At 62.0% G+C, this 51,739-nt stretch carries 72 protein-coding genes (2 of these 72 cut by a window edge); 32 read left to right on the top strand and 40 right to left on the bottom strand.

Annotated features, from left to right (window positions below):
- The 3 genes from ACR0K1_RS19180 to ACR0K1_RS19170 form a co-directional block, all read left to right on the top strand.
- Positions 1-197: the final stretch of an acyl-CoA dehydrogenase family protein gene (locus ACR0K1_RS19180; RefSeq protein ID WP_480612356.1), read on the top strand. The gene continues 1,495 nt to the left of window position 1, outside the view; 197 of the gene's 1,692 nt are visible here — the last part of the coding sequence; the start codon falls outside the window, past its left edge; its stop codon occupies positions 195-197.
- 174 nt (positions 198-371) lie between these two features.
- Positions 372-926, top strand: a complete 555-nt coding sequence (locus ACR0K1_RS19175; RefSeq protein WP_480612354.1) for a hypothetical protein — start codon at positions 372-374, stop codon at positions 924-926.
- Between the two features lie 12 nt (positions 927-938).
- Positions 939-1,331, top strand: coding sequence for an META domain-containing protein (locus ACR0K1_RS19170; protein WP_480851513.1), 393 nt, complete (start codon positions 939-941; stop codon positions 1,329-1,331).
- Here the strand turns inward: ACR0K1_RS19170 and recO are convergent.
- The gene (gene recO / locus ACR0K1_RS19165) at positions 1,315-2,040 is read right to left on the bottom strand and encodes a DNA repair protein RecO (protein ID WP_480612351.1); all 726 of its coding nucleotides are present in this window, start codon (positions 2,038-2,040) and stop codon (positions 1,315-1,317) included. The genes ACR0K1_RS19170 and recO overlap by 17 nt on opposite strands.
- A 179-nt stretch (positions 2,041-2,219) precedes the next feature.
- On the opposite strand from recO, the gene ACR0K1_RS19160 reads away from it, so the two are divergent.
- Together ACR0K1_RS19160 and ACR0K1_RS19155 are read left to right on the top strand one after the other, a co-directional pair.
- Complete coding sequence (locus ACR0K1_RS19160; RefSeq protein WP_480612349.1) at positions 2,220-2,462, top strand: hypothetical protein; 243 nt, start codon at positions 2,220-2,222, stop codon at positions 2,460-2,462.
- Between the two features lie 88 nt (positions 2,463-2,550).
- Positions 2,551-2,856: a putative quinol monooxygenase gene (locus ACR0K1_RS19155; RefSeq protein ID WP_480612348.1), complete on the top strand. Its 306-nt coding sequence runs from the start codon at positions 2,551-2,553 to the stop codon at positions 2,854-2,856.
- A 15-nt stretch (positions 2,857-2,871) separates the two neighbouring features.
- On the opposite strand, the gene ACR0K1_RS19150 is transcribed toward ACR0K1_RS19155, so the two are convergent.
- From ACR0K1_RS19150 to era, 3 genes are all read right to left on the bottom strand, one after another.
- The gene (locus ACR0K1_RS19150; protein ID WP_480612347.1) at positions 2,872-3,195 is read right to left on the bottom strand and encodes a SemiSWEET transporter; all 324 of its coding nucleotides are present in this window, start codon (positions 3,193-3,195) and stop codon (positions 2,872-2,874) included.
- Positions 3,196-3,311: 116 nt separating this feature from the next.
- Positions 3,312-3,641 (bottom strand): DUF1491 family protein, encoded by a 330-nt coding sequence (locus tag ACR0K1_RS19145; protein ID WP_480612345.1) that lies wholly within the window; start codon positions 3,639-3,641, stop codon positions 3,312-3,314.
- Entirely contained in the window at positions 3,638-4,546 is a 909-nt protein-coding gene (gene era / locus ACR0K1_RS19140) for a GTPase Era (protein ID WP_480612344.1), read from the bottom strand. The genes ACR0K1_RS19145 and era overlap by 4 nt, the downstream gene beginning before the upstream one ends.
- Before the next feature lie 157 nt (positions 4,547-4,703).
- On the opposite strand from era, the gene ACR0K1_RS19135 reads away from it, so the two are divergent.
- A complete protein-coding gene (locus ACR0K1_RS19135; RefSeq protein ID WP_480612342.1) occupies positions 4,704-6,080 on the top strand; it encodes a multicopper oxidase family protein in 1,377 nt (458 codons plus the stop codon).
- A gap of 3 nt (positions 6,081-6,083) precedes the next feature.
- On the opposite strand, the gene ACR0K1_RS19130 is transcribed toward ACR0K1_RS19135, so the two are convergent.
- The 12 genes from ACR0K1_RS19130 to folK form a co-directional block, all read right to left on the bottom strand.
- Complete coding sequence (locus ACR0K1_RS19130) at positions 6,084-6,602, bottom strand: N-acetyltransferase family protein (protein ID WP_480612340.1); 519 nt, start codon at positions 6,600-6,602, stop codon at positions 6,084-6,086.
- Positions 6,603-6,624: 22 nt separating this feature from the next.
- Positions 6,625-7,302, bottom strand: a complete 678-nt coding sequence (gene rnc / locus ACR0K1_RS19125) for a ribonuclease III (protein ID WP_480851512.1) — start codon at positions 7,300-7,302, stop codon at positions 6,625-6,627.
- Positions 7,299-8,138: a signal peptidase I gene (gene lepB / locus ACR0K1_RS19120; protein WP_480851511.1), complete on the bottom strand. Its 840-nt coding sequence runs from the start codon at positions 8,136-8,138 to the stop codon at positions 7,299-7,301. Before lepB ends, rnc begins: the two co-directional genes overlap by 4 nt.
- A 57-nt stretch (positions 8,139-8,195) precedes the next feature.
- On the bottom strand, positions 8,196-8,615 hold the full coding sequence (acpS, locus tag ACR0K1_RS19115) for a holo-ACP synthase (RefSeq protein WP_480612335.1): 420 nt from the start codon (positions 8,613-8,615) through the stop codon (positions 8,196-8,198).
- Between the two features lie 5 nt (positions 8,616-8,620).
- Positions 8,621-9,091 (bottom strand): hypothetical protein, encoded by a 471-nt coding sequence (locus ACR0K1_RS19110; RefSeq protein WP_480851510.1) that lies wholly within the window; start codon positions 9,089-9,091, stop codon positions 8,621-8,623.
- Positions 9,091-9,714 (bottom strand): LysE family translocator, encoded by a 624-nt coding sequence (locus ACR0K1_RS19105; RefSeq protein WP_480612331.1) that lies wholly within the window; start codon positions 9,712-9,714, stop codon positions 9,091-9,093. Before ACR0K1_RS19105 ends, ACR0K1_RS19110 begins: the two co-directional genes overlap by 1 nt.
- Complete coding sequence (locus ACR0K1_RS19100; RefSeq protein WP_480612329.1) at positions 9,711-10,331, bottom strand: LysE family translocator; 621 nt, start codon at positions 10,329-10,331, stop codon at positions 9,711-9,713. The genes ACR0K1_RS19105 and ACR0K1_RS19100 overlap by 4 nt, the downstream gene beginning before the upstream one ends.
- Entirely contained in the window at positions 10,328-11,074 is a 747-nt protein-coding gene (locus tag ACR0K1_RS19095; RefSeq protein ID WP_480612328.1) for a pyridoxine 5'-phosphate synthase, read from the bottom strand. The genes ACR0K1_RS19100 and ACR0K1_RS19095 overlap by 4 nt, the downstream gene beginning before the upstream one ends.
- Positions 11,067-11,765, bottom strand: a complete 699-nt coding sequence (locus tag ACR0K1_RS19090) for a DUF2062 domain-containing protein (RefSeq protein ID WP_480612326.1) — start codon at positions 11,763-11,765, stop codon at positions 11,067-11,069. Before ACR0K1_RS19090 ends, ACR0K1_RS19095 begins: the two co-directional genes overlap by 8 nt.
- A 16-nt stretch (positions 11,766-11,781) precedes the next feature.
- Positions 11,782-13,914, bottom strand: a complete 2,133-nt coding sequence (locus ACR0K1_RS19085; RefSeq protein ID WP_480851509.1) for a RelA/SpoT family protein — start codon at positions 13,912-13,914, stop codon at positions 11,782-11,784.
- A gap of 26 nt (positions 13,915-13,940) precedes the next feature.
- The gene (gene rpoZ, locus ACR0K1_RS19080) at positions 13,941-14,294 is read right to left on the bottom strand and encodes a DNA-directed RNA polymerase subunit omega (protein ID WP_010437681.1); all 354 of its coding nucleotides are present in this window, start codon (positions 14,292-14,294) and stop codon (positions 13,941-13,943) included.
- A gap of 94 nt (positions 14,295-14,388) precedes the next feature.
- Positions 14,389-14,958, bottom strand: a complete 570-nt coding sequence (gene folK, locus ACR0K1_RS19075) for a 2-amino-4-hydroxy-6-hydroxymethyldihydropteridine diphosphokinase (protein WP_480612323.1) — start codon at positions 14,956-14,958, stop codon at positions 14,389-14,391.
- Positions 14,959-15,095: 137 nt separating this feature from the next.
- Between folK and ACR0K1_RS19070 the strand changes: the two genes are divergently transcribed.
- The 7 genes from ACR0K1_RS19070 to ACR0K1_RS19040 all read left to right on the top strand — a co-directional run bounded on the left by ACR0K1_RS19070 (position 15,096) and on the right by ACR0K1_RS19040 (position 19,545).
- Positions 15,096-15,671 (top strand): LabA-like NYN domain-containing protein, encoded by a 576-nt coding sequence (locus ACR0K1_RS19070; protein ID WP_170686665.1) that lies wholly within the window; start codon positions 15,096-15,098, stop codon positions 15,669-15,671.
- A gap of 189 nt (positions 15,672-15,860) precedes the next feature.
- On the top strand, positions 15,861-16,811 hold the full coding sequence (ispH, locus tag ACR0K1_RS19065; RefSeq protein ID WP_480612321.1) for a 4-hydroxy-3-methylbut-2-enyl diphosphate reductase: 951 nt from the start codon (positions 15,861-15,863) through the stop codon (positions 16,809-16,811).
- A complete protein-coding gene (locus tag ACR0K1_RS19060) occupies positions 16,808-17,260 on the top strand; it encodes a DUF3429 domain-containing protein (RefSeq protein ID WP_480612319.1) in 453 nt (150 codons plus the stop codon). The genes ispH and ACR0K1_RS19060 overlap by 4 nt, the downstream gene beginning before the upstream one ends.
- Positions 17,257-17,844, top strand: a complete 588-nt coding sequence (locus ACR0K1_RS19055) for a class I SAM-dependent methyltransferase (RefSeq protein WP_480612317.1) — start codon at positions 17,257-17,259, stop codon at positions 17,842-17,844. Before ACR0K1_RS19060 ends, ACR0K1_RS19055 begins: the two co-directional genes overlap by 4 nt.
- Positions 17,837-18,304: a ribonuclease HI gene (gene rnhA / locus ACR0K1_RS19050; protein ID WP_480851508.1), complete on the top strand. Its 468-nt coding sequence runs from the start codon at positions 17,837-17,839 to the stop codon at positions 18,302-18,304. Before ACR0K1_RS19055 ends, rnhA begins: the two co-directional genes overlap by 8 nt.
- Entirely contained in the window at positions 18,301-18,924 is a 624-nt protein-coding gene (locus ACR0K1_RS19045) for a trimeric intracellular cation channel family protein (RefSeq protein ID WP_480612314.1), read from the top strand. The genes rnhA and ACR0K1_RS19045 overlap by 4 nt, the downstream gene beginning before the upstream one ends.
- 15 nt (positions 18,925-18,939) lie before the next feature.
- Positions 18,940-19,545: a COG3904 family protein gene (locus tag ACR0K1_RS19040; RefSeq protein ID WP_480612312.1), complete on the top strand. Its 606-nt coding sequence runs from the start codon at positions 18,940-18,942 to the stop codon at positions 19,543-19,545.
- On the opposite strand, the gene ACR0K1_RS19035 is transcribed toward ACR0K1_RS19040, so the two are convergent.
- Genes ACR0K1_RS19035 through def (ACR0K1_RS19015) form a run of 5 tightly spaced genes read right to left on the bottom strand, consistent with a single transcriptional unit; the run spans position 19,542 to position 21,944 of the window.
- Positions 19,542-19,775: a GlsB/YeaQ/YmgE family stress response membrane protein gene (locus tag ACR0K1_RS19035; protein ID WP_480851507.1), complete on the bottom strand. Its 234-nt coding sequence runs from the start codon at positions 19,773-19,775 to the stop codon at positions 19,542-19,544. The genes ACR0K1_RS19040 and ACR0K1_RS19035 overlap by 4 nt on opposite strands.
- A gap of 1 nt (position 19,776) precedes the next feature.
- A complete protein-coding gene (locus ACR0K1_RS19030; RefSeq protein WP_480612308.1) occupies positions 19,777-20,013 on the bottom strand; it encodes a hypothetical protein in 237 nt (78 codons plus the stop codon).
- Between the two features lie 4 nt (positions 20,014-20,017).
- Positions 20,018-20,932: a methionyl-tRNA formyltransferase gene (fmt, locus tag ACR0K1_RS19025; RefSeq protein ID WP_480612306.1), complete on the bottom strand. Its 915-nt coding sequence runs from the start codon at positions 20,930-20,932 to the stop codon at positions 20,018-20,020.
- Between the two features lie 2 nt (positions 20,933-20,934).
- On the bottom strand, positions 20,935-21,429 hold the full coding sequence (gene def / locus ACR0K1_RS19020) for a peptide deformylase (protein WP_480612304.1): 495 nt from the start codon (positions 21,427-21,429) through the stop codon (positions 20,935-20,937).
- Complete coding sequence (def, locus tag ACR0K1_RS19015; protein WP_480612302.1) at positions 21,426-21,944, bottom strand: peptide deformylase; 519 nt, start codon at positions 21,942-21,944, stop codon at positions 21,426-21,428. Before def (ACR0K1_RS19015) ends, def (ACR0K1_RS19020) begins: the two co-directional genes overlap by 4 nt.
- Positions 21,945-22,038: 94 nt before the next feature.
- Between def (ACR0K1_RS19015) and ACR0K1_RS19010 the strand changes: the two genes are divergently transcribed.
- Positions 22,039-23,211 carry a MalY/PatB family protein gene (locus ACR0K1_RS19010; protein ID WP_480851506.1) on the top strand — a complete coding sequence of 391 codons (1,173 nt, stop codon included), beginning with the start codon at positions 22,039-22,041 and terminating at the stop codon, positions 23,209-23,211.
- Positions 23,212-23,244: 33 nt separating this feature from the next.
- On the opposite strand, the gene ACR0K1_RS19005 is transcribed toward ACR0K1_RS19010, so the two are convergent.
- Positions 23,245-23,598 (bottom strand): hypothetical protein, encoded by a 354-nt coding sequence (locus ACR0K1_RS19005; RefSeq protein ID WP_480612298.1) that lies wholly within the window; start codon positions 23,596-23,598, stop codon positions 23,245-23,247.
- A gap of 214 nt (positions 23,599-23,812) precedes the next feature.
- Here ACR0K1_RS19005 and ACR0K1_RS19000 point away from each other — a divergent pair, with 214 nt between their 5' ends.
- The gene (locus ACR0K1_RS19000) at positions 23,813-24,802 is read left to right on the top strand and encodes a glutathione S-transferase family protein (RefSeq protein ID WP_480612297.1); all 990 of its coding nucleotides are present in this window, start codon (positions 23,813-23,815) and stop codon (positions 24,800-24,802) included.
- Here the strand turns inward: ACR0K1_RS19000 and ACR0K1_RS18995 are convergent.
- Positions 24,784-25,146, bottom strand: a complete 363-nt coding sequence (locus ACR0K1_RS18995) for a response regulator transcription factor (RefSeq protein ID WP_480612296.1) — start codon at positions 25,144-25,146, stop codon at positions 24,784-24,786. The two genes, ACR0K1_RS19000 and ACR0K1_RS18995, sit on opposite strands and share 19 nt — an antisense overlap.
- 179 nt (positions 25,147-25,325) lie before the next feature.
- Between ACR0K1_RS18995 and cobD the strand changes: the two genes are divergently transcribed.
- From cobD to ACR0K1_RS18980, 3 genes are read left to right on the top strand one after another with little or no spacing between them, the layout of a single operon-like run.
- Entirely contained in the window at positions 25,326-26,291 is a 966-nt protein-coding gene (gene cobD, locus ACR0K1_RS18990) for a threonine-phosphate decarboxylase CobD (protein ID WP_480612416.1), read from the top strand.
- Complete coding sequence (cbiB, locus tag ACR0K1_RS18985; protein WP_480612294.1) at positions 26,288-27,208, top strand: adenosylcobinamide-phosphate synthase CbiB; 921 nt, start codon at positions 26,288-26,290, stop codon at positions 27,206-27,208. The genes cobD and cbiB overlap by 4 nt, the downstream gene beginning before the upstream one ends.
- An 11-nt stretch (positions 27,209-27,219) precedes the next feature.
- Positions 27,220-28,383, top strand: a complete 1,164-nt coding sequence (locus ACR0K1_RS18980) for a lytic murein transglycosylase (protein WP_480612292.1) — start codon at positions 27,220-27,222, stop codon at positions 28,381-28,383.
- A 3-nt stretch (positions 28,384-28,386) separates the two neighbouring features.
- Here ACR0K1_RS18980 and ACR0K1_RS18975 read toward each other — a convergent pair whose 3' ends face one another.
- From ACR0K1_RS18975 to ACR0K1_RS18955, 5 genes are all read right to left on the bottom strand, one after another.
- Positions 28,387-28,788, bottom strand: a complete 402-nt coding sequence (locus tag ACR0K1_RS18975) for an acyl-CoA thioesterase (protein WP_480612414.1) — start codon at positions 28,786-28,788, stop codon at positions 28,387-28,389.
- 137 nt (positions 28,789-28,925) lie between these two features.
- Positions 28,926-29,285 (bottom strand): hypothetical protein, encoded by a 360-nt coding sequence (locus tag ACR0K1_RS18970; RefSeq protein ID WP_480612290.1) that lies wholly within the window; start codon positions 29,283-29,285, stop codon positions 28,926-28,928.
- A 54-nt stretch (positions 29,286-29,339) separates the two neighbouring features.
- Positions 29,340-32,795: a chromosome segregation SMC family protein gene (locus ACR0K1_RS18965; RefSeq protein ID WP_480851505.1), complete on the bottom strand. Its 3,456-nt coding sequence runs from the start codon at positions 32,793-32,795 to the stop codon at positions 29,340-29,342.
- Between the two features lie 141 nt (positions 32,796-32,936).
- Entirely contained in the window at positions 32,937-33,332 is a 396-nt protein-coding gene (locus tag ACR0K1_RS18960; RefSeq protein ID WP_480818231.1) for a hypothetical protein, read from the bottom strand.
- 41 nt (positions 33,333-33,373) lie between these two features.
- A complete protein-coding gene (locus tag ACR0K1_RS18955) occupies positions 33,374-34,573 on the bottom strand; it encodes an aminotransferase-like domain-containing protein (protein WP_480612284.1) in 1,200 nt (399 codons plus the stop codon).
- A 152-nt stretch (positions 34,574-34,725) separates the two neighbouring features.
- Between ACR0K1_RS18955 and ACR0K1_RS18950 the strand changes: the two genes are divergently transcribed.
- Positions 34,726-35,496: an FCD domain-containing protein gene (locus tag ACR0K1_RS18950; protein WP_480612282.1), complete on the top strand. Its 771-nt coding sequence runs from the start codon at positions 34,726-34,728 to the stop codon at positions 35,494-35,496.
- Here ACR0K1_RS18950 and ACR0K1_RS18945 read toward each other — a convergent pair.
- The 7 genes from ACR0K1_RS18945 to ACR0K1_RS18915 all read right to left on the bottom strand — a co-directional run bounded on the left by ACR0K1_RS18945 (position 35,493) and on the right by ACR0K1_RS18915 (position 39,981).
- The gene (locus ACR0K1_RS18945; RefSeq protein ID WP_480612280.1) at positions 35,493-36,281 is read right to left on the bottom strand and encodes a class I SAM-dependent methyltransferase; all 789 of its coding nucleotides are present in this window, start codon (positions 36,279-36,281) and stop codon (positions 35,493-35,495) included. The genes ACR0K1_RS18950 and ACR0K1_RS18945 overlap by 4 nt on opposite strands.
- Before the next feature lie 3 nt (positions 36,282-36,284).
- Positions 36,285-37,145: a hypothetical protein gene (locus tag ACR0K1_RS18940; protein ID WP_480851504.1), complete on the bottom strand. Its 861-nt coding sequence runs from the start codon at positions 37,143-37,145 to the stop codon at positions 36,285-36,287.
- 262 nt (positions 37,146-37,407) lie between these two features.
- On the bottom strand, positions 37,408-37,968 hold the full coding sequence (locus ACR0K1_RS18935; RefSeq protein WP_480612276.1) for a F0F1 ATP synthase subunit B: 561 nt from the start codon (positions 37,966-37,968) through the stop codon (positions 37,408-37,410).
- Positions 37,969-37,973: 5 nt separating this feature from the next.
- Positions 37,974-38,525 (bottom strand): F0F1 ATP synthase subunit B', encoded by a 552-nt coding sequence (locus ACR0K1_RS18930; RefSeq protein ID WP_480851503.1) that lies wholly within the window; start codon positions 38,523-38,525, stop codon positions 37,974-37,976.
- Positions 38,526-38,611: 86 nt separating this feature from the next.
- A complete protein-coding gene (locus tag ACR0K1_RS18925; protein ID WP_005981269.1) occupies positions 38,612-38,836 on the bottom strand; it encodes a F0F1 ATP synthase subunit C in 225 nt (74 codons plus the stop codon).
- Between the two features lie 48 nt (positions 38,837-38,884).
- A complete protein-coding gene (locus ACR0K1_RS18920) occupies positions 38,885-39,643 on the bottom strand; it encodes a F0F1 ATP synthase subunit A (protein WP_170673622.1) in 759 nt (252 codons plus the stop codon).
- Between the two features lie 2 nt (positions 39,644-39,645).
- On the bottom strand, positions 39,646-39,981 hold the full coding sequence (locus ACR0K1_RS18915; RefSeq protein ID WP_480851502.1) for an AtpZ/AtpI family protein: 336 nt from the start codon (positions 39,979-39,981) through the stop codon (positions 39,646-39,648).
- Between the two features lie 231 nt (positions 39,982-40,212).
- On the opposite strand from ACR0K1_RS18915, the gene ACR0K1_RS18910 reads away from it, so the two are divergent.
- Positions 40,213-40,545, top strand: coding sequence for an ArsR/SmtB family transcription factor (locus ACR0K1_RS18910; protein WP_480612412.1), 333 nt, complete (start codon positions 40,213-40,215; stop codon positions 40,543-40,545).
- Positions 40,546-40,547: 2 nt separating this feature from the next.
- Here ACR0K1_RS18910 and ACR0K1_RS18905 read toward each other — a convergent pair whose 3' ends face one another.
- From ACR0K1_RS18905 to ACR0K1_RS18895, 3 genes are all read right to left on the bottom strand, one after another.
- Positions 40,548-40,952 (bottom strand): universal stress protein, encoded by a 405-nt coding sequence (locus tag ACR0K1_RS18905; protein ID WP_480612271.1) that lies wholly within the window; start codon positions 40,950-40,952, stop codon positions 40,548-40,550.
- Between the two features lie 144 nt (positions 40,953-41,096).
- The gene (locus tag ACR0K1_RS18900) at positions 41,097-42,005 is read right to left on the bottom strand and encodes a DMT family transporter (RefSeq protein WP_480612269.1); all 909 of its coding nucleotides are present in this window, start codon (positions 42,003-42,005) and stop codon (positions 41,097-41,099) included.
- Positions 42,002-42,880, bottom strand: coding sequence for a LysR family transcriptional regulator (locus tag ACR0K1_RS18895; RefSeq protein WP_480851501.1), 879 nt, complete (start codon positions 42,878-42,880; stop codon positions 42,002-42,004). The genes ACR0K1_RS18900 and ACR0K1_RS18895 overlap by 4 nt, the downstream gene beginning before the upstream one ends.
- A 121-nt stretch (positions 42,881-43,001) precedes the next feature.
- Between ACR0K1_RS18895 and ACR0K1_RS18890 the strand changes: the two genes are divergently transcribed.
- Together ACR0K1_RS18890 and ACR0K1_RS18885 are read left to right on the top strand one after the other, a co-directional pair.
- On the top strand, positions 43,002-43,583 hold the full coding sequence (locus tag ACR0K1_RS18890; RefSeq protein ID WP_480851500.1) for an FMN-dependent NADH-azoreductase: 582 nt from the start codon (positions 43,002-43,004) through the stop codon (positions 43,581-43,583).
- Between the two features lie 77 nt (positions 43,584-43,660).
- Positions 43,661-44,404 carry an aspartate/glutamate racemase family protein gene (locus ACR0K1_RS18885; RefSeq protein ID WP_480612264.1) on the top strand — a complete coding sequence of 248 codons (744 nt, stop codon included), beginning with the start codon at positions 43,661-43,663 and terminating at the stop codon, positions 44,402-44,404.
- 34 nt (positions 44,405-44,438) lie between these two features.
- On the opposite strand, the gene ACR0K1_RS18880 is transcribed toward ACR0K1_RS18885, so the two are convergent.
- Both ACR0K1_RS18880 and ACR0K1_RS18875 read right to left on the bottom strand, forming a co-directional pair.
- Entirely contained in the window at positions 44,439-44,969 is a 531-nt protein-coding gene (locus ACR0K1_RS18880) for a prolyl-tRNA synthetase associated domain-containing protein (RefSeq protein WP_480612262.1), read from the bottom strand.
- 57 nt (positions 44,970-45,026) lie between these two features.
- Positions 45,027-45,416 carry a hypothetical protein gene (locus ACR0K1_RS18875; protein WP_480612261.1) on the bottom strand — a complete coding sequence of 130 codons (390 nt, stop codon included), beginning with the start codon at positions 45,414-45,416 and terminating at the stop codon, positions 45,027-45,029.
- Positions 45,417-45,786: 370 nt separating this feature from the next.
- Between ACR0K1_RS18875 and ffh the strand changes: the two genes are divergently transcribed.
- The 10 genes in view from ffh to trmD are tightly spaced (at most 42 nt apart) and all read left to right on the top strand, a layout consistent with a single transcriptional unit that may run on beyond the window.
- Complete coding sequence (ffh, locus tag ACR0K1_RS18870; protein WP_480851499.1) at positions 45,787-47,295, top strand: signal recognition particle protein; 1,509 nt, start codon at positions 45,787-45,789, stop codon at positions 47,293-47,295.
- Positions 47,292-47,846 carry a GNAT family N-acetyltransferase gene (locus ACR0K1_RS18865; protein ID WP_480851498.1) on the top strand — a complete coding sequence of 185 codons (555 nt, stop codon included), beginning with the start codon at positions 47,292-47,294 and terminating at the stop codon, positions 47,844-47,846. The genes ffh and ACR0K1_RS18865 overlap by 4 nt, the downstream gene beginning before the upstream one ends.
- Entirely contained in the window at positions 47,843-48,382 is a 540-nt protein-coding gene (locus tag ACR0K1_RS18860) for a GNAT family N-acetyltransferase (RefSeq protein WP_480851497.1), read from the top strand. Before ACR0K1_RS18865 ends, ACR0K1_RS18860 begins: the two co-directional genes overlap by 4 nt.
- Positions 48,379-48,675 carry a chorismate mutase gene (locus tag ACR0K1_RS18855; protein ID WP_480612253.1) on the top strand — a complete coding sequence of 99 codons (297 nt, stop codon included), beginning with the start codon at positions 48,379-48,381 and terminating at the stop codon, positions 48,673-48,675. Before ACR0K1_RS18860 ends, ACR0K1_RS18855 begins: the two co-directional genes overlap by 4 nt.
- Before the next feature lie 42 nt (positions 48,676-48,717).
- On the top strand, positions 48,718-49,107 hold the full coding sequence (gene rpsP / locus ACR0K1_RS18850; protein WP_480851496.1) for a 30S ribosomal protein S16: 390 nt from the start codon (positions 48,718-48,720) through the stop codon (positions 49,105-49,107).
- Between the two features lie 13 nt (positions 49,108-49,120).
- Positions 49,121-49,756: a 5,6-dimethylbenzimidazole synthase gene (bluB, locus tag ACR0K1_RS18845; protein ID WP_480612250.1), complete on the top strand. Its 636-nt coding sequence runs from the start codon at positions 49,121-49,123 to the stop codon at positions 49,754-49,756.
- 4 nt (positions 49,757-49,760) lie between these two features.
- Positions 49,761-49,907: a hypothetical protein gene (locus tag ACR0K1_RS18840; RefSeq protein ID WP_480612249.1), complete on the top strand. Its 147-nt coding sequence runs from the start codon at positions 49,761-49,763 to the stop codon at positions 49,905-49,907.
- Entirely contained in the window at positions 49,900-50,403 is a 504-nt protein-coding gene (gene rimM, locus ACR0K1_RS18835; protein WP_480612247.1) for a ribosome maturation factor RimM, read from the top strand. Before ACR0K1_RS18840 ends, rimM begins: the two co-directional genes overlap by 8 nt.
- Positions 50,403-51,215, top strand: coding sequence for a hypothetical protein (locus ACR0K1_RS18830; protein ID WP_480612246.1), 813 nt, complete (start codon positions 50,403-50,405; stop codon positions 51,213-51,215). Before rimM ends, ACR0K1_RS18830 begins: the two co-directional genes overlap by 1 nt.
- Positions 51,215-51,739, top strand: the 5' portion of a protein-coding gene (gene trmD / locus ACR0K1_RS18825; protein WP_480612245.1) for a tRNA (guanosine(37)-N1)-methyltransferase TrmD. 285 nt of this gene lie beyond the right edge of the window; 525 of the gene's 810 nt are visible here — the first part of the coding sequence; it begins with the start codon at positions 51,215-51,217; its stop codon lies beyond the right edge, outside the window. The genes ACR0K1_RS18830 and trmD overlap by 1 nt, the downstream gene beginning before the upstream one ends.

The following is a 51,739-nucleotide window of genomic DNA, read 5'->3' as shown; positions in this document are numbered from 1 at the left end:
AGGCCGGGATGGCCAAGCTGCTGGGCGCGCGCGTGGCCTGGGCGGCAGCGGATAACGGTCTGCAAATCCACGGCGGCAACGGCTTTGCGCTGGAATACAAGATCAGCCGCGTTCTGTGTGACGCGCGCATTCTGAACATTTTCGAAGGGGCCGCCGAAATTCAGGCACAGGTCATCGCACGGCGTCTGCTTGGGTGACCGAATTAGGCACTCCTGTTTCCCCGACTGACCCGGCCTTTGTGCCGGGTCTTTTTCTGTGCCAGCGGGTCGACCACCCTGCCCTGATCCGTCGATGCAGCAACTTCCCCTATGATCCGGGCCGGAACACAGGTAGAGCGTCCTGCGAGACAACACCCCTGACCGAGCAGTTATATGACGAGACGACTTCTGGCACTTTGGGCAATCCTCGCCGCCCTGGCACTTGGCGGCTGTGCTACAGCGCCGGCGACCGCCACCCAAAGCGATATTGACGAGCTGGCGCAAGCCATCCGGAGCCTCGGCCCCGATGTCGATCCGGCCGAGGCGCAAGAGGCCGCCGTCATCGCCTATATCCATTCTCAGCGACTGAAGCAGGAATGGAACGTCACCGACGCGGCCATCATCCACAACGCCAAGATCGCCAACGGGTTTCGCGAAAAGGGCCTGTGCAACGACTGGGCCGAGGCCATGACCGGGCGTCTACGGCAAGAGCAGTTCAAAACGCTGGACCTGCATTGGATCACCTCTCCGCCGACGCAGTTCCGGATCATCCATCACTCGGCGCTGATCAGCGCCAAAGGTGACCCGATGGACAAGGGCATCATCCTCGATCCCTGGCGCAACAGCGGCGCGCTGTTCTGGACCCCGGTGGTCGAGGACACACGCTATAACTGGCGGCCCCGCCTGGAGGTGCGCGAGGAATTGCTGAGCGGCGCGAACCCGTATTGAAGGATACTCCCGATGACACGCCTGACCCTTCTGCTGCCTCTGATGGCCTTGATCCAATGTGACAAGGACGAAACCGTCGCCGCCTATGGTGCGGCGGATCAGACATGGGTGCTGCAGGAAATTGACGGGCAGCCCTATGAAGCCAGCGCCCTGCTGCGCTTTCCCGAACAGGGCCGGATCGAGGGCAATGCCCCCTGCAACAGCTATAACGGCGCGCTGAACGCACCCTATCCGTGGTTCGAAGTCACGGACCTGACCGCCACCCGCGCCGCCTGCGCCGGTCTCGAGGCCGAGGGGTTCTATTTCGCCGCCCTGATGGCGATGACGCAGTCCGAGGTATCCGGCGACGTGCTGATCCTGCGCAACGAGGATGGGCACGAAATGGTGTTCAAAGCCGCCGAATAAGCTGTTCCAGAAACCGCGACCGCGCCTCGGGCAGCGGGTTATGCCCCAGTGCCGGGGCGACGCGGTGCTGCAGGAAATAGCCGGTGGTTTTCAGCCCCTCGACAATTTCTGAATCCGGCGCCTGCCCTTCGCCACGCAAGCAGGGCGGCAGCGGCAACAGCTTGTCGGCCCATTCCCCTGCCCCCTTGGCACTGACGGCCCGCCCGGTTTTGGGCGAGACATAGACCAGCCCCTCCGCCGCGCCAGTCACAGCGCAGGTTTGCAGGTCAAGGCCAAAGCCCAGCTCCTCCAGCAGCGCCAGTTCCCAACGCAGATAGGCCAGCGGCCAGATCTCATCCTGCCCCAGCAGGTCCATCAACTGTTCGGTCTGTTTGTAGATCGCGGGATGCGGCTCACGTTCCGGCAGGCAGAAGGACAGCAGCGCCACCACCGCGTTCAGCCCCGCCAGCGCCATCCGCCCCGAAAACGCCGCCGCCGCGCGGGACCGCAGGGGTTCGACCTGAAAACTGCCGATATGTTCCTCGAGCCGCGCACGCCACAGCACATCCAGTTGCGCACCGGGCTGCAGGATCGGCGCGATCTTGCGGCTGGTGCCACCGCGCACGACACCGGCATGGCGACCGTGGCCCTCGGTAAAGACCTCGATAATCGCTGCCGTTTCGCCATGACGGCGAGAGGTCAGAAGAATGCCGTGATCGCGCCAGTCCAAGATGTGATCCGGTTTTGTGTCAGCCTGCCCGCAGAAAATCCCAAGGACGCCTGATACGCAAGTGCTGACGATTCAGGGGCCCTTTTCAAAGCCGCCAAACTCTTGTGACTTTCTGCCATCCGTTTTGTCCGCGTTCTTGTCGCCCCCACCTGTGCCGTCATCAGGAAAGAGGGCATTTTATGATTGATGACGAACCCCTGCCAGCCACCTATTACGATGACAACGACATCTGGACGCTGGATCCCACCGCTGCGGACAAGCATGTCTACGAGGCGTTTGCCGCCGATGTGGTCGATCTTGTTCAACTGCTAGACGACAACAAGCCGATGTTGTCCCGGGATGTGTATGCAAGGCTTTTTGCCTCGCTGCGGGACCTGTCCCGGGTGTTGGGTCGGTACGAAGAGGGGTGGAATTTGGACTAGCGGGTTTGGTCGACCCGTCCACGAAAGCTTGACCCATCAGCCTTGCACAGATTAATTTAACTATATCGTTAAACAAGGATCCGATACCATGCGAGGCATCACAATCACCTACAAATACGACGGGGACGAGGCCGAATGGCTGGCCGCCGTCACCGAATTCATCGCGGCAATCAACAGCGACCCGGCTGCGGCGGGCAAGTTCACATATCAGGTCGCCGTGGCCGATGACGGCGTCACCCGGTTTCACTGGGGCCGATGGGACAGTGCCGAAACGTTGGCCCATGTTCAGGCTCAGCCCTATTTTCAGGCCTTTGCCCCCAAGGTGAAGGGTTTTGCCGGGGACACGCTCAGCGCCACCGGGCACGACGTCACCCTCAAAAGCAGCGGCTGGTGAGAGCCCCGCGCCCCGTCAGAATGTCATACCGGCGTGGATCAGGATGCCGACGACCATCAGGATGTTCAGCACCATCGAGATGCCATTGCCCACATAGATCGGCAGCTTGCCGACGACCAGCCCATAGGCGAACCACAGAAAAGACAGCGCCGCATAAAGCGACCAGGACAGCAGCGACTGGCCGGTGGCGTGTTGGGAATGGGTGAAATACAGCTTGACCAGCTGCGGCAGCGTCGCAAAGGGGCCGACCACGCCGATGAACACCATGAACCCCTCGAACCGCTGCATCCAGTGGCCCAGATTTGACTTTTCCAGTTTCTCTGCAAGCGTTTCAGCCACGCCAACACCTCATTTTTCCTGCTGTATCCGCGGGATGTGCCGGATTCTGACCGTGCGGGACACCGCGCCAAAATAATCGCTTTGCGCCGCCTGTCCAAGACCCGTTGGCGCGGACGTCAGTCCAGCCCTTCCTCGCCCAGCAGATGCCGCCCCTGCCGGTCTTCGACCTCGATCACCCAGAGGTCGGGGTCAAAGCCGCGCTGCCGGGTGACGGCGGCATCGACGTCAGACTCGGGGCCGCTGGACAGTTCGACCCATTTCCGCGCACCGCTCATCAGATCGAAGCTGCGCTGGAACGCGACCGCTTTCCCGTCGAGCGTGTTCAGCTTGACCAGAACAGCGCCGGCGGTGTTGTCGCCATGAGTGACGACAAAGGCCGGGATATCCTGCAGGCGCAGCCGCGCCAGATAGGCATGGACCCAGAATTCCGCCGTCAGCCGCGTCATGCATTGCCGTCTTTGAAATCCAGACCCATTTCCGAATACCGCTCGGATTCCTCAAGCCAGTTGGGCCGGACTTTCACCTGCAGAAACAGGTGGATCTTGCGGTCCAGGAACTCTTCCAACTCGGCCCGTGCGGCCTGACTGACCGCCTTGATGGTCTCGCCGCGTTTGCCCAGCACGATGCCCTTGTGGCCGTCGCGCATGACATAGATGACCTGATCGATCCTGGCCGAGCCGTCTTTGCGCTCTTCCCAGTTCTCGGTCTCGACGGTCAGTTGATAGGGCAGTTCCTGATGCAGGCGCAGGGTCAGTTTCTCGCGCGTCATTTCGGCAGCGATCATGCGCAGCGGCAGGTCGGCGATCTGGTCTTCGGGGTAAAGCCACGGACCTTCGGGCAGTTCCGAGGCCAACCACGTGCGCAGATCGTCAACGCCGTGACCCTTTTCGGCGGAAATCATGAAGGTTTCGGCAAACGGATAACGCGCGTTCAGGTCGCTGGTCAGCGCCAGCAATTTCTCGGATGGCACCTTGTCGATCTTGTTGATGGCCAGCGCGATGGTGCGGCCCTGCCCGATCTCTTCCAGACCTTCGAGGATGCGCTCGACCCCTTCGGTGATGCCGCGATGCGCCTCGACCATCAGCACGACAACATCGGCATCGGCGGCGCCGCCCCATGCGGCGGCGACCATGGCGCGGTCCAGACGGCGGCGGGGTTTGAACAGGCCCGGCGTGTCAACGAAAACCAGTTGCGCATCACCCTCCATCGCCACGCCGCGGATGCGGGCGCGGGTGGTTTGCACCTTATGCGTCACGATCGAGACCTTGGCCCCGACCATGCGGTTCAGAAGGGTGGATTTGCCTGCGTTGGGCTCTCCGATCAGGGCGATAAATCCGGCGCGTGTGGTCATGTGTGATGCGATCCTGTTTGCAGGTGCGCACCCCTATAGCAGAATGAACCTGCGGGCCAGAGGCATTTGTCGCATTGCCGCCATGCGGATAGGGCGGCAAATATGCGAACACGCCACGCCAAACCCAGCCAGGCACACCCTTTTCAATGAGGCAAAAATGAAACGACGCGAGTTTCTTTTGGGCAGCGGGGCCGCTGCCGGAGCGCTGGGGCTGGGCACATTCGGCTTGGCTGCGGGGGCTGAGGAACTGACCATGCAGCCCGCCAGCTTTGCCCTGCGCGATCAGGTGACGACCGGCATGGTCAGCCTGTCGCCAGACGCGCCGCCCCCGGTTCTGTACGGCCGCCAGGGCGAGGTGATGCGGCTGCCGGTGCGCAACACGCTGCCGGATTATACCGCGATGCACTGGCACGGGCTGCGGATTCCCAACGCAATGGACGGGGTCCCCTATCTGACGCAGATGCCCATCGGGCCGGGCGAGCGGTTTGACTATGAATTCACGCCCCCGGATGCAGGCACCTATTGGTATCATCCACATTGCATGACGATGGAGCAGATGGCCCATGGCCTGACCGGCGTGATGGTGATTGCCGAAGCCGAGGACCCCGGTTTCGACAGCGAACAGGTGATCAACCTGCGCGACTTCCGGCTGGACGAGGTGGGCGCATTCCTGCCCGCCTATACGCCGCGCGGGGCTGCGCGGGCGGGAACCTTTGGCAATGTGCACACGGCCAACTGGCTTCAAGCGCCGGTCTATGACCACACGGCAGGCGGGCTGGTGCGCCTGCGCATTGTCAACTCGGATACGACCCGCATCTACAAGCTGCATCTGCAGGGGGCAGACGCCCGGATCATTGCCTGGGACGGGCACCCGGTCGAGGGTGAGGTGGCGATGCCGACCGCCGAAGATCCGCTATTGGTCGGGCCGGGCCAGCGGGTGGATTTTGCTGTCGCGATGCCAGAAGTCGAGGGCGAAACCGTCGACCTGATGGCCAAACTGCCGGGGCAGCCACACCGGGCGATGACCCGGCTGCGGGCCATTGGCGCGAGCCTTGCCCGCGATCTGCGTGAGCTGCAACCTTTGCCGGTCAACCCGGTGCCGCGTCCCGATCTGGCAAACGCCGAGCTACATGAGTTCGTCTTTGGCTGGACTCCCGAAGGCGGCGAGCCCACCAACGGGTTCTGCGGCTCGCTGGGATATAATTTCTGGTCGATCAACCGCACGCCCTGGCCGGGGGACGCAGCGCAAGGGGTCGGGCCGCTGGCGACGCTGAAGCAGGGCAGGAGTTATGTTCTGCGCCTGCGCAATGAATCTCCGAACCTGCATCCGATCCACCTGCACGGGCTGGCGTTTGTTCCGTTGAAATCGAACCTGCGCAACCTGCCGCCATTGCTGACGGATACGATGTTGTTGCTCAAGGATGAGGTGGTGGAAATTGCTCTGGTCGCCGACAATCCCGGGGATTGGGCGTTCCATTGCCATGTGATCGAGCACCAGAAAACCGGGCTGACCGGATTTATCCGGGTGGTCTGACCCCTAGGGTTGCAGCGGCACGTTCAGCGCCAGCACATGGTTCGGGTAGGCTTGACCTTCGATACGGAAATCCGTGGTGCCAACCTGCCTGAACCCCTTGGACACATAGAAATCAATTGCGGGTGTGTTCTCGGAGTTTGTCGTCAGCCAGATCACGCTCCTGCCGTGGTCCCGGCAATACTCGACGGCGACGTCCAGCAAAGCTGTACCAATACCCTTTCCGTGATGTCTGGGCTGTATGTAAAACGTCACAATCTCTAGATCGGAAAGCCCGTCGACGGGTGCATCCCGTCCTTTTGCCAGCCGAACATACCCGTCGATGCCATCGCGGTTTTCCGAGACCATGACAAAGTCATTCCCTTCCTCAAGAAGGGTCTCAAACCGGTCCGTGGTGAACTCGGTCAACGCAAAATCGGCGAAGAATGAGTTCACGCCCTGCCGCAGGTAAGTGCCGACCCAAACCTCGATCGACAAGGCCGCAAGGCTGGCGGCATCTTCCTTTTTTGCCGGCCTGATCTTCACGCCTCACCCCCGGTGCGCAGGTTCAACCCAACCGCTCCAACAGCGCCTTGGCGGCCGCCTGTTCAGCCTGCCGCTTGGACCCTGCGGTGGCCTGAGCCTCGGTTCCGTCCTGCAGGCGGGCGGCGATGGTGAAGACGGGCGCGTGGTCGGGGCCGCTGCGTTTGACCTCGATATAGCTGGGCGGTTTCTGCCCGCGCGCCTGCGCCCATTCCTGAAGCGAGGTTTTGGCGTCGCGCGCATCGGCCTCGACCGTGTGGATGCGGTCGCCCCAGAGGGCCAGGATCACGTCGCGGGCGGCCTCGAACCCTGCATCGCGGTAGATGGCGGCGATGACGGCCTCCATCGCGTCGCCCAGCAGCGCCTGTTTGCGGCGGCCACCCGAGAGCATCTCGGACCGGCCCAGTTTCAGCACCGCGCCCAGATCGATCTGGCGGGCCACGTCAGCGCAGGCCTCTTTCCGGACCAGCGCGTTGAACCGCGGGGCCAGTTGGCCCTCGGAGGCTTGTCTGTCGGCCTCGAGCAGCGCGGTGGCCATGACGAGGCCCAACACGCGGTCGCCCAGAAACTCCAGCCTTTGGTTGTCGGGGCGGGTGGACGACGAGGCCGATCCGTGCGTCAGAGCGCGCAGCAGTAATTCGGGGTTCGAGAATTCATACCCCAACCGCTGCTGGAACGCTCTTATCTCAGCGGAAAGCTTCAATTGACCGCCTTGAAGAACCGATCCCCGCGCCATGTCCAAAAGAACAGCATCGACCGGCCAGCAGACGAGAACATGATGCGGTCAGCGCGACCGATCAGGTTTTCATAGGGCACATAGCCAACCCCGTTTGCCGATTGCGGTATGCGGCTGTCGGCAGAGTTGTCGCGGTTGTCGCCCATGAAGAAATAATGGCCGGCGGGCACCGTGTAGATACCGGTGTTGTCCGAGCCCTGATTGCCGATATTCAGAACATCGTATGACACGCCGTTCGGCAGGGTTTCGATCAGGCGGTTCTTTTCACACACACCACCCAGCCCCACCGGGCCGTTGGAACAACGCGGGCGCAGGCGTTGCGGGCCTTGCGGTTCAGCGGTTTCGGTGAAGACGCCATCGGGCTGCTGCGGGACCGGCGTGCCGTTCAGGATGATCTGGCCTTCGCGGATCTGAATGCGGTCGCCCGGCAGGCCGATCAGACGTTTGATATAGTCGCGCCCGGTGACCGGGTGGCGGAAAACGATGACATCGCCGCGCTCGGGCTCATCGCCCCAGATACGGTTGCCATCCTCGCCCTGCATCCAGCCGCAGACGTCTTCGGCATCGATGTTCAGACCGACGCTGGGAATGATCAGGCTGGGGCACGAGGCGTAGGAGTAGCCGTAAGCCATTTTGTTGACGAACAGAAAATCCCCGATCAGCAGGGTTTCCTTCATCGAACCGGACGGAATCCAGAAGGGCTGAAAAAACAGGGTCCGGAAGACGCCTGCGATCAGCAGGGCGTAAACGATGGTTTTGATCGTTTCCCAAATGCCACTTCCGGTTTTGGCTTCCTCGGCCATACTGCTCTCCAGTCCTTGCGTCTTTGGGGTGCTACATGCGGGGCGGGTGGGGGCGAGTCAAGGCCGGGTGGCGCTATCTTGAAGCGGGCGCGCCTCGATCACCACAAAGGCCTGCGCCCAGGGGTGATCGTCGGTCAGGGTGACGTGGATGATCGCCTCGTGGCCTTCGGGCGTCATCTCTTTCAGCCGCTCGGCCGCCCAGCCGGTGACATGCATCACAGGCTGGCCGGTGCGCAGGTTGGTGACGGCCATATCCTTCCACGCGATCCCCATCCGCAGACCGGTGCCCAGCGCCTTGGAGCATGCCTCTTTCGCGGCCCAGCGTTTGGCATAGGTGCCTGCGGTGTCGTGGCGGCGCTCGGCCTTGTTCTGTTCGGTGTCGGTGAAGACACGGTTGCGGAACCGGTCGCCGAACCGGTCGAGTGTTCCTTTTATGCGGTCGATATTTGCGAGGTCTGTGCCGATGCCGAGGATCATGGTTTTCAGCCTCTTTCACCGCCAAAGAGCGTTCGTTTTGTCTGTGTCGATTGCCATAATACGGTTCTGCAAAGTCCGATGGAAACCGCTGCCCAAAACAGCAGTACACTGTTTCTTAGAAGAAGGTCCCAAAAATCAATCTGGTGCCAATACCTGATCCTGTAGACCAACCCAACGAACTGCACAGTCAGCAACACCGATACTGACAAGCCAACCATGTAGAAGGCGTTGTACCACAACGTCGCGCTTGGGATCGCTTCAGAATGGAGTTTTGACCACGGATGCGATTGGACCAGTGTCGCCATAATTACCGGGAACACCAGGAGGTCGAGAGGAAAAAAGAACAGGCCATCGAGCCCCAGCTTATTTTTGGCAAAACCCGAATTGACCGACACCATCAATAGAAGAAAAAACCAAACAACGTATGTTATCCGATTAAACAACAAGGTTCTCTGCCCAGGCTGCCACAATTTCATCACGACAACCGCACCGTCAGGATCTTGTAACTCGCCAGCCCAAAGAACCCCGCAAAGGCGAAATCGAACCAGCGGCGGGCGCGGCGGTAGGTGCGGACCATGCGCTCGGACGAGAACAGGAAGGCGTAGCCGATGAAGATCGCCAGCGAGCCCGCGTAGAGCAGGCCGAAATAGCCCAGCAGCATGGACAGGCTGGCGTCATTCGGCGCGACGATGGCATAGATCGAGCCCCAGCTCAGGATCGCCTTGGGGTTGGTCAGGTGAATGGCCGCGCCCTTGGCGAAAATGGTGCCCAGCGAGCCAGTAACAGGGTTGCCCAGCGCGACCTCATCGGATGTCATCGCCCGGCGCAGCGCTTTCAGCGCCAGCCAGCCCAGATAGGCGACGCCGACATAGCGGATCACCTCGAACACCCAGACATTGGCCAGCATGATCGCCGACAGGCCCAAGGCGGCGGCAATGCCCCAGGCGGCGGAGCCTGCGCAGATGCCAAGGGCAAAGGCCAGACCGGCGGTGCGGCCTTCGTTCATGGCGGTTCCGGCAATGCCCATCGTCGCGGGTCCGGGGGACCCTCCGGCCATGATCCAGGCGAACCAGATCGCTATGAAGCCCGGGGTGATCATCGCGCAAAGGCCGATCTGATCAGGCCCAGTCCGGCAACCGCGAACAATCCGGCGACAACGCCGTCGATCCAGCGGCGGAACCGGCGGTATCCGGCCATCATACCGCTGACCGAAAACAGCATCGAATAGAGAAAGTTGTTCAGAAACCCTGCCGCAATGCAGATCAACGTCGCGGCGCCAACGGACAGCAAACCGTCATCCGGGCCGAGGCCGACCGACAATGCCGCCATCCATGCAATCACCGATTTCGGGTTGGACAGGTTCAGGACCAGCCCGCGCCAGAACCATTTGCCGCTGGCCGGGACGGACACTCTGGAGGCGTCGGGCCGCAACGCGGACCGCCCCGACTGCCACGCCAGCCACAGCAGGTAGAGACCGCCCAGCACCTTGAGCACCATCAGGACGTAGAGCGAGCTTTGCAGCACCGCGCCCATGCCGCTTGCGGCAATCAGCCCCCAGAACACCAGACCACAGGACAAGCCGACACCGTAGATAAGGCTGATCCTGCGCCCGTAACTCATCGCGATTGCGGCGTTTGAGATATTCGCGGGGCCCGGTGAGACCGCGACGATAAAGAAGGCAAGGGCCGTTACCGCAAGTGAGGTCAGGTCAATCATTCCCGCGCCTCATCCATCAGGCGGCGCATTTCGGCTATGGCGGGGGTGAGGCCCAGAAAGATCGCCTCGCCGATCAGGAAGTGGCCGATATTCAGCTCGCGCACTTCGGGGAAAGCCGCAACCGGTTTGACGGTGTCATAGGTCAGGCCGTGGCCCGCGTGCACTTCGAGGCCCAGCGAATGCGCAAAGGCCGACATCTCGCGCAGGGCTTCCAGCTCGCGCGCGGCTTCGTCCATGCGGCCCTCGGCATGGGCATCGCAATAGGCGCCGGTGTGCAGTTCGATAACCTCGGCCCCGATGCGGTGGGCGGCCTCGATCTGGCGCTGGTCGGCGGCGATGAAGATCGAAACGCGGCAACCGGCCTCGCGCAGGGGCGCGATGTAATGGGCCAGCTTGTTTTCTTCGCGCGCGACCTCAAGCCCGCCCTCGGTGGTGCGTTCCTCGCGCTTTTCGGGCACGATGCAGACCGCATGCGGTTTGTGGCGCAGGGCGATTTTCTGCATCTCTTCCGTCGCGGCCATCTCGAAGTTCAGCGGCACCGACAGAACTTCCATCAGCCCGTCGATATCGGCGTCCGAGATATGGCGGCGGTCTTCGCGCAGATGCGCGGTGATGCCGTCAGCCCCGGCTTCTTCGGCCAGCTTCGCGGCACGCAGCGGGTCGGGATAAGCCCCGCCGCGCGCATTGCGCACGGTGGCCACGTGGTCGATATTCACGCCAAGACGCAGGTGGGTGTCAGACATCGTTCGAATCCTTCATTGTCCCTTGGGCCGACCCTAGTGGGTTTGACACCGTAACGTCAGCCTCTGCCTGCGCAAGACGTTTGATTTCTTCAAATTTCGCTTTGATCTTGGCGCGGCGGCGCTGCTGATAGGTGCGGATCAGCGGCAGGCTGAGATAGCCGCAGGCCACCCCCGCCACGATGCCCGGAATGACGCCGCCGACCATGTAGGGAAAGAACACATCGTCATAGAACCGGCTGAGCCCGTGCCAGTCGGCCTCACGTTCGGTGAACATGGCGATGCAGTTGTCTTTCAGATCACCCATCGCATCGGCGAACTTGCCCATCAGCCCGTCGGTGTCGCCCTTGCGGAACCGCGTGCCCAGCAGGAAATGGCCGGTCTGCAGGCTGACCACACCTATGGGCACATAGGTCAGCGGGTTACCAAAGAACGTACCTGACAGCGCGGCCAGAATGTTGCCGTTCAACAGCCGCGCGAGGACGGCGGCCACCAGAAAATGCAGGCCGTAGAACGGGGTGAACGCGGCGAACACCCCGGCCCCGATGCCGCGCGCAATGCGCTCGGGGCTGTCAGGCAGGCGGCGGACGCGGTGTTTGACGTAGTGAAAGGCGCGGGTCCAGCCGCCGCGCGGATAGACGAACTCTGACGCGATCTGGACAGGCGAGCGGCGATCTCGGCGCTTGAAAACCACTCCTGCTCACCCTTTCTCAGCCAGCCGCAACAGCGGTTTTCGCGCGTTCCCGAAACCGTTCGACCGCCGCAACGTCGCTTTCCGCCTCGAGCGTCAGCATCAGCGAATGCAACTGTTCCAGGTCGCGCAGTTCCACATTGATCAGCAGACGGTAAAAATCCGGTTTGCGGTCAACAAATTCGAGGTTCGAGATATTGGCCTTTTTCTCGCCGATCAATGTGCAAATACGCCCCAGCACCCCGGCGTCATTGCCAATGGTCAGATCCAGCGTCGCGCCGTAGACGGCCGGGTGCGTGCCCGAATGCCAGTGCAGATCGACCCAGCGTTCGGGCTCGTTTTCGAACTCGGTCAGGCGGTCGCAATCGATGGCGTGCACCACCACGCCCTTGCCGCGATAGGTGATGCCGACGATACGTTCGCCCGGCAGCGGCTGGCAACATGGCGCGCGGTCGAATTTCTGGCCGGGCTCCAGACCGATCACCGCGCGGCGCAGCGGGATGGCATCGCCTTCGTCCTTGGCCAGATCGGGATAGACCGCCTCGACCACGTCATGCGCGGTCAGTTCGGCGCTGCCCAGACGGGCCAGCAACTCGTGCCGGTCCTTCAGGCGCAGGTGTTTCGCGGCGGTGTCCAGCGCCTTGTCGGTGGCCTTGCGGCCCACATGTTCAAAGCCTGCGCGCGCCAGTTCCTTGCCCAGCTTGATAAAGCGCTCTCGGTCCACCTCGCGCAGTGCCCGACGGATCGAGGTGCGCGCCTTGCCGGTCACGGCAATCTCAAGCCATGTCACCTGCGGCGTCTGGCCATCGGCGGTGATGATGTCGACCGACTGTCCGTTTTTCAGCCGCGTCCACAGCGGCACACGGATGCCATCCACCTTGGCCCCGACGCAGGAATAGCCAATTCTGGTATGGATCGCATAGGCGAAATCAATCGGTGTCGCCCCACGCGGCAGTTTGACCACGTCGCCCTTGGGCGTGAAACAGAACACCTGGTCGGAATACATTTCCAGCTTGACAGCTTCGAGGAAGTCTTCGTGATCCTCTTCGTTGTCGAACTGTTCCGTCAGGTTGGCGATCCACTTGGCCGGGTCGACCGCAAACGGGTTTTCCGAGCGCACACCGTCGCGATAGGACCAGTGCGCCGCAACGCCGGTTTCGGCCACGTCGTGCATCTGGCGGGTGCGGATCTGAACCTCGACCCGTTTGCCATCACGCCCCGAAACGGTGGTGTGGATCGAGCGATAGCCGTTTGATTTCGGCTGGCTGATATAATCCTTGAACCGCCCCGGCACCGCGCGCCAGCGCTGGTGGATCGCGCCCAAAGTCCGGTAACAGTCTTCCTCGGTCTGGGTGATGATGCGGAACCCGTAGATGTCGGACAGGCGTGAGAAGCCCTGATCCTTTTCCTGCATCTTGCGCCAGATGGAATAGGGCTTCTTGGCGCGGCCGAACACCTCGGCTTCGATCCCGGCTTTCTCAAGCTCGTGCCGCATGTCGCCGGTGATCCGGTGGATCACATCGCCGGTTTCCCGCTGCAGAGTGATAAAGCGGCGGATGATCGACTGGCGGCCTTCGGGGTTGAGCACACGGAAAGCGAGGTCTTCCAGTTCCTCGCGCATCCACTGCATCCCCATTCGGCCCGCAAGCGGCGCATAGATATCCATCGTCTCGCGCGCTTTCTGCACCTGCTTTTCGGGGCGCATCGCCTTGATCGTGCGCATGTTGTGCAGACGGTCGGCCAGCTTGACCAGAATGACCCGCAGGTCCTTGGACATGGCCATGAACAGCTTGCGGAAATTCTCGGCCTGCTTGGTCTCGCGGCTGGACAGTTGCAGGTTGGTCAGCTTGGTGACGCCATCGACCAGCTTGGCGACCTCGTCCCCGAACAGTTCGGACACCTTGCCATAGCTGGCCTTGGTGTCCTCGATCGTGTCGTGCAGCAGGGCTGTAATGATGGTCGCATCGTCCAGACGCTGTTCGGTCAGGATGGCGGCAACGGCAACGGGGTGCGAGAAATAAGGCTCGCCGGAATGGCGGAACTGCCCGTCATGCATCTGCCTGCCGAACTCATAGGCCCGGGTGATGCGGTCGGCATTCATTTTGGGGTTGTAGTTGCGGACCAGCGCAATCAGGTCTTCAGCAGAAATCATCCGGTCCGCACCTTCGTTTTTGGGGATTACCCCTGGCCTTGAGCCTCCATCAGAGCGCGCAGCAGTTTTTCCTCGGACATGTCGTCATCGGCAGGCTTGTCCGATTCCGCACCCATCAGCAGCGCCATCTGATCTTCTTCGGGCTCATCCACCTCGATCTGGGTCTGGTTGGCCTCGATCAGGCGCTCGCGCAGCTCGTCGGCGCTTTGGGTCTCATCGGCGATTTCGCGCAGGGAAACAACGGGGTTCTTGTCGTTGTCGCGGTCCACGGTGATCGGGCCACCGGCGGAAATCTCGCGCGCACGATGGGCGGCAAGCATCACCAGTTCGAACCGGTTTGGAACCTTGTCTACGCAATCTTCAACCGTCACGCGGGCCATTGGGCGCTCTCCGTTAGTGAATCCATGTCAGGAAGAGGTTTATCTAAGGCTGTTTGAACGCCTTGACAAGCAAGAAATGCTGCAAATGCGCGGATCACAGGGGCGTAACCCCGGCGACATCCGCCGACGGCAGCGCGGCAAGCAATTCTTGGGCCGTCCGTCCCAGCACCGGATGCCGCCAATCGGGGGCCACATCGACCATCGGCACCAGCACAAAGGCACGGTCCTGCAGGCGCGGATGCGGCAGAACCAGCTGCTCCGGTGCCTGCTGCCGCTGCGCCTGTGCGGGCAGGGTCAGCCAGTGGTCAAACACCGCAGGGTCCGGCAGCACCAGATCGCCGTAGCAGACCAGATCCAGATCCAGCGTCCGCATCCCCCAGCGTTGCTCCCGTTCGCGCCCGAACTCATGCTCGACCTCGTGCAGCACCTGCAACAGGTCCCCGGGGGTTTTGTCCGTCTCGATCAGCGCTGCCGCGTTGACGTAATCCGGCCCCGCGCCCGCAGGAAAACATGGGGTCGCGAAGAACCGGCTGGCTTCGCGAATCAGCACGCCCTGACGCGATAGCGCGTCAAGAGCCATTTGAAGCGTCACCTTGGGACTGTTTCCTCTCAACCTGAGATTGGCACCCAGGGCAATTACGGCAATTTGCACGGGTTTGCTCATTAAATCCCCTATATTCGGCGAATTGCATACTTGCGATGCATGATAAATGCCCTAATTATAGGCTCACCAGCGCGCGCCACATTTTTCAACCACTCACTCATCACGTTGCGTTCTGGTTTATACCGGAAGGGACTATTATGTTTTATAAGGACGAACGGCTAGCGCTGTTCATCGATGGCTCGAATCTTTACGCTGCGGCAAAAGCACTCGGTTTTGACATAGACTACAAACTTCTGCGGCAGGAATTCATGCGCCGCGGCAAGCTACTTCGCGCCTTCTACTATACAGCACTACTGGAAAACGACGAGTATTCGCCGATCCGTCCACTGGTTGACTGGCTGCATTACAACGGCTTCACCATGGTGACGAAACCGGCCAAGGAATACACCGACAGCATGGGGCGTCGGAAAGTCAAAGGAAACATGGATATCGAACTGACCGTAGATGCCATGGAACTGGCACCGCGCGTCGATCATATCGTGCTGTTCTCGGGCGATGGGGATTTCCGCCCGCTGATTGCCAGCCTGCAGCGTCAGGGCGTGCGGGTGTCGGTCGTATCGACCATCCGCAGCCAGCCGCCGATGATCTCGGACGAACTGCGCCGTCAGGCGGACAATTTCATTGAACTGGAGGACCTGCGCGACGTAATCGGCCGCCCTCCGCGCGAGATGCCCGCAGAGCCCCGCAGCGTCGCTGCGGCAGGTGGACACTGACACCCGGCCACTCACTTCCGGGGGGAATGATGGCGCGGTCAGGGCTTAACACCCTGGCCGCGCCTCTTTAACTATGGTCAGGTGCTCAAACAGCTACTGGCTAGCACCGATTCATGTCAGATGAATGACGCGGTCCTGTCTGGACCAAGGCAAGGAAAAGACTTACCTGTGCCCCAAGGAGACAGCGACATGACCAAGCCGCCACTGACACTTTATCTGGCCGCGCCGCGCGGGTTCTGCGCCGGTGTGGACCGCGCCATCAAGATCGTCGAGATGGCTCTGCAGAAATGGGGCGCGCCGGTCTATGTGCGGCATGAGATCGTGCATAACAAATTCGTCGTGGACGGGCTGCGCGCCAAGGGCGCGGTGTTTGTCGAGGAACTGGATGAATGCCCCAATGACCGCCCGGTGATCTTCTCGGCCCATGGTGTGCCGAAATCGGTGCCCGCAACGGCGGAGCGGCGCGAGATGATCTATGTGGATGCCACCTGCCCGCTGGTCTCGAAAGTGCATGTCGAGGCGCAACGCCATGCGGATGCCGGGTTGCAGATGATCATGATCGGTCACAAGGGCCACCCCGAGACGGTTGGCACCATGGGGCAACTGCCCGATGGCGAGGTGCTGCTGGTCGAAACCGTCGAGGATGTGGCTGAGGTCGCTGTGCGCGATCCCGCGAAACTGGCCTTTGTGACCCAGACCACGCTGTCGGTGGATGACACCAAGGATATCATCGCAGCGTTGCAGGCGCGGTTCCCCGCCATCGTCGGGCCGCACAAGGAAGACATCTGCTACGCCACTACCAACCGGCAAGAGGCCGTGAAGGCCGTGGCCCCGAAATCCGATGCCCTGCTGGTGGTCGGCGCGCCGAACTCATCCAATTCACGCCGTCTGGTCGAGGTCGCCTCGCGCGCCGGATGCGACTATGCGCAACTGGTGCAGCGCGCGACCGAGATCGACTGGCGCGCCCTGCAGGGTATTTCAACCATCGCGATCACCGCAGGGGCCTCGGCCCCCGAGGTTCTGGTCAACGAGGTGATCGACGCCTTCCGCGATCACTATGACGTGACGGTCGAACTGGTCGAGACCGCGCAGGAAAACGTCGAATTCAAAGTGCCGCGGGTTTTGCGGCAACCGGCATGAACGGCGCACCCAAGGCCCCGTTGTATCTGGGCCTTGCGGGGTTGATCCCCTTTGTCTGGGGCGCGCTGACCTATCTGAGCGGCGATTTGAACGACTGGGGCCGTCAGGCGCTGGGGTCGCGGTTCGTCGGGCCTTATGTGCAACTGTTCTACGGCTCGGTGATCCTGAGTTTCATGTCCGGCATCCTGTGGGGCTTTGCCACCAAGACATCCGGCAGCAAGGCGACACTCTGTTACACGCTGTCGGTTCTGCCTGCACTGTGGGCGTTTTTCACGACGGGCGGCGGGCCGGTCAGTGCCGGGATCAACCTGATCATGGGCTTTGCCGGGCTGCTGTTTCTGGACGCGCTGTTCTGGTATTGGGGTCTGGCCCCGCGCTGGTGGATGAAGCTGCGCATCCTGCTGACCGCCATCGTCATCCTGTGCCTGTCTGTCGGAGTGTACCTGTGACCGATCAGAAAACGATCAATGCCTATACCAAGCGTGTGTCCGAATACCTGAGCATCCCTCTGCCCGCCGAACAACTAAAGGCGCGCACAGGCTTTGCCGACGCAGTTGTCGCGGGCGGTTACGTGCTGGATCTGGGGTCCGGCCCCGGTTCCGACAGCGCGTTTTTTCAGCGTGCAGGGCTAAAGGTGCGCGCGCTGGATGCGACCCCGGCCTTTATCGACCATGCCCGCGACTGTGGTATCGAAGCGCATCTGGGGACGTTTGATGACGTCACCGAAGTGGCGGAATTTGACGGCGTCTATGCCAGCTTTTCCCTGCTTCATGCCCCGCGCGCAGATTTTCCCCGGCATCTGGCCGCAATCCACCGGGCCCTGAAGCCCAAGGGCATCTTCTTCCTCGGCCTGAAACTGGGAAGCGGAGAGCACCGCGACGAACTGGACCGCTACTACACCTATTACTCACAGACCGAGATTGAGGACGCGCTGGCCCGGGTCGGGTTCACCATCAATCAGGTCACGACCGGCGTTGGCAAAGGTCTGGCCGGGTCTTATGACGGGTTCATTCTGGTGCTGGCCCATGCCTGAGCTGTTTGCCTATACCGATGGCGCCTGCTCCGGCAATCCCGGCCCTGGTGGCTGGGGCGTGCTGCTGCGCGCGATGGATGGCGAGACCGTTCTGAAGGAACGCGAACTGAACGGCGGTGAGGCCGAAACCACCAACAACCGCATGGAATTGCTGGCGGCGATCAGCGCGCTTGAGACGCTCGAACGCCCTTCGACCATCACCGTCGTCACCGACAGCGCGTATGTGAAGAACGGCGTGACGGGGTGGATTTTCGGGTGGAAGCAGAACGGCTGGAAAACCTCGAACAAGAAGCCGGTCAAGAATGTCGATCTGTGGCAGCGGCTGGATGAGGCGCAGACCCGGCACGATGTCACCTGGGAATGGGTCAAGGGCCACGCGGGCCACCCCGAAAACGAAAAGGCCGATGAACTGGCCCGGGCGGGCATGGCTCCGTTCAAACCGAAAAAGGCGCAGGCGTGAGCGGGCTTGCCCTGCTGGACTATGCCTCGGTTCTGGTCTTCGCGCTGACCGGCGCGCTGGTGGCCAGCCGGGCGCAGCTTGATCTGGTGGGCTTTGCTTTCATCGCCTGCCTGACGGCAGTTGGCGGCGGCACGGTGCGTGACCTGCTGCTGGACCGGCACCCGGTTTTCTGGGTCGGCCAGCCGGATTACATCCTGATCGCGGTTGGTGCGGCGGTGCTGGTCTTTTTCACCGCACATCTGGTGGAAAGCCGGTACAATTGGCTGATCTGGCTGGACAGTTTCGCCCTGTCCATTGCAGTCGCGGCTGGCACGGGCGCGGCCCTTTCGCTGGGCCAGTCCGGCATCATCGTGGTGCTGATGGGGGTCACCACGGGCTGTCTGGGCGGGCTGATGCGCGACGTGGTCTGCAACGAGGTGCCGCTGGTGCTGAAACAGGGCGAGCTTTACGTCTCGTGCGCGTTTGCCGGCGCCTTGATGGCGGTGCTGGTGACGCGTCTGGGGCTCGAAGGCCTGCCCGCGCTGGGATTATGCGCCTTGACCTGCTGGGCGCTGCGTGCGGGATCGCTGCTGTTTGGCTGGCAGTTGCCGGTCTACAAAGCGCGGCCGCCGCGGAGCTAGGGTAAGGAAAGAAAGATGCCAATGACCCTCCGATTTCTCTGTCCGGCTGCCTTGTCGCTGTTGGTGGCCTGCGCGGACCCGTACACGCCGATCAGCTTCACCGCCGACGGGGATCGGATCGTCGCAACCGGCACGATCGACCACAGAACCCTAAGCGCCTTTGAGGAGGTGATCGACGAAAACCCCGAGATCAGAACACTGGTGCTGCAGAATATCGAAGGCTCGGTCGATGATGACGCCAACGTCGTCTTCAGCCGCGTGGTGCGGCAGGAAGGGTTCGATACGGTGGTGCCATCCGACGGGCTGGTTGCCTCGGGCGGAACGGACCTGTTTCTGGCGGGCAACCGGCGCGTGCTGGAACCCGGCGCCTGCGTCGGTGTCCACAGCTGGGGTGGTGGGGGCTATGTCGCCGCAGACCTGCCCGAGGATCACCCGGAACACGACCGATACCTCGACTATTTCGAAGATATCGGCGCGGACCCGGACTTCTATTGGTTCACGCTGGACGCCGCATCCGAGGATGAGATGCACTGGATGACGGCGTCCGAGGCCAACAGGTTCGACATGACGACCCGCACCGCCCCTCAGCTGGGATCGGCAGAAATCTGCGAATTCCGTTAAGGTCGACGGCGGGTGCAAACCTGCCGAATCCAGATCACGAGTAGTGCGCCCAAAACCGAGCCCGTAAAGCCCGAATACCAACCCAGGACGTTTCGAAACAGGGCCTCCGCCACCAGCGCGCCGACGATACCGATCAGCATGGTGGTGCGGATGTCCGCCTCAATCCGCATCAGGCGGGTGGCGAGGAAGCCGACAGCGGCCCCAATAACGATCACGGTGACGATGGGCACGTCATTTCCTCCAATGCGTCGGCACGATGATCAGCGCGCCGATTGAGGACAGCACCGCGTCCAGCCCCGGCGGGCCGAAGCTGATGCCGAACATGATACGGAGGAAATAGAACAGGAAGGCCCCGCCCACACAGATGATGATCGATTGCAGATAGCCGTTATGGGTAAAGCCGGTCGTCTCGGACAGATAGCCCACGATCCCGGCAATCACCACGGTGCCCATCAGGATCAGGAACATCTGCTTACTCCGAAGTCAGGCGAGTGCCGACCGGGATGGGCCAGCCCCGCAGGAAAGTTTCCCTATCCTGCGCGCCTTTGCCCGCCCTTTGCAAGCGCAGCAGTTCGACCGCGCCGGTGCCACACGCCACGCGCAGAGTGCCGTCCAGCACCTCGCCCGGAGCGCCCTGCCCTTCGGCCAGCCGCGAGGCGAGCAGTTTGATCCGGTCGCCCTCAAATTCGGTCCATGCGCCGGGAAACGGGGAAAGACCGCGTATCTGCCGGTCAACTTCGGCGGCGGGGGCCGACCAATCGATCCGCGCCTCGGATTTGTCGATCTTGGCGGCGTAGGTCACGCCGTCCTCGGGCTGCGGTTCGGGGGTCAGGCCGGGCAGTTTGTTCAACGCCTCAACGATAAGTCCGGCCCCCATGATCGACAGGCGGTCATGCAGTTGCGCCGTCGTTTCCTCAGTCCCGATATCGGTTACCTCGCGCAGCAGAACGGGGCCAGTGTCCAGCCCGGCCTCCATCTGCATGATGCAGATGCCGGTCTGCGCATCGCCTGCCATGATCGCGCGGTGGATCGGCGCAGCCCCCCGCCAGCGCGGCAACAGGCTGGCATGGATGTTCAGGCAGCCATGGGTCGGCGCGTCCAGAACCGGCTGGGGCAGGATCAGACCATAGGCCACGACCACGGCCACATCGGCATTCAGCGCGGCAAAGGCTTGCTGTTCTTCGGCAGATTTCAGCGAAACCGGGTGCCGAACGGCCAGACCCAGCGCGTCAGCGCGCGCATGCACCGGTGTCGGGCGGTCCTTTTTGCCCCGTCCCGCCGGGCGCGGGGGCTGGCAGTAGACCGCGGCGATCTCATGCCCGGCCCCGACCAGCGCATCCAGCACCGGGACCGAGAAATCGGGCGTTCCCATGAACACGACGCGCATCGCTACCCCTGCTTTCTGGCCTTGCGCAGCAGCATGTCGCGTTTGACCTTGCTGAGCCGGTCGAAATACATCCGCCCGTTCAGATGGTCGATCTGGTGCTGCACGCTGGTCGCCTCGATCCCTACGAAATCGCGGCGGTCGATCTGGCCGTGTTGGTTGAGGAATTTGACCGTAACGGCCCGCGGGCGCTTCACCTTGGCCGAGACACCGGGCAAGTTCGGGCTGGCCTCATCATGTTCGCGCAGTTCGATGGAACTGTGCAGGATCTCGGGGTTCGCAAGCCGCACGGCGCGGCCCCGCTCGGTCGAGCCATCCACAACCGCCAGCCGCAGCATCACCCCGATCTGGGGCGCGGCAAGGCCGACACCCGGCATCGCCTCCATAGTGTCGATCATGTCGTTCCAGATGGCGCGGATGTCGTCGGTGATTTCGGTGACGTCCTCGGCCTTGGTCCGCAGGCGTTTATCGGGCCATGGCAGGCAGGTCCGCACCGTCATGCGCGGGCCTTCTCACGCTTGAGCTTCTGCATCTTGCGCGTGATCATCTGGCGCTTGAGCGGCTTGAGATAGTCGATGAACAGCTTGCCGTTCAGATGATCGATCTCGTGCTGCACGCAGGTGGCCCAGAGGCCATCGAAAGTCTCTTGCTGCAGATTGCCATCACGGTCCAGCCACGTCACATCCACCACTTTCGGGCGCGTGACCTCGGCATATTGCTCGGGGATCGACAGGCAGCCTTCCTCGTAGACGCTGGTTTCGTCCGAGGCCGCGATGACCTCGGGGTTGAACATCACCAGCGGGCGCGGGGCCTCGCCCTCTTCCTTGACGCAATCCACCACGATCAGCCGGTCCAGCACGCCGATCTGGGGCGCAGCGAGGCCGATGCCGGGCGCGTCATACATCGTCTCCAGCATGTCATCGGCCAGTTTGCGCAGATCGTCGGTGATATCGGCCACCGGCGCGCAGACCTTTTTCAGGCGGGGGTCGGGATGGATCAAAATAGTGCGTTTCATGAGGCTGATTTAGGCCATCGCGCCCGCCACCGCAACGGCCCCCTTGCACCTGATGGATTTGTGGTTAGCTTTCGCCCCGACAGATGGAGATGACATGACTTTCAACGACCTGATCGACCGCCGGGGCACCAACTCTTCGAAATGGGACAAGATGGAGCGGCTCTACGGCGTCTCGCCCGAGGACGGGCTGGCCATGTGGACAGCCGATTCCGACTATGCCACCGCGCCCTGCGTGATCGAAGCGGTGCGGAAAGCGGCAGATCATGGCGCGTTTGGCTATTCGTGGATGCACCCGGATTATCTGAACGCGATCCAGTGGTGGATGAAGACCCGCCACAATTGGGAGGTCGACACCGATTGGATTCTGACCTCGCAGGGCCTAGGCAACGCGATTGCCCTGTGCATCGACGTCTGGAGTGAGCCCGGCGATGGCGTGGCGATTTTCACCCCCGTCTATCACGAGTTCGCACACAAAGTGAACAAGGCGGGCCGCCGCGTGGTCGAATGCCCGCTGGTGCGCGAAGGCGACAGCTATGGCCTTGATCTGGAGGATGCACAGTCGCGACTGGACGGGTCGGAAAAGCTGCTGCTTTGGTGTTCCCCTCAGAACCCTTCGGGCCGGGTCTGGACGCCGGACGAACTGCGCGCAGTGGCGGCGTTTGCCGAGCGCAACGGGTTGATCCTGGTATCGGACGAGATTCACCACGATCTGGTTTACCCCGGCCATAGTTTCGTGCCGATGGATGTGGCCGCCCCCGACGCGCGCCCCTGGACCGTGACGCTGACCGCCGCGTCCAAGACGTTCAACATCGCAGGTCAGCGCACCGGAAACATGATTATCCCGGACGCCAAGCTGCGGGCTGAGATGCGCCACCGGTTGCAAACGCTGGATTACGACCCAAGCGCGCTGGGTGTGGCGATGATCACCGCCGCCTATTCGCCTGAAGGCGCGAAATGGGTCGATGAGCAGGTCGCCCATCTGGAGTCCAACCGGAAACTGTTCGATGCCACCATCGCCGGGATTCCCGGCCTGTGGTCGATGCCCCTGCAGGCGACCTATCTGGCCTGGGTCGATTTCTCGGGCACCGGGATGGATCACCCCGAGTTTGTGCGCCGCCTGCGCGAGGACGCACGGATCGCGACCTCTCCCGGCCCCGGGTTTGGCGCGGGCGGGGAGAACTTTGAGCGGTTCAATCTGGCCACCCAGCGCGCGCGGGTGGAAGAGGCCTGCAAACGGCTGAAAACCGCCTTTGGCGATTTACAATAAGCGACGCAAAATAAGGCTGGTCGAAACCCGCCCCTAATCCTCGTACCCCAACAGCGCAATCGGTGCGTCCGGGGCGCGGTAGAAATCCAGCGGGGCTTTGTCATGGGCGGCGGTGCTGCGCTTGAATTCGTAACGCATCTCGCCGCCTTCTTCCTCATCCGCGATGATCAGGCATTGGTAGAGGTGGTTGGCCCCGTCATAAATATCGACCAGCCCGCGCAGGCGTGGGGTCGTTTCAGCCTCGACCGAAAACCCGTCCTTCCACAGTTTGAGGATTTTGAACGTATTGTCGCCCAATTCGACCCGCAAACGGCTGGTCTTTTTCAGGCCGGCGATTCGCGCGGCATCCAATTCCGCGCTTATTTCCTTTGAAACATAGGTACTCATAAATCTATTCCCCCGCTCACACCCCCTTATTGTGCCGGAATGATTGTAAAAATCCAGTAAACCACATCACATAGCTGCGCTTGCCCGCCTGCTGTGGCGTAGACATCCCAGGCACGGGCTGTGCGTGGGCGCAGGCCCGGTGCGCGGGCGGTGCCATAGGAACAGGCGGAACACCGGCCTATCTTTGCTCAAACACAGATGCGGAGGACTTGATATGGGCCTGTTGGTCGACGGCGAATGGCACGACACCTGGTATGACACCGAATCCACCGGTGGGGCGTTCAAACGCAGCGCCGCACAGTTTCGCAACTGGCTGACCGCCGATGGCAGCGCAGGCCCATCGGGAAAGGGCGGATTCGGAGCCGAAGCCGGGCGCTATCACCTCTATGTCAGCCACGCCTGCCCTTGGGCCCACCGCACGCTGATATTCCGCGTGTTGAAGGACCTGAGCGACCATATCTCGGTGTCCGTCGTGCATCCGGACATGCTGAGCAAGGGCTGGACCTTCGAGACCGATACCAACGGGGCCACGGGCGATGACCTTTATGGGCTGGACTTTGCCCATCAGATTTATTCCAAGGCCGACCCGACCTATTCGGGCCGTGTGACGGTTCCGATCCTGTGGGACAAGCAGCAGGAAACGATTGTCTCGAACGAAAGCTCGGAAATCATCCGCATGTTCAACTCGGCTTTCGACGGCATCACCGGCAACACTGACGATTACTGGCCCGAAGCGATGCGCTATGAGATCGAAGTGGTCAACGCCCGCATCTATTCCGACGTGAACAATGGCGTTTACAAATCAGGCTTCGCCACCAGCCAACAGGCCTATGACGCCGCCGTTGACCCCCTGTTCGACACGCTGGACTGGCTGGATGCGCGGCTGGCGCAAAACCGCTACCTGATGGGGGATCGCCTGACCGAGGCCGACTGGCGGCTGTTCACCACACTGATCCGGTTCGATCCGGTCTATCACCTGCATTTCAAATGCAACCGGCGGCGGCTGGTCGATTACCCGAACCTGTGGGCCTATACCCGCGAATTGTACCAGTGGCCGGGCGTCGCACAGACAGTGAATATGACCCACATCGTGCGCCACTATCATTACAGCCATGACAGCATCAATCCGCACCGGATCATCCCGACGAACCCGGTTCTGGACTATCACGAACCCCATAGGCGGGATCAGCGGCCCGCCGCGTAATGTTCGACCATCGCCGCCAGATCCTCTGGCGGCGTTCCGCTTTGCACATAGGCACAGGCGTTTGGACTATGGGCAAAGATCGACCCGTCCGAGAAAAAGGTGGTGTTGGTGACAAAAATCACCCGCGCCTCGGGGCGGCGATAGCTGGCGAAGTCGGCCACAGCCAGCGCGCTGCCGGTTTCCAGAACCAGATCCAGCACGATGATATCGAAATCCGCGCCATATAGCGCAAGGATCGCGGCCTCTTGCGTTTCCACCAGTGTGACCTCGGCCCCCTGCCTTTGCAGATGCCGCTGCCAGACCCGACCAAGGTCGGGGTTACTCTCAACAATCAGTACTTTCATTTGCAACAACCTCGGCACGTGATAGGGTGATTGGTGCCGACCCCTGTGATCCGTGATCACGCGATTTCCTTAACAAAGTGTTAACGACACCCGCACAGGGCTGTGATCGGGCGGATTCGCTTGTATGGGCGGCAAAAATCCGCTTGAAGCAGGCCAACACGGCGATTCCGGCAGGGCAAATGGTGGAACAGGACGACAGATTGAACCCGCGCAGCATTCGCGATCACGGCGGCGGGCTGGACGGGGCCATGGCCCGCTATGGCGGCGCGCGCAGCGATTGGATCGACCTGTCGACCGGGATCAACCCGCATCCCTATGAGGTTACCGGCCTGCAACCTTCGGACTGGACGGAGCTGCCCGACCATGGCGCGTTTGAGCGCCTGTCGGTCGCGGCGCGCAGCTTCTGGCACGTGCCTGACGGGGCCGCGATTCTGCCCGCGCCCGGGGCCTCGGCCTTGATCGCGCGCCTTCCTGCGCTGGCCGAACCGGGCCGTGTGCAGATCACCGCGCCGACCTACAACGAACATGCAGCCGCTTTCACGGCACAGGGCTGGCACGTAACCGGGCAAGGCCCCGCCGACGCCCGCGTTATCGTGCACCCGAACAATCCCGACGGGCGGGTCTGGCAGGCCTTGGATGCCGACGCGCCGCTGACGGTGATTGACGAAAGCTTTTGTGACATAAGCCCCGACGCCTCGCTGATCCATCTGGCGCAGCAACCCGGAGTGATCGTGCTCAAGAGTTTCGGCAAGTTCTGGGGGCTGGCGGGGCTGCGGCTGGGGTTTGCCATCGGCCATCCCGATCTGATCGCCCGCCTGAACGATCTGACCGGCCCCTGGGCGGTGTCCGGCCCGGCGTTGCGCATTGGCACGCAGGCGCTGCGTGACACCGTTTGGGCGGACACGACTCGCGCCCAACTGGTGAATGAGGCCGCGCGGCTGGATGCCCTGATCACCGGCAAAGGCGCGACCCTGATCGGCGGCACGACACTGTTCCGCCTCTACGAGGTCGACAACGCCGCCACTTGGCAGGACCGTCTGGCCCACGCCCATATCTGGAGCCGCGTCTTCCCCTATTCCCATACCTATCTGCGCCTCGGCCTGCCCCCCTCGGACGGCTGGCACCGGTTGGAGGCCGCACTGTGAGCACCGCGCTGCTGTTGGCCTGCGCCCTGTGCCTTGACGCCGCTTTGGGCGAACCCGACTGGCTGTGGTCCCGCGTCAAGCACCCGGCAGTGGTCATTGGCAACTGGATCGGCTGGCTGGATACGCGCCTCAACCACGGCGCGCGGCGGCGGATCAAGGGCGTGGCGGTTCTGCTTGTTCTGATCCTGACGGCCGGGATCGTTGGGTGGGCACTGGCCCTGTTGGGACCGGTGGCCGAGGTGTTGATCTGCGCCATCCTGCTGGCACAGAAATCGCTGGTCACGCATGTGCGGGACGTGGGTACAGCCCTGCAATCCTCGCTGCCCGAAGGCCGCGCTATGGTCGGGCGTATCGTCTCGCGCGACACGCGGGTCATGACCGAGGCTCAGGTCGCGCGGTCTGCCATCGAAAGCGCGGCGGAAAACCTCAGCGACGGGGTCATCGCGCCTGCGTTCTGGTTTCTGATCGCCGGTCTGCCCGGCATTCTGATCTACAAGGCCGTCAATACGGCGGACAGCATGATCGGCTACCGCAACGACAAATACCGCGAGTTCGGCTGGGCCTCGGCCCGGTTCGACGACCTGCTGAACCTGATCCCGGCCCGCCTGACCTGCGGGATGATCGTCGCTTTGTCCGGTCAGTGGCGCCTCTGGCGAGGTATCGTCACGGACGCCACTCACCACGTTTCCCCCAACGCAGGCTGGCCCGAGGCCGCCATGGCCCGCGCCCTGAACGTCGCCCTGGCCGGGCCGCGCAGCTATGACGGGCAGGTCCGCGATCTGGCTTGGGTCAACGGTGACGCCCCCCGCGAAATCGGCGCAAAGGAAATTTTCCGCGCATGCGGCATGCTGTGGCGCGTCTGGGGGCTTGCGCTTGCTCTCGTGTCAGTGTCGGTTGGGGTCAGCTTTTTTCTATAACGGACCTGTCCATGCGCATTCTCTCTGGCGTTGTCGCCGCTGCCCTGCTCGCCTCGCCCGCTGTTGCCCAATGCGGGGGCGGGTTCAATTCCTTCGTCAAAGGGCTGAAGGCCGAGGCGGTCCAGCAGGGCTATGACAAAAACACCGTGAATGCCTTCTTCAACGGTGTGCAGCAGGATGGCGCCGTGCTCAAAGCCGACCGGGCGCAGGGTGTGTTCCAGAAACCGTTCATCGAATTCTCCCGCCGCCTGATCTCGCAAAACCGGATCGACCGGGGCAAGGCCATGTCGGGCAAGTACGACGCGGTGTTCGACCGGATCGAACAGGAATACGGCATCTCGCGTGGGGTGCTGCTGGCCTTTTGGGCGTTCGAGACCGATTACGGGTCCTTTCAGGGCGATTTCAACACCCGCAACGCGCTGGTGACGCTGGCCCATGACTGCCGCCGCCCCGAGCTGTTCCGCCCGCAAATCTTCGCCGCGATTGAGCTGTACAGCCAGGGCAATTTCGACCCCGCCCGCACCACCGGTGCCTGGGCTGGTGAGATCGGCATGGTCCAGATGCTGCCGCGCGACATTCTGGAAAACGGCGTCGATGGCGACGGCAATGGCAAGGTCTCGCTAAAAACCTCGGCCCCGGATGCACTGATGTCGGGGGCCAAGATGCTGTCGCATCTGGGTTGGCAACCGGGCCAACCGTGGTTGCAGGAAGTGACGGTGCCGGCGCAGATGGATTGGTCCCAGTCCGGCCCCGGCAAACCGCGCCCGGTCTCCGAATGGCAAGCGATGGGCGTACAGGCCCGCAGCGGGTCGCTGGCCAACCTGCCCGCCTCGCTGATCCTGCCGCAGGGGCACAAGGGGCCGGCCTTTCTGGCCTACCCGAACTTCGACGTCTATTTCGAATGGAACCAAAGTTTTGTCTATGTCCTGACCGCCGCCTATTTCGGCACCCGGCTCGAGGGCGCGCAGATTTACGACGCGGGCAACCCGGCGCCGGGCCTTTCGGGGGCCCAGATGAAGCAGTTGCAAAGCAAGCTGCAGGCACGCGGGTATGACGTGGGCAAGATCGACGGCATTCTGGGGGCTGGCACGCGCGCTGCGGTTCAGGCCGAGCAGGTGCGGCTGGGGTTACCTGCGGATGCGTGGCCGACGGCGGAGTTGTTGAACAGGTTATAGCCCTTAATCGTCCGCAAAGACCGGGCGTGGCGCGCCGTTTTCGTCCAACGCAACAAAAACGAATTCGGCTTCGGTTACCTTTTTCCCATTCTGCGATTGCCGTGGACGCGCCCAGACATCCACATGAATACGGATGGATGTGCGCCCGACATGCGTCAGCGCCGCATAGAGGGTCACCTCATCCCCAACCTTGACCGGCTGCAGAAACTGCATGGCCTCGACCGAGACCGTGGCCGAACGCCCCTGCGCCACACGCGCCGCCATATTGCCCGCAGCCAGATCCATCTGCGACATCAGCCAGCCGCCAAAGATGTCTCCGGCCGGGTTGGTATCCGCAGGCATCGCAATGGTGCGAATTGTAAGAACACCGTCCTTTTGCTGGCGACCATGCGATCCGAGTTTCATTCCACGGGCGAGTCTGGTGTCTTCAGTCACGAAGTATGTCCTTTGCTGGGCGATTGCCTGACGCGGTCACGAACACAGTCTCGCAACTTTATCACCCGAGTTGAAGGGACTATCGGTATCTGAGGCTCATGTTCGCACTACTCCGGCCTTACCGGATAGCGATCCCCTTTCTCGTCAATCAGGATCAACCTCTCTCCGCTGCGCACATACAGATCGCATCGGCTGAACCCGTTGCGGTAGGCGATGCAGACGCTGCCGTCCTCGGCGATGGAATAAGTGCCGAATGCCGTACCGCCGCCATTGGCAGCGGAATAGGTGTAGGAATAGGCCCCGTCATCGGAAAATTTCGACTGCCCATCGTCATAGAAAGTCAGCGTGCGTCCGGCCAGCGCATCCAGCTCTTCGGGCGACAGGGGGACGTCTCCGGGTTTGGTGGGCCATTCGGCGGCCAGGGCCGGACCGGCGGTCAGCAAGGCAAGGATCAGAAAGCGGGTCATGCGGGCAGTTTAGCCTGAACCGCGCTGCAACAGGCGTAACGTTGCGGTGATGGCTCAGGCGACCATCTGCTCGGCTTTTTTCAGGTCGACCGAGACCAACTGGCTGACGCCCTGTTCCTGCATCGTCACGCCGAACAGCCGGTCCATCCGCGCCATCGTCACCGCGTGGTGGGTGATGATCAGGAAGCGGGTGTCGGTCTGGCGGCACATCTCATCCAGCAGGTCGCAGAAACGGGTGACGTTGGCGTCATCCAGCGGCGCGTCGACCTCGTCCAGTACACAGATCGGCGCGGGGTTGGCGAGGAAGACACCGAAGATCAGCGCCGTTGCAGTCAGGGTCTGTTCGCCGCCCGACAACAGGCTGAGGGTCGAGAGCTTCTTGCCCGGCGGCTGGCACATGATTTCCAGACCGGCATCCAGCGGATCGTCGCTTTCGACCATGACCAGATTGGCCTCACCACCGCCGAACAGGTGTTTGAACAGCATCGCAAAGTTCGAATTCACTTGTTCAAACGCCGTCAGCAAACGCTCGCGCCCTTCGCGGTTGAGGCTGGCGATACCGCTGCGCAGGGCTTTTATGGCCTCTTCCAGATCGGCCTTTTCGCTGTTCAGCGTGTCGAATTCGTCCTGAACCTCTTTGCTGTCCTCTTCGGCGCGCAGGTTCACCGCGCCCATCGCGTCGCGCTGGCGTTTGTGGCGGTTGACCTCGGCCTCCAACGCGTCGGCGGCAGGCATCTGGTCGGGGTTCACGTCCAACTGGTTGAGCAACTGGTTCGGGGTCAGTTGCTGATCCTCGGCAATCCGTTCCGCTGCGGCGGTGACGCTTTCCTTGGCGGCATCGCACCGCGCCTCAGCCGCGGCGCGGCTTTCGCGCGCTTCCGAGGCCAGACGTTCCGCATCCCTCTCGGCCAGAACAACCTCGCGCTGCTGGGTCTCGGCCTTGGCCAGCTTGTCGGCGGCCTCGGCGCGGCGGGTCTCGGCGGTTTCGATCAGCTCGTTCAGTTCCTCGCGCGCCTCGGCGATTTCGCCGGGGGCGGCCATGGCTTCCGAGAGTTCCTCTTCCGAGCCTTCCTTGCGCTCGGCCAATTCGGAAATCCGCTTCTCGGCGGTCTCCAACCGGTGTTTCCAGCCGCTGAGGTCCTTGGTCACTTCTTGCGAGCGCCGGGTCCGTGCCTCGCCCTCGCGGCGCAATTCATCATGGGTCGAGCGGTGGGTCAGCATGGTGATCCGCGCCGCCTCGACCGTCTGTTTGATGTCCTCGACCTGCGCGCGGGCGCTGTCGAGATTGCCCAGGCTGTTCAACGCTCCCTCGGCTTCGCGCAGCTGCGCACGGGCGGACATGGCGTCATCCTTGTGGCGGTCCACGGCCAGTGTCAGGGTTTCCAGCTTGCCCTGCGCCAGATTGCGATCCGCCTCGGCCCGGCTGAGCATCCGCGCGGTTTCGGCCATGCGCTGATCGGCAGCGCGGCGCGCTTCGCGCGAGCGGCGGTCGGCTTCGGTCACATCGGCCAGTTGCTGCGACAAGACCTCGTGCGCGGCGCGGGCCCCTTCGGCCTGTGCCTCGGTCCGGGACAGTTCCTGTTTCAGCGCCTCAAGCTTGTTTAGCTGTTCCAGCCGCAGGGCTGCCGCACTTGGCGCATCCTCGGCCCAGGCGCGGAACCCGTCCCAGCGCCACAGATCGCCCGAGCGCGAGACCAGCCGTTGACCGGGTTTCAGCGACGCCTGCAACCGCGCGCCCTGATCTGCGTCGACCAGCCCGATCTGCGCGATCCGGCGGCTCAGGCGGTCCGGGCCCGACACATGCAGGGCCAGCGGCTCGGCCCCATCGGGCAAAGGCTGGTCGATGTCATAGCCGGCGACCTGCACCCAGCCCGAGGGTCCATCGCCTTCGACCAGCGGCGCGCGCAGGTCGTCGGCCAGCGCCGCCCCCAAAGCCTTTTCATAGCCCGGGGCAACGCGCAGCAGGTCCAGCACTTGGCCGCCTTCAGCCGTGTCGCGCTCGACCAATTTCGCCAGCGCCGTCGTTTCGGCACGAATGGCCCCCAACTCGCCCTCGGCTTCAGAGCGTTGAGCACGGGCTTCGGCCTCGCGCGCCTGAGTCTCGTTGCGCAATTCATCGGCGGCGGCCAGCGCTTCTTCGGCGGCTTCGGCGGCTTCGCGGGCTTCTTCTTCGCCGTCCTGCGCCGCCTCAAACGCCTCAGTGGCGCGGGTCAGGGCGGACTTCGCCTCATCCACGGCAAGGCGGGCCTTTTCCTCCTCACCTTCGGAGCGGGCCAGAGTTTTCCGGCTGTCCTCAACCAAACGCTGTGCCGATTGGTGGCGGGCGACCAGACGGGCCATATCCTCGGTCTGTTGCGACAGGTGATCCTCGCGATCCTGCAGAACCGCAGCCGCCTCGCGGGCAATCTCGGCGGCCTCGGCGACCTTCTCGTCATGGCCCTCGGCGGCCTTGGCCAGTTCGCGGGCCTCCCATTCCAGCCGTTCGATCATCTGCCCGGCATCCCGGTTCAGACCGGTTTCGCGTTCAATATCATTGGCCAGTTGCTGGATACGGTTGGTCAGCGTCTCGATGGTCTGGCGCGCGCGGGTTTCCTGATCCGAAAGCTGATCGCGCTGCACCTGCTGGCGCTGCAGCACGGCGGCGGCGATGGCCTCTTCCTCGCGCAGGGGCGGCAGGGTTTCTTCAATCCCGGCACGTTTGGCGGCCGCTTCGCGGGCGGCGGCTTCGGCACGCGAGGCTTCGGTGAGCCGCTCGCGCAGCTTTTCTTCAGCCGCCTGACGGGCCATGTCGGCCTCCTTCCAGCGGCGATAGAGCAGCATCCCTTCGGCCTGACGCAATTGCTCGCCAATCTCGCGGTAGCGCGCAGCCTGACGGGCCTGACGGGCCAGTTGCGCCAGTTGGCCGCCCAACTGTTCCAACACGTCATCAACGCGGGTCAGGTTGGCCTCGGTGCCTTTCAGCTTCAACTCGGCCTCGTGACGCCTTTGGTAGAGCCCCGAGATGCCCGCAGCCTCTTCCAGAATACGGCGGCGGGCGCGGGGTTTGGCGTTGATCAGCTCGGCGATGCGGTTCTGACCCACCAGCGCCGGTGAATGCGCGCCGGTCGAGGCGTCGGCGAACAGCATCTGCACATCGCGGGCGCGAACATCCTTGCCGTTGGTCTTATAGGCGCTTCCCACGTCGCGGGTGATGCGGCGCACAATCTCAAGCTGGTCCGCGTCATTGAAGCCCGAAGGTGCCAGCCGTTCCGAGTTGTCCATGGTCAGGACCACCTCGGCAAAGTTGCGCGCGGGCCGGGTAGCGGCCCCGGCAAAAATCACATCCTCCATCGCGCCGCCGCGCATGGATTTGGGGCGGTTTTCCCCCATCACCCAGCGCAGCGCTTCCAGCAGATTGGACTTGCCGCAGCCATTGGGACCCACAACACCGGTCAGCCCGTCCGCGATGATCAGATCAGTCGGGTCCACAAAGCTTTTAAAGCCGGTCAGTTTGAGTTTGCTAAAGCGCAATGGCTGCTCTTGGTATGATTCCTCTGGCTATGAAGTCTGCGCAACGGAGGGGGGAGGTGTCAACGTGATTGCGCAGGATATAGGATATTGGGCCAAGTTATCCACAACATCTTGGCGAAACTACGCGCGGCCTCACGTATCTCAATAGGGCGTACATTCGAAGACCTGATAGCCGTAACCGCCGGAATAGCCGTAATTCACGCATTCATACGGGCGGCGGAGCAGCGCGCCGAAAATCAGCTTTTCCCCCAACTCGCGGTCGCACCCTAAAACACCCACCGTCACGGCCGCGTCGCCCAGCACATCGAGGATCGGACAGCCCGAAACCTGCGCCATGGCTACTGCGGCCCGGTCCCGGATCGGCCCCAGACGCGGGGCGTATTGCGGGTTCACACGCACCGCCTCAGCCAGTTCGTCGCGGACGCGCACGTCAAAGACACTGCCGTTCACGGCGATACGCGTGGCGGGCTGATCGCGGAAGTAAGGCGTGCCAGCCGAACAGGCGGCCAGCAGCAGAAGGGGCAGATAACGGATCATGCCGCCAGCTATGGGGCAATATGGTTAACAGAACCTTTCCGTCAGTCGCGCAGCAGCACACCCAACCTGCGGATGCCCTCGCGGATCGTGTCCTCGTCCGAGTTCGAGAAACTCAGGCGGAGAGTATTGGCACCGCTGCCATCGGGGAAAAAGGCCTGCCCCGGCACAAAGGCGACCTTGACCGTGTCCAAAGCCCGGGCCAGCAGATCACCCCCGCTGGTCCCGACCGGCAGGGTCATCCAGATGAACATACCGCCTTCGGGCCGGGTCCATTGAACACCATCTGGCATATGCGCCCCCAGCGCCGCCAGCATGGCATCGCGCCGCGCACGGTAGGCCTGACGCACTTTGGGGATGTGCGTGTCAAAACAGGCCTGCGCCACCTGATGCACTGCCATCTGATTGATCGTGGCCGAGTGTAAATCGGCTGCCTGTTTCATCAGAACCAGTTGCGAAATGATCGGCTTGGCCGCAACCACCCAGCCCATCCGAAGACCGGGGGACAGGGTTTTCGAGAAGCTGCCGCAATAGATCGTACGGCACGCCTCGATCGACCCTTTGCGCGCCAGTTCCAGCGCCAGAACAGGCGGGATTGGCGCGCCGTCATATCGCAGGGCCTGATAAGCGCCGTCTTCGATCACGGCGCAGTCCAGTTCCTCGACCAGATTCAGCAGCGCCTCTCTGCCCCGCAGGTCCACGGTTTGCCCGGTCGGATTGGCGAAGTCGGGCGACAGATAGGCGAACTTGACCCGGCCCTCTCCCGCCGCGGCGGCATATTCCGCCGCGCCCCGGTTTTCGTCGATGCCAAGGCGGTCAAAACGGGGCTCATAGGCGTTAAAGGCGGCAATCGCCCCAAGATAGGTCGGCCATCCGACCAAAGCCGTGTCACCCGGGGACAGGTAAAGCTTCCCCAGATAATCCAGCGCCTGTTGCGAGCCGGATGTGATGAGGACGTTATCCAGCGCGCAATCCACGCCGATCTGCCGCATGTGATCGACCAGCCATTCGCGCAGCGGACCATACCCCTCGCTGACCGAATACTGCAGCGCTTGCGCCTGAGTGTCCGGGCCCAGTGCCTGTTGAAAGGCCTGCGCAAAGGCATCCGCCGGGAACAAGGCCGGGTCGGGGATACCGCCCGCAAAAGAAATGATGCCCGGCTGGTCCAGCAGTTTCAGCAACTCGCGAATCTCCGAGGCTTTCATGCGGGACGTGCGGGTGGCGAATAACGGGTGCGTGGGCATCAGGCTCCTCCGATCTGGATTTTTGCAGCCTAGGCGCGCTTCAATTAAAGTCAATAATACTGACCTAATATTTCAGCCTTTGTGATATCCCCCGCTTCTTGAACCCGGTTTGGATGCGTGGTCATATGATTTGACCAATTCCGGAACGCCCAATGCCCTTTCACAAAGTTCAGACTGAAAAGCTGTCACATGCCGTCGTCCGGCAGATCGAATTGCTGATCCTGCGGGGCATCCTGCGCCCCGGCGAACGGCTGCCGCCGGAACGCGAACTGGCCGACCGGATGGGCGTTTCGCGCCCCTCGCTGCGCGAGGCGATTTCCGAGTTGCAGGAACAAGGATTGCTGACCGCCAGGGCCGGGTCGGGGATTTACGTGGCCGAGGTTCTGGGGTCGGCTTTTGCCCCTGCCCTGATCCGCCTGTTCAGCAGCCATGACGAGGCTGTGTTCGATTATCTCTCATTCCGGCGCGACATGGAGGGGCTGGCGGCGGAACGCGCCGCGCGGCTGGGCTCCGGCAGCGACCTGAAGGTGATCCAGACCATTTTCGACAAGATGGAAACCGCGCATGCCCGCAATGCCGCCGAAGACGAGGCCCGCTTGGATGCCGAGTTTCACATGGCCATTATCGAGGCCAGCCATAACGTCATCATGCTGCATATGATGCGTTCGATGTACGACCTGCTGCGGCAGGGCGTGTTCTACAACCGGCAAATAATGTTCCAGCAACGCGCCACGCGCGAGGCCATCCTGAACCAGCATCGCGCCATCAACACCGCTCTTCAGGCGCGCGATCCGTCCAAGGCGCGGGATGCGGTGGAACAGCATCTTAACTTTGTGGAACGCTGCATGGCGGATCAGCAAAAGGCCGAGAAGAACGAGGAAATCGCGCGGCAGCGGCTTCAGCAGGAAACCGATGTGCACTAGGCATCAGTGCCCGGACGAGCCCCCTTCACCCGCTGCTTCATCTCTTCATAGTCCTGCTGGGTCAGGCTGGCGCGGCGGTACTTTCTGTCAATGAAGCGTCGCCGCCAACGGTCGGGCCACCGAAACTTCTCCAGAGCGGTGAACGCGTAAATATCCCCGCTTAGATGCACTTTTTTCATGCCCAATTTGGCAGCCATGTAGTCGAGGCATTGTTCTGAGAAGAAACTGATATGCTGGCCCGTTTCAAAGGCCCAATACCACCAGTCGCGCTGCGGAAGATCGCCCGGATCGAAGCAGGTCGCCGAAAACAGCAATGTATCGAAACCAAACTGGTCTCGGGCGTTTTCGATATGCTCCAAAGGGTTTGGCAAATGCTCCAGCACTTCAAAAGCAGTTGCGACCGCATAATTTCCGCCACTGGCCTCAAACCCTCGTGCCAGCAGATTTTCGGCGTAAGGGTCGGACCAGTGGAAGTCCAAACCGCCATCTCTCAGGCCCCGTACCAGCAGCCCGTACCCTCCGCCAAGGTCGACGCCGCGCGCGTCGGCCAGACCGTTTGCGCGAAGGATGGTGGAAACCTTGCGGATGTTTATCTGGTTCCGCGCGACGATTCCGGTATCCGTCAGCGCGATCGCATCACTATACGCTTCTTCCAGCCATGTCGGACTATCCACCCAGATATATCCGCAGCTTTCATCCAGATAATACTTTGCCGGGTGCCGCCCGATGACCTCGGCTTCAAACAGAAAGGCACCGGCTTGCCCTGTGATCGGAGAATTGGTCATTGTTCAGTTGGTCCCTGAAATGCGGTTCATCAAAAGAGGCGGGAGCAAAGCGCCGCTTCCTTCGCCAAGATGCTCGGCCGGGGCGATTGTCGTTAAGGCCGGTTCGATAAACAGCCGCGCCCCGCGTTCTCGCATTGTCTTGTGCAGCATCACGTGTTCGCAGACAAGACTGCCCCGTTCATCCCGGCAAGCGTATCGCAGGCCCTTCAACGCTTTCGTCTTGTACAAACCCGCGCCCGCGAAGGCGCTGTCGACGGGTATCATCTGACTGTTTTCCGGAATATCGAACTGGCGGTCGTAGATCGCCGTTTTCAGCAAATTGCGGCGCCACTTTTTTCGACCGAACAGAGGTTTACGCGCATTGTGAATGCGCTGCCACACATCCTCGTCGCACCACCCTGTGCATCTCAGCGCATAGATGTCGTAATATGCTGGCCGTGAGTTCGCCAACAACGCGTCCCATTCAGGAGCCACCTTGCGAGCGGCTGCCAAAACAGCCTTTTCATCCAGACAAACGTTCGGGCCATCCAGGTCCAGCACCAAAGTCAACGCATTGCCAGGTTCGTTTTTTTCAAGCTCTTCCAGCACTGCGTTGCGCGCCACAGTAATGCGTTCAACCCGCTCGGAAACGTCAGTTGTGATCCCATCCAACCGAAGGATACGAATATCAGAGCACCGCTCTGCGTAGTCGACCAATGTATGATCCGTATCGTCGGTATTGTCGTTTGTTGCGATGACAATTTGGAACCGACCGAGACAGGACGTCAATCGTTCGATCTGTCCAATCGTCTGCCTAAGAGCGTCGCCACCGTTCCTGACCACACCCACGATGTTCATCGAGACCGTCTGTTCCGTCTCAGGCACGTCAGCCCTGCTTACGCCTGCCGTCATCTACGTCACTCAACTCCGAAAGCCGCTTTGGATCGCATTCCGTTTCTGGCATTGCCAGCCATCCCACAACGTCCAAGATGGCACAAATGGTATCCAACGGCCCGCACCACCGGTATAGTCCCGGCTTCGATGAACGGGAACCTCTGTTTTCCGGACCAACTGTGACACAAAAAATAGACCCGAAAGTTAAGAAACTCTCGGGTCGTCATTTTCAGTCGCTCGTCGAAACGGTGTGTCAGTGCAGCTTTTCACCGACATCCGCGATCGAGTCGTCGATCAGCTTGTTCGCCTGCGCTGCGGTCATCTGCTTGGCCAGAACCGCGCTTGCGGCCGAGACCGCGACGGACACCGCCTGATCGCGCACTTCTTTGACAGCCGAAGCCTCGGCCGATGCGATCTGATCCTGCGCAGCGGCCAGACGGCGTGCGATGGATTTTTCCAGATCGACCTTGGCTTGCTCAGCCGCCAGAGCCGCGTCTGCTTTCGCCGCTTCCACGATAGCGTCCGCCTGGGTCTGAACTTCGCGCTGCTTGCGCTCGTACGAGGCCAGCAGGGTGCGCGCTTCTTCATGCAGGGCGCGGGCTTCGTCCAGTTCGGACTTGATGCCCTCGGCCCGGTTGTCCAAAGCGCCGCCGATCATACCGGGGACCTTGAAGTAGAACAGGACCGCGATGAAGACGATGAAGCCCAGAGTGACCACAAAGTCGGTGTTGCCAAGCGAGAAGAACGGGCCGCTTGCGGCCAGCGCCGGGCTGGCGGCAGCAAAGGTCAGGATAAGGGCAAGAGTGTTCCGCATGTCACTTATCCTTTCATCTGCGCGTCAACGGCACCGTCGATGGCTTTGGCATCCGCCTCGCCGCCCAGTGCGCTAACCAGTTCAGCCGCCGTATCCTTGGCAACCACTTGAATGCTTTCCAGCGCGCCGGCACGGATTTCGGCAATTGCCTTTTCCGATTCAGCCGCCTTTGCAGCGATTTCCGCATCCGCCTTGGCAATTGCGTCATCCAGACCAGACTGGATTTCGGCGCGGGCTTCCGCTGCGATACGCTGTGCCTCAGACCGGGCATCGGCCAGCGCCTTGTTATAGGCCTCTTCGGCCTCGACCGCCTTGGCCTTCAGATCTTCGGCCGCAGCCAGGTCATTTGTAATGGTCCCCTGACGTTCAGCCAGGATTGCCGCGATGCGGGGCAGGGCCACGCGGGACAGGACCAGAAAGATGACGACCAGCGTAATGACCAGCCAGAAAATCTGGTTGGGGAACCAATCGAAGCAGAGCTGCGGCATCCCGATGGCCGAACCACCGGCATCAACGCACGAGCCAACTACTTCTTCGCTAATGGGTTCAGTCGCCATGATGTCCTCCGTCGGAACGTTGTCTTTACAACAGGCGGGCCGCTATGGCTTGGGCCCACCTGCGCGTAAGGATCAGGTTCCGCAGATTAGACGGCGAACATCAGCAGCAGCGAGACCAGGAATGCGAAGATCCCCAGGGCTTCTGCGAATGCGATACCGATGAACAGGGTTGCGGTCTGCGAAGCAGCCGCCGAAGGGTTGCGCAGGGCGCCGGCCAGGAAGTTGCCTGCAACGTTGCCCACCCCGATTGCGGCTGCGCCGGAACCGATTGCTGCCAGGCCTGCGCCGATGTGTGCGAGATCGCCTTCCATGATGTATCTCCTTACGAATTGGAAGTTTCGATTTTGGGGGTTCGGACCTTAGTGCGACGGATGCAGCGCATCCTTGAGGTATACACAGGTCAGAATGGTGAAAACGTAGGCCTGGATGAAGGACACAAGGACCTCGAGGCCATACATTGCGGTGATCGCCAGCACGGACACGGGCGAGATCGCGGCAATCGCGGCAAAGCCTGCGAACACCTTGATCACGGCGTGGCCTGCCATGACGTTACCGGCAAGACGGATGGAGTGGCTGACCGGGCGCACGAAGTACGAGATCAGCTCGATAATCGCCAGAACCGGTCGCAGCGCCATTGGTGCGCTGGAGACCCAGAACAGGCCCAGAAAGCCCGCGCCGTTCTTGACGAAACCCAGAACGGTCACGGTCAGGAACACGGCCAGCGCCAGCGGGATGGTCACGGCGAAATGCGATGTGGTGGTGAAGGACATGGGCAACATGCCCAGGAAGTTGGCGCAGACGATGAACATGAACAGGGTCATGACATAGGGGAAGTACTTGACGCCTTCCTTGCCGCAGATGTCTTCCAGCATCTTGTAGATGAAGCCATAGGCCAGTTCGGCCACCGACTGCATCCGGGTCGGAACGATCGCGCGCTTCGAGGTGCTGAGCACCAGCAGCGCAAAGATCGCCGCAATCGCCAGAAACAGCCACAGGGTCACGTTGGTCGGCGTGTACCATGCAATCGCACCGTCGCCGAACAACGGCTTGACGATGAACTGGTCCATCGGGTGGAATACCAGGCTGCTGCCTTCTGCTGCGGTGGTCTCGGTCGCCACGTTCAGTCCCTTTCGTCTTGGTCAGCCGGTTCGTTGGCCGCCATTTGTTTATCTTGGACCTCTTTCGCGCTACGGAGCATAACCTTCACGCCCGCGACAAGGCCCAGCAATGTGAACAGCACCAGAAAGATCGGGATCGTCCCGAGCAGGCTGTCCAGCCCGTATCCGATGCCAAATCCGATCCCCAGACCGGATACCATTTCGATGACCATCCTCCAGGCAAGCTCGCCCCCGGACACGTCAGCATCCGCACGAGGTTTCGGCGCCTTGGCCTTTTTCGCCGCCTCGATCTTGGCCTCCAGCTGCGCCATACGCTGCTTTTGGTCGTCTTCGGTCACGGGCGGTTCCCTCGCACAGTCTTGGGTAGGGTGCTAAGGGGCATGGGGCGCAGAGTCAACGCTGTTGCGCGCCCGGATTGTCGCAGTTCAATACACTGATAATAAAAGACTTTCCATTCGAAATCTCTAGTCAGGTTTCCGGCCAATCCCGGTGCCACACGTCAAAAGGCATGAATCCGCATATTCAACCAAATGGTTGACCAAACTCCGGGGCTGTGGTTCAGCGGGGCCATGTCCAATGACCTCGACACCGTGTTCGCAGCCCTCGCCGACCCGACCCGCCGCACCATCCTTGCCATGCTGCTCGAGGATGACATGGCCGTGACGGACGTCGCCGAGCCGTTCGAGATGTCGCTGGCCGCGATCTCGAAACATCTGGTCATTCTGACCAAAGCCGGGCTGATTTCACAGGAAAAACGCGGTCGGGTGAAATGGTGCAAGCTGGAACCCGACGCCCTGCGCGCGGCCTCGGTCTGGATGCAGGGGTTCGGTCAGTTCGAACCGGTCAATCTGGACGCGTTCGAACGGTTTCTGGAAGTCGAGCTGCCTGCGGGCGACGATTAGAGCTATCTGACCACAAAAACCGAGACGCTGGCATGTTTGGCCAGATATCCCGCATGGCTTGAAAAGATATAGTCGGTGATCCGGGGCGCATGCGTGCCCACGATGATCAGGTCCGCGCCGATCTCGTCAGCCGCCTTCGCCAGATCCCCGTCAACCTCGGCAGCCACGTCGACCGAATGGATGTTTCTGAACGCGACCTCGGTCCCGCTGTTTCCGGACAGTCGATCCGCAAACGCGCGCAAATCATCGTTGACCGCCACAACCGTCTGAGCCGGATCGGTCCCGGTCACGCTGACAACGGTGATCTTCGCGCCTTGCCAGTTGGCCATCTCGGCCGCGACGTCTGCGGCCTTGCGAACCTCGGGCGGCAGATGCAGATCAACCGGGAACATGATGTGATTGAACATGGCACATTCCTCCTGTGCCAAAAGCATAGAGAAAGCTGCATATGATCACCTTGACCTATCTCAAGGTTCCTTGTCGCGTTCAGCCTTCCTGACTGTATTCCGCACCGGTCACCACACCCGCGGCATCGGCGCGGAAAACAAGCCTCAATCAGACAAGCGCCGGATCGGGGCCGGGGTTTCATCCTTCAACAAAAGCAGCAGCGCCACGACGGTCAGGGCAACGCCGCCCAAAATCAGGCCGGTCGGCACGCCGTTGCCCAGGGCAATCTCCCACAGGATGACCCAGCTTGGCACGAGATAGGTGTAGGCCATGACCTTGGCCGACGGCAGGCGCAGCGCCGAGAACTGGACCAGAACGAAACTGGCCGCTGTTGCGATGAAGGACAAGTACAAGATGCCCAGCCAGACGATGGATGGCAGGTTCAGCCAATCGGTCGCGGCGATGTCCGACCACCCGAACACCAGCAGAACCAGAAAGCCCGCGACAAGCGTGCCGAAGGTGAACACCACCGCAGGCTCCCCCCGGTTCAGTTTGCGCACCATCGGCGTGTAGACCGCATGTGCGACGCAGCCCCAGAAATAGATGACCTCTCCGGTCCCGATCTCGAACAGGCGGAACGCCTGCCAGTCCGCCCGGAAGATCACCCAAAGCGCGCCGACAGCGCCGACGATCAGGGCCAGCGCCATGCGGGGCGTCGTGATCTGCCGCAACAGCACCCAACCTGCGAAGGCCGAAATGACCGGCGTCAGGGTGAACACCGCGGCGGCGCTGACCGGTGGCGCAGTTTTCAGGCCGTAAAACATCAGGACGAAATAGGTGGCAAACAGCCCGCCCAGGATCAGATAGCGCCACGGGGCCTGCGCCGCCGCGCGTGAAAAACCCGTGGTGGCGAGGGCTGCAACACCGATCACCACCGCGGCAATTGCAAAACGTATTGCATTGAGCGCCGTCGGGGCAATCTCGTTGGCGATGATCGAGCCCAGCGAAAAACTGCCCGCCACCAGCGCCGAAAAGGTCAGCATGGCCAGATGGCCGCGCGCCTGTGGGCTCATGGCAGCCAGCCTTTGGCCTGTTCCTTGAGATACTGTAAAAACGCCTGCACCTTGGTGGTGCGGTGCAGGTCCACATGCGTCACCAGCCACAGCTTGCCGGACCATTCGGGCAGAGGCTCCATGACCTCTTCCAGTTCCGGGTGGCGCGCAGCCTCCCACCGGGCCATGAAACCGATGCCCGCACCGGCCAGAACCGCCTCGGCCCCGGTGAAGTTTTCCGAACAGCGAAAGGTGATCGCCTCGGCCGGTGCGTTTTCGCGCAGCCAGCGCGAAAACGGCGCGCGGCTGTTTTCATCATCGGCGCCGACAAAGCCATGATCCGCGAATTCGGAAACGTCCGAGGGCTTACCCCGCCGCGCGATATAATCCTTGCTGGCAAACAGCCCGACCTCTTGCGACACGAAAGGTTGCACCACATTGTCCGGCTGATCCGGCGCGGCCCCGGCGCGGATGGCCACATGCGCCTCGCCATATTCCAGCCGGAACAGGCGGTCGCCGGTCAGATACCGCACGATCAGACCCGGATGCGCTTTCTGAAACTCGCTGAGTGTGGGCACCACCAAAGGCGCGAGCGAGGCCAGTGAGGTCACGACCAACTCGCCCGAGACATCGTCGCCGCGCCCTTTCATCCGCCCGACCAGTTGGTTGAACTGATCCTCGGTCGCCTGCGCCACACGCAACAGGTCCTCGCCGGCCTCGGTCGGGGTGTAGCCCCGCGCGTGGCGCTGGAACAGCTTGACCCCCAGCCGCGCCTCGATGGCGTCGATATGGCGGATCACCGTGGCGTGGTGCACGCCCAGAACCTCGGCCGCGCCGCTGACGGTTCCCATACGCGCCACCTGATAGGCGGTTCTCACTTCATCCCAATTGTCCATGACACGCCATCTTTTGTGCAATTTCCAACATTCACTGTTGATGTATCCGAGTTTTGTTCGCCCGTGCAACATTCATATTGAGGCAAGCAAGATTTCCCTGACCAGAAGGACACGAAAAGACATGACCAAGACCATTCTGCATATCGACGCCTCGGCCCGCCGCACCGGATCGGCCACCCGCGACCTGTCCGACCGGATCGTCCGGCATCTGGGCGCAGAGCGCATCATCCGCCGCGATCTGGCCACCCCCCTGCCCCTGCTGACCGAGGACTGGATCGCCGCCAACTTCACCCCCGCCGATCAGCGTGACGAAGTGCAGCGCGATCAGCTTGCCCTGTCGGACGAGCTGGTATCGGAACTGCAGCGCGCGGACACCATCGTCATCGGCTTGCCGATCTACAACTTCTCGGTCCCCGCAGCCTTCAAGGCCTGGATCGATCTGGTGGCCCGCGTCGGGTTGACATTTGCCTATTCGGAATCCGGCCCCAAGGGTCTGCTGGAGGGCAAGCGCGCCGTTCTCGCCATCGCATCGGGCGGCACCGCCGTGGGCTCCGAGGTTGACTTTGCGACCAACTACGCCCGCCACGTTCTGGGCTTCATCGGCGTTCAAGATGTCGACGTCATCGCAGCCGACCAGATGGCGCTGGATGCCGAGACGACCCTGAGCAACGCGCACAAAGCGGTCACCGAACTGGCGGCCTGACCGATCCCCCTCTGGTCAACGCCACGTGAAACGTCCAGTCTGCGCCGGAACGGCAACAGTCAGACTGGACGTTTCATATGAAAAAGATCGGCATTCTGGGCGGCGTCGGCTGGGCCTCGACCGTGGACTACTACCGGGCTATCGCCGAAGGCGCAGGGCGTTATTTCGCCCGGCGCGGCCACGGTTCCCCCCTTCCCATCCCGCCCATGACCATCGAGTCCGTCACCCAAGCCAAAACCCGCGCCCTGCGTGGTGTGGCGGGGGACGAGGCCAGTTGGGCCGCTTTCGACGCGGTGTTTCGCGATGCCCTGCTGACGCTGGAAGGCGCGGGTTGCGATTTCGGCATCATCGCCTCGAACACGCCGCATGCGCGTTTGCACGCTATCCGTCAGGGCGTGTCGATGCCCATCCTCAGCATCTTCGACGCCACCGCCGAGGTCACCGCCGCAAGCGGGGCCGCGAATGCGTTGGTTCTGGGCACCACAGTCACCATGCAGGCCACCAACTACGCCGACCGTCTGGCCGCAGATGGCATCCGCGCAAATGACCACCTGCCCGAAGGCGAAATCGCCGAAATGCAGGCCATGATCGACTCGGATTTTTACGGCGGCGCATCCGATACCGCCCACAGCCGCTTGCTGGCGTTCTGCAACCGCCACGCAACACCGGGAACCGCGATCCTGCTCGCCTGCACCGAGCTGCCCCTGGCCTTTCCCGATCACCTCGACGACCCGGTATTTGAGGCAGACGGCCACCTGTTCATAAACCCCTCGGCCGCCCATGTCGCAGCCGCTTTGAACACAGCCCTGGCCGAAGCCTAATGCACGAACCTTCTTGGGGCTGAAAATACTTCCGTCAGGGCAGCCAGCCCACCTCGCACCCGATCCGATCGAAAAACGCCATCAGATCAGCGCGCGGCAGCACCACGGTTCGGTCGTTGACCAGCGGATGCATGTTGACGACATCCGCCTCTTGCGCCGCTGCGTCCATGAAAAAGCGGACGTTGTTCTGCACCCCGTTGATCATCGCCAGCGGGCTGACCGCACCGGGGCGGATGCCGAGGTTCTGCATCAGCCGCTCCGCCGATCCGAAGGACAGGTTGCCCACACCCAGCTCCGCCCCCAGCGCCTTGAGGTCGATCTGGCGGCTTTGTTCCAGCGTCACCAGATAGTTGCGCTTTTTCCTGTCGCGCAAATACAGGTTCTTGAGCCGCAACGTGTTTTCGCCCGGCACCAGAAACTGATCCTCGACCGATTTCGCGTCCTCGACTGTGCGCAAAGGGACGTGGGTATGCAGGCGATAGGCAAGCCCCCACGCGTCAAGCCGCGCCAACAGCGCGTCGGAACTAATGGGCAGGCTGTCCTGAAAAGCGGATGAGGCGTCCATTCTGATCTCCTGACGCGGTGTTTGCCGCGCTGTGCCACAGAACGGACCCGCCCGCAATCAGTCGAAATGCAGTTCGAACCCCGGCAGGGTCACGAAAGGCGCGCGGAAATTGTCGCCGATGAAATAGTACAGCCCCTGCTCTGCATCCTGCGCGATGTCAAAGCAGCCGTAATCCTGTTCAGCCCACAGCCCGGTCCAGCTCGAGCAATACTGATCCCCTTCAATCTTGTACCGCGCCTCGGACGGGGCGGCATCGCCCTCCTTGATCCACAGGGTCAGGCCCGATGGGGCAAAATACTGGCGGGTTTCGACCCCGTAATGCAGCCCCTTGATCGTGGTGCCTTGCAACAGCGTTTCAATCTCGGCCGAGGACAGGGTCTTTTCGGCGGCATAGCTGGCAGAAGCAGCGCAGATCAGGGCTGCTGCGGCAAGAGTTTTGGAGAACATGGGAAACCTCTTTGGGGATTAATCACGCTTCATATCCTTGAAACCTACTGACGCCGCGTGTCAAAAAGCTCAACTCAAGCCCCCTCACGATCCCGTGAGAGCATGGCCGGCGGGATAACCGGCTTTTGGCGCGCCAGGTTGACTCTGTCCGCCAATCGGCCTAAAGCCCCACCCAGACATCCGGAAGAGCCTAACCTTCCGGTCCCTTGAGTCGTTCAGGGATCGCCCCCCACCAGCGAGTTTCGCCCGTGGGGGCAATGCCATTTGGCAGGCCCGCACGTTTATCCGTGCACTTGGGGCAATTGTGTATTCAACCGGTGTTTCCTACCTAGGAAGCGCCACATCTAAACCGGCATAGGAGGCCGAAGGCATGTTTGAAAATCTATCCGAACGCCTCTCTGGCGTCTTTGACCGGCTGACCAAACAGGGTGCACTGTCCGAAGAAGACGTCAAAACCGCCCTGCGCGAGGTCCGGGTGGCCCTGCTTGAGGCCGACGTTTCCCTGCCGGTGGCGCGTGAGTTCGTCAAGAAAGTGCAGGAACAGGCGACCGGTCAGGCCGTCACCAAGTCGATCACCCCCGGCCAGCAGGTCGTCAAGATCGTACATGACGCGCTGGTCGACACGCTGCGCGGCGAGGAAGACCCCGGCAAGCTGAAGATCGACAACCCTCCCGCGCCGATCCTGATGGTCGGCCTGCAGGGCTCGGGAAAGACGACCACCACCGGTAAGCTGGCGAAACGCCTGAAAGAGAAAGAGGGCAAGAAGGTCCTGATGGCCTCGCTCGACGTCTATCGCCCGGCGGCGATGGATCAGTTGGCGGTTCTGGGTACGCAGGTCGGTGTCGATACACTGCCGATCGTGCCCGGCCAGAAACCCGTCGACATCGCCAAACGCGCCAAGCAGCAGGCGACGCTGGGCGGCTATGACGTCTATATGCTCGATACCGCGGGCCGTCTGCATATCGACGAGGTTCTGATGGACGAGGTCGAGCAGGTCCGCAACGCGGTCGACCCGCGCGAGACCCTGCTGGTGGTCGACGGCCTGACCGGTCAGGTCGCCGTCGAAGTGGCCGAGGAATTCGACGCGAAGGTCGGCATCTCGGGCGTGGTCCTGACCCGGATGGATGGTGACGGACGCGGCGGTGCGGCGCTGTCGATGCGCGCGGTCACCGGCAAACCCATTCGCTTTGTCGGTCTGGGCGAGAAGATGGACGCGCTCGAAACCTTCGAGCCGGACCGGATCGCCGGACGTATTCTGGGCATGGGCGATATCGTGGCCCTGGTCGAAAAGGCCCAGGAAACGATGGAGATCGAACAGACCGAGCGCATGATGAAGCGCATGGTCAAGGGTCAGTTCAACATGAACGACCTGAAAATGCAGCTGGAACAGATGATCCAGATGGGCGGCATGCAGGGCATGATGGGCATGATGCCCGGCATGGGCAAAATGGCCAAGCAGATGGATCAGGCGGGTCTCGACGACAAGATCCTGCGCCAGCAGATCGCCATGATCCAATCCATGACCAAACGCGAACGCGCCAACCCGCAGCTACTGCAGGCGAGCCGCAAGAAGCGGATTGCAGCCGGTTCAGGGATGGAGGTCAGCGACCTCAACAAGCTGCTCAAGATGCACCGGCAGATGTCGGACATGATGAAAAAGATGGGCAAGATGGGCAAAGGCAAGATGCTGAAACAGGCCATGAAAGGCATGTTCGGCAAAGGCGGCCCCAGCCCTGAGGATATGGCGGCGGGCATGGACCCCAAGGCGCTGGAACAGGCGGCCAAGGCGATGGGCGGCAAGATGCCCGGCGGCCTGCCTGGTCTGGGCGACGGCATGGGCCTGCCTCCGGGCCTCAGCGGGTTTGGGAAGAAGAAGTGAACCTGATCGCCGATCATATCCCCCGGCTTGAGACCGAGCGCCTGATTATGCGCGCCCCGTGCGAGGCTGACGTAAAAGCGATGGCAGAGTTCTTTGCCAGCGATGCCTCGAAATTTGTCGGTGGCCCCAAGCGGGAAGACGAAACGTGGCGGGCGCTCGCCATGCTTCTGGGGCATTGGGCCATTCGTGGCTACGGGTATTGGGGTGTCGAGGAAAAGGACACCGGCACCTATCTCGGACATGTCGGCCTTTGGTTCCCGCACAGTTGGCCCGAACCCGAGATTGGCTGGACCTTGATGAACACCGCCACCGGCAAGGGCTATGCGACCGAGGCCGCGCTGGCCGCGCGCGCGTATGCCTATGATGTCCTGGGTTGGGACACGGCGATTTCCCTGATCGACCCGGACAATCTGAGCAGCAGGGCGTTGGCCAAACGCCTGGGTGCCACCTTTGACTACAATTACGAACATCCGGCGTTTGGGACCATGCAGGTCTGGCGGCATCCGGCACCGGGCGATCTGGTGAATGGCGGGATGGAGGCCTACGCATGACCTCGTTCACCATCCCCACCTTCGAGACCGAACGCCTGATCCTGCGCGCGCCGCATCCGGACGATCTGCCCGCGATGACCGCATTCTACGCGACCGAGCGCAGCCATATGGCCGGCGGACCCATGGACCCGTCCAAGTGCTGGAGCGTTTTGTCAGGCCGTCTGGGACATTGGGCGCTGAAAGGGTTCGGCCTTTGGCATCTGACCGAGAAAGCCAGCAGCGCTTTCGTCGGATGGACCGGCATGATCGACGCCCCCGGCTGGGCCGAGCCCGAACTGGGCTGGGTGCTGATGGCCGAGGCCGAGGGCAAGGGGCTTGGTTTTGAAGCCGCAGCGGCGGCGCGCGACTATGCGGCGCGACATCAGGGGCTGAACGGCGTGATCTCGTACATCGCGCATCCCAATGACCGCTCGCGCGCGCTGGCCGAACGGCTTGGCGCAACGCTTGAGCTTGAGGATGGCGAGCTGTTGGGCAAACGCGCCCAGATCTGGCGTCACCCGCAGATCGACCTGACCACCGAGAGGACCGGCCAATGACCAACCCCGTGACACAGGCTGCCACGCTGCTGAAAGAGCACCGCGAAAGCATCGACCGGCTGGACGCGATCCTTGTCTATACGCTGGGCGAACGGTTCAAGCACACGCAGGCCGTCGGCAAGCTGAAAGCGACACACGACCTTCCCCCGTCCGATCCCACGCGCGAAGCGGCGCAGATCGCACGGTTAGAAGACCTGGCGAAAGAGGCCGATCTGGACCCCGACTTCGCCAAGGCTTTCCTGAATTTCATCATTCAGGAAGTCATCCGACACCACAAGAAGCATCAGAACTAAACCGGGCTTACCCCGGATACGCCATTCAAAGGAGATACCACCATGGCAATGAAAATTCGTCTCGCCCGCGGCGGCTCGAAAAAACGTCCCTTCTATCGCATCGTTGCGGCTGACAGCCGCATGCCGCGCGATGGCCGTTTCATCGAGAAACTGGGCACCTACAACCCGCTGCTGCCGAAAGACAACGAAGAGCGCGTGAAAATGAACATAGAGCGTATCCAGTACTGGCTGGATCAGGGCGCACAGCCCACCGACCGGATCGCACGTATGCTGGAAGCCGCCGGTACCCGCGAAAAGGCCGAGCGTAACAACCCCAACAAGGGCACACCGGGCAAGAAAGCTCAGGAACGCGCGGAAGAGAAAGCGGCCAAGGCAGTTGAGGCAACCGAAGCTGAAGAAGCGCCTGCTGAAGAAGCGGCTGCAGAAGAATAAGCAGGCGGGTGCCGTGCGGGATCAGACTTTCACCGACGATTTTCGCACGCAGTTCGACCTGTTGCTGCGGCTCCGGCGCGACGTGCGCCGGTTCCGCACCGACGCGATTGATGAGGCAGTGCTGACGCGCTGCCTCGACGCGTTTCGGCTGGCCCCTTCGGTGGGGCTGAGCCAACCCTGGCGCGTAATCCGCGTCGAAAGTCAGGCCGCGTGGGATGCGGCCTTGAAGAATTTCCAGACCGCAAACGCCCAGGCGCTGGACGGCTATTCCGGTGAAAAGGCGCAGCTTTACAGCCAGTTGAAGCTTTCGGGCATGCAAGAAGCCCCGGTGCAGCTGGCCGTGTTCTGCGACGACGCCACCGACAAGGGCATGGGTCTGGGCGCGGGCACGATGCCCGAAATGCGGCGCTATTCGGTGGTTTCGGCCATCACCCTGTTCTGGCTTGCGCTGCGAGCCGAAGGGTTGGGGCTGGGCTGGGTGTCCATTCTGGACCCCGACCAGATGGCGCGTGATCTGGACGTGCCCGAGACCTGGCGCCTGATCGGCTATTTCTGCGTCGGATACCCGGAAACCCCGTCGGACACGCCGGAACTGGAACAGGTCGGCTGGGAAATCCGCGACGACGCTTTGCCCATCGAGGTGCGCTAGGGCCATGTTCGGACTATTACGCCTTCCCATCCTGCTGCTGATCGCCTTTATTGTCGGCGTGTTCTTCGAACGTTCGAACCAGCGCGAAGCATGCGAAGGCGTCGGGCAATGGCGGGACGGATTATGTGTAACGGAAGGCCAAAATGAGTGATCTGATCTGCGTCGGCAGCATTGCAGGATCATACGGCGTGCGTGGCGAAGTGCGGCTGAAAAGCTATTGCGCTGTTCCCGAAGATATCGAGGCCTATTCGCCCCTGACCGACGACTCCGGCAAGGACCGCTATCCGCTTGTCCTGACCCGGGCGATCAAGAACGGTTTCGCTGCCCGGCTGGGCGGGGTGGAGACCAAGGAACAGGCCGACGCCCTGAAAGGCCTGCGCCTGTTTGCGCGGCGGGAACAACTGCCCTCGCTGCCCGATGACGAGTTCTACCACACCGACCTGATCGGGCTGGAGGTCTATGACACCGGCGGCACCCTTCTGGGCAAGGTCAAGGCGGTGCAGAACCACGGCGCGGCGGACCTGTTGGAATTGCAGGGGCCGGGGTTGAAAACCACCGTTCTGCTGCCGTTCACCTTGGAAAACGTCCCGACCGTCGATCTGGACTCGGGCCGGATCATCGCGGACCCGCCCGAAGGCCTGTTTTGATGCGGCGCGTTCTGCTGCATCTGGGTCTGCACAAAACCGGCACAACTGCGGCACAGTCGTTCCTTTACGAAAACCGGCAACTGATCTGGCCAAATTTCTCTCTGGTGCTGCCCTACAAGACCCGCAAGAGCGGATTGGCGGATGCCGCCACGCGCCACTCGATCTATCGGCTGGACGGAACGCTGGCCGATTTCGGTGGCCAGTTGAACGAATTTCTGGCCACGCTCGATTTTGGCACCCGCCGCGGCCTGATCCTGAGCGAAGAGAATTTCGCAGGGCTGCGCCCCAGCAGAAACAGCGCCGAGGGTTATGCGGCTGCCCCCGATCTGGCGGCCACTCTGGTCAGCGCCATTCGGCGTCGCCTGATCGGAGAGGATTTGAACATAACCGTCTACCTGTCCCTGCGCGAAAAGCCCGACTGGCTGCGCAGCCTGTGGGCGCATGATCTGCAACGTACGCGCCTTGTTCAGGATTTCGACGATTTTCGCGCCGGTCTCGATCACCTGCCCGCGCTGCACGAAACAGCCGAAGCGATCCGCGACGCGCTTCCCGAGGTCACTGTGCAGACGGAATGGCTGGAAGACCTGCGGCAGCGACGGTTCGGCCCCGGCGCGCCCTTTGCCGAATTCCTGAACCTGCCGTCTGACAAAGCCGCGCGGCTTGTGCCGCCGTCGAAAGCCAATACCGGCCTGTCGGGTTCGGTCTTGTCGGAAATGCTAGCGTTGAACCGGTCGGCGCTGGACGACGGCGCGTTAATGGCGCAAAAGAAGGCGCTTATTCAAACCGCGCAAGATGAACTGACCCGCCACTGATGACCGACACGCCCTCGAAATCTCATGGACGCAAGGCGATCCGCCCGACCCTGAAACCGCGTGAGCTGCTGACGCCCACGCCGGATTTGCACGGGGTGTGGAAGGCCAGGATCATCACGCTGTTCCCTTCGGCCTTTCCCGGCGTTCTGGGGGAAAGCCTGACCGGCAAAGCGCTGCAGGACGGGCTGTGGCAGCTGGAAACGGTAGACCTGCGCCAGTTTGGTATCGGCAAGCATCGCAATGTCGATGACACGCCCGCCGGCGGCGGCGCGGGCATGGTGCTGCGCGCCGATGTGTTGGGCGAGGCGATCGAACACACGATGGCAGATGTTCGGGGGAACTGGCCGCTGATCTACCTCAGCCCGCGCGGGCGCCGGATGGACCAGCGCATGATGCAAAACCTCGCGCGTTGCGATGGCATGACCTTGCTCTGTGGCCGGTTCGAAGGCGTCGATGAGCGGGTGCTGGAGCATTACGGCGTTCAGGAGGTCAGTCTGGGCGATTTCGTCATGACCGGCGGTGAG

Source organism: Ruegeria sp. F5 (genome assembly GCF_056533845.1).
This window is presented reverse-complemented; position numbering and strand designations above follow the sequence as displayed.

What these genes read in the sequence shown, in the direction of transcription:
- ACR0K1_RS18930 (WP_480851503.1), bottom strand. Translation starts at nt 38,525, where the DNA reads ATGGCGACTGAACCCATTAGCGAAGAAGTAGTTGGCTCGTGCGTTGAT.
- ACR0K1_RS18955 (WP_480612284.1), bottom strand. Translation starts at nt 34,573, where the DNA reads ATGCCCACGCACCCGTTATTCGCCACCCGCACGTCCCGCATGAAAGCC.
- fmt (WP_480612306.1), bottom strand. Translation starts at nt 20,932, where the DNA reads ATGCGCGTCGTGTTCATGGGAACGCCCGATTTCTCGGTCCCGGTGCTG.
- ACR0K1_RS18860 (WP_480851497.1), top strand. Translation starts at nt 47,843, where the DNA reads ATGACCTCGTTCACCATCCCCACCTTCGAGACCGAACGCCTGATCCTG.
- era (WP_480612344.1), bottom strand. Translation starts at nt 4,546, where the DNA reads ATGACCACACGCGCCGGATTTATCGCCCTGATCGGAGAGCCCAACGCA.
- ACR0K1_RS18910 (WP_480612412.1), top strand. Translation starts at nt 40,213, where the DNA reads ATGTCCAATGACCTCGACACCGTGTTCGCAGCCCTCGCCGACCCGACC.
- ACR0K1_RS18905 (WP_480612271.1), bottom strand. Translation starts at nt 40,952, where the DNA reads ATGTTCAATCACATCATGTTCCCGGTTGATCTGCATCTGCCGCCCGAG.
- rnhA (WP_480851508.1), top strand. Translation starts at nt 17,837, where the DNA reads ATGCCTGAGCTGTTTGCCTATACCGATGGCGCCTGCTCCGGCAATCCC.
- ACR0K1_RS18960 (WP_480818231.1), bottom strand. Translation starts at nt 33,332, where the DNA reads ATGATCCGTTATCTGCCCCTTCTGCTGCTGGCCGCCTGTTCGGCTGGC.
- ACR0K1_RS19060 (WP_480612319.1), top strand. Translation starts at nt 16,808, where the DNA reads ATGAACGGCGCACCCAAGGCCCCGTTGTATCTGGGCCTTGCGGGGTTG.
- ACR0K1_RS18895 (WP_480851501.1), bottom strand. Translation starts at nt 42,880, where the DNA reads ATGGACAATTGGGATGAAGTGAGAACCGCCTATCAGGTGGCGCGTATG.
- ACR0K1_RS19160 (WP_480612349.1), top strand. Translation starts at nt 2,220, where the DNA reads ATGATTGATGACGAACCCCTGCCAGCCACCTATTACGATGACAACGAC.
- ACR0K1_RS18830 (WP_480612246.1), top strand. Translation starts at nt 50,403, where the DNA reads ATGCGGCGCGTTCTGCTGCATCTGGGTCTGCACAAAACCGGCACAACT.
- ACR0K1_RS19170 (WP_480851513.1), top strand. Translation starts at nt 939, where the DNA reads ATGACACGCCTGACCCTTCTGCTGCCTCTGATGGCCTTGATCCAATGT.
- lepB (WP_480851511.1), bottom strand. Translation starts at nt 8,138, where the DNA reads ATGGCCGAGGAAGCCAAAACCGGAAGTGGCATTTGGGAAACGATCAAA.
- ACR0K1_RS18975 (WP_480612414.1), bottom strand. Translation starts at nt 28,788, where the DNA reads ATGAAACTCGGATCGCATGGTCGCCAGCAAAAGGACGGTGTTCTTACA.
- def (WP_480612302.1), bottom strand. Translation starts at nt 21,944, where the DNA reads ATGAAACGCACTATTTTGATCCATCCCGACCCCCGCCTGAAAAAGGTC.
- ACR0K1_RS18855 (WP_480612253.1), top strand. Translation starts at nt 48,379, where the DNA reads ATGACCAACCCCGTGACACAGGCTGCCACGCTGCTGAAAGAGCACCGC.
- ACR0K1_RS19085 (WP_480851509.1), bottom strand. Translation starts at nt 13,914, where the DNA reads ATGATTTCTGCTGAAGACCTGATTGCGCTGGTCCGCAACTACAACCCC.
- ACR0K1_RS19175 (WP_480612354.1), top strand. Translation starts at nt 372, where the DNA reads ATGACGAGACGACTTCTGGCACTTTGGGCAATCCTCGCCGCCCTGGCA.
- ACR0K1_RS18840 (WP_480612249.1), top strand. Translation starts at nt 49,761, where the DNA reads ATGTTCGGACTATTACGCCTTCCCATCCTGCTGCTGATCGCCTTTATT.
- ffh (WP_480851499.1), top strand. Translation starts at nt 45,787, where the DNA reads ATGTTTGAAAATCTATCCGAACGCCTCTCTGGCGTCTTTGACCGGCTG.
- ACR0K1_RS18945 (WP_480612280.1), bottom strand. Translation starts at nt 36,281, where the DNA reads ATGACCAATTCTCCGATCACAGGGCAAGCCGGTGCCTTTCTGTTTGAA.
- ACR0K1_RS18980 (WP_480612292.1), top strand. Translation starts at nt 27,220, where the DNA reads ATGCGCATTCTCTCTGGCGTTGTCGCCGCTGCCCTGCTCGCCTCGCCC.
- def (WP_480612304.1), bottom strand. Translation starts at nt 21,429, where the DNA reads ATGACGGTGCGGACCTGCCTGCCATGGCCCGATAAACGCCTGCGGACC.
- folK (WP_480612323.1), bottom strand. Translation starts at nt 14,958, where the DNA reads ATGAGCAAACCCGTGCAAATTGCCGTAATTGCCCTGGGTGCCAATCTC.
- ACR0K1_RS18890 (WP_480851500.1), top strand. Translation starts at nt 43,002, where the DNA reads ATGACCAAGACCATTCTGCATATCGACGCCTCGGCCCGCCGCACCGGA.
- ACR0K1_RS18880 (WP_480612262.1), bottom strand. Translation starts at nt 44,969, where the DNA reads ATGGACGCCTCATCCGCTTTTCAGGACAGCCTGCCCATTAGTTCCGAC.
- ACR0K1_RS19000 (WP_480612297.1), top strand. Translation starts at nt 23,813, where the DNA reads ATGGGCCTGTTGGTCGACGGCGAATGGCACGACACCTGGTATGACACC.
- ACR0K1_RS19095 (WP_480612328.1), bottom strand. Translation starts at nt 11,074, where the DNA reads ATGTCTGACACCCACCTGCGTCTTGGCGTGAATATCGACCACGTGGCC.
- ACR0K1_RS19005 (WP_480612298.1), bottom strand. Translation starts at nt 23,598, where the DNA reads ATGAGTACCTATGTTTCAAAGGAAATAAGCGCGGAATTGGATGCCGCG.
- ACR0K1_RS19070 (WP_170686665.1), top strand. Translation starts at nt 15,096, where the DNA reads ATGTTTTATAAGGACGAACGGCTAGCGCTGTTCATCGATGGCTCGAAT.
- ACR0K1_RS19145 (WP_480612345.1), bottom strand. Translation starts at nt 3,641, where the DNA reads ATGACGCGGCTGACGGCGGAATTCTGGGTCCATGCCTATCTGGCGCGG.
- ACR0K1_RS18900 (WP_480612269.1), bottom strand. Translation starts at nt 42,005, where the DNA reads ATGAGCCCACAGGCGCGCGGCCATCTGGCCATGCTGACCTTTTCGGCG.
- rimM (WP_480612247.1), top strand. Translation starts at nt 49,900, where the DNA reads ATGAGTGATCTGATCTGCGTCGGCAGCATTGCAGGATCATACGGCGTG.
- ACR0K1_RS19030 (WP_480612308.1), bottom strand. Translation starts at nt 20,013, where the DNA reads ATGTTCCTGATCCTGATGGGCACCGTGGTGATTGCCGGGATCGTGGGC.
- ACR0K1_RS18935 (WP_480612276.1), bottom strand. Translation starts at nt 37,968, where the DNA reads ATGCGGAACACTCTTGCCCTTATCCTGACCTTTGCTGCCGCCAGCCCG.
- ACR0K1_RS18925 (WP_005981269.1), bottom strand. Translation starts at nt 38,836, where the DNA reads ATGGAAGGCGATCTCGCACACATCGGCGCAGGCCTGGCAGCAATCGGT.
- ACR0K1_RS19040 (WP_480612312.1), top strand. Translation starts at nt 18,940, where the DNA reads ATGCCAATGACCCTCCGATTTCTCTGTCCGGCTGCCTTGTCGCTGTTG.
- ACR0K1_RS19105 (WP_480612331.1), bottom strand. Translation starts at nt 9,714, where the DNA reads ATGATCACCCCGGGCTTCATAGCGATCTGGTTCGCCTGGATCATGGCC.
- ACR0K1_RS19155 (WP_480612348.1), top strand. Translation starts at nt 2,551, where the DNA reads ATGCGAGGCATCACAATCACCTACAAATACGACGGGGACGAGGCCGAA.
- ACR0K1_RS18995 (WP_480612296.1), bottom strand. Translation starts at nt 25,146, where the DNA reads ATGAAAGTACTGATTGTTGAGAGTAACCCCGACCTTGGTCGGGTCTGG.
- ACR0K1_RS18875 (WP_480612261.1), bottom strand. Translation starts at nt 45,416, where the DNA reads ATGTTCTCCAAAACTCTTGCCGCAGCAGCCCTGATCTGCGCTGCTTCT.
- acpS (WP_480612335.1), bottom strand. Translation starts at nt 8,615, where the DNA reads ATGATCCTCGGCATCGGCACAGACCTCGCAAATATCGACCGCATAAAA.
- ACR0K1_RS19100 (WP_480612329.1), bottom strand. Translation starts at nt 10,331, where the DNA reads ATGATTGACCTGACCTCACTTGCGGTAACGGCCCTTGCCTTCTTTATC.
- rpsP (WP_480851496.1), top strand. Translation starts at nt 48,718, where the DNA reads ATGGCAATGAAAATTCGTCTCGCCCGCGGCGGCTCGAAAAAACGTCCC.
- ACR0K1_RS19010 (WP_480851506.1), top strand. Translation starts at nt 22,039, where the DNA reads ATGACTTTCAACGACCTGATCGACCGCCGGGGCACCAACTCTTCGAAA.
- cobD (WP_480612416.1), top strand. Translation starts at nt 25,326, where the DNA reads ATGGTGGAACAGGACGACAGATTGAACCCGCGCAGCATTCGCGATCAC.
- ACR0K1_RS19135 (WP_480612342.1), top strand. Translation starts at nt 4,704, where the DNA reads ATGAAACGACGCGAGTTTCTTTTGGGCAGCGGGGCCGCTGCCGGAGCG.
- ispH (WP_480612321.1), top strand. Translation starts at nt 15,861, where the DNA reads ATGACCAAGCCGCCACTGACACTTTATCTGGCCGCGCCGCGCGGGTTC.
- ACR0K1_RS18885 (WP_480612264.1), top strand. Translation starts at nt 43,661, where the DNA reads ATGAAAAAGATCGGCATTCTGGGCGGCGTCGGCTGGGCCTCGACCGTG.
- rpoZ (WP_010437681.1), bottom strand. Translation starts at nt 14,294, where the DNA reads ATGGCCCGCGTGACGGTTGAAGATTGCGTAGACAAGGTTCCAAACCGG.
- ACR0K1_RS18970 (WP_480612290.1), bottom strand. Translation starts at nt 29,285, where the DNA reads ATGACCCGCTTTCTGATCCTTGCCTTGCTGACCGCCGGTCCGGCCCTG.
- ACR0K1_RS18950 (WP_480612282.1), top strand. Translation starts at nt 34,726, where the DNA reads ATGCCCTTTCACAAAGTTCAGACTGAAAAGCTGTCACATGCCGTCGTC.
- ACR0K1_RS19110 (WP_480851510.1), bottom strand. Translation starts at nt 9,091, where the DNA reads ATGAAATTGTGGCAGCCTGGGCAGAGAACCTTGTTGTTTAATCGGATA.